General features: G+C 72.1%; 51 protein-coding genes (1 of these 51 only partly in view). 27 read left to right on the top strand and 24 right to left on the bottom strand.

Going from position 1 to position 56,836, the window contains the following annotated elements; genetic code table 11:
* From ACIBAF_RS10960 to ACIBAF_RS10940, 5 genes are all read left to right on the top strand, one after another.
* A protein-coding gene (locus tag ACIBAF_RS10960) for an MFS transporter (protein WP_399462858.1) crosses the window boundary here: on the top strand, positions 1-809 show its 3' portion. 526 nt of this gene lie to the left of the window's left edge; only the last 809 of its 1,335 coding nucleotides appear in the window; the start codon falls outside the window, past its left edge; the stop codon is at positions 807-809.
* 394 nt (positions 810-1,203) lie between these two features.
* Positions 1,204-3,273: a flavin monoamine oxidase family protein gene (locus ACIBAF_RS10955; protein ID WP_399462857.1), complete on the top strand. Its 2,070-nt coding sequence runs from the start codon at positions 1,204-1,206 to the stop codon at positions 3,271-3,273.
* On the top strand, positions 3,270-5,126 hold the full coding sequence (locus ACIBAF_RS10950; protein ID WP_399462856.1) for a thiamine pyrophosphate-binding protein: 1,857 nt from the start codon (positions 3,270-3,272) through the stop codon (positions 5,124-5,126). Before ACIBAF_RS10955 ends, ACIBAF_RS10950 begins: the two co-directional genes overlap by 4 nt.
* The gene (locus ACIBAF_RS10945) at positions 5,119-5,628 is read left to right on the top strand and encodes an inclusion body family protein (protein WP_399462855.1); all 510 of its coding nucleotides are present in this window, start codon (positions 5,119-5,121) and stop codon (positions 5,626-5,628) included. The genes ACIBAF_RS10950 and ACIBAF_RS10945 overlap by 8 nt, the downstream gene beginning before the upstream one ends.
* A 173-nt stretch (positions 5,629-5,801) precedes the next feature.
* The gene (locus ACIBAF_RS10940) at positions 5,802-6,239 is read left to right on the top strand and encodes an SRPBCC domain-containing protein (RefSeq protein WP_399462854.1); all 438 of its coding nucleotides are present in this window, start codon (positions 5,802-5,804) and stop codon (positions 6,237-6,239) included.
* A 115-nt stretch (positions 6,240-6,354) separates the two neighbouring features.
* Here the strand turns inward: ACIBAF_RS10940 and ACIBAF_RS10935 are convergent, their stop codons facing one another.
* Together ACIBAF_RS10935 and ACIBAF_RS10930 are read right to left on the bottom strand one after the other, a co-directional pair.
* On the bottom strand, positions 6,355-6,534 hold the full coding sequence (locus tag ACIBAF_RS10935; protein WP_399462853.1) for a hypothetical protein: 180 nt from the start codon (positions 6,532-6,534) through the stop codon (positions 6,355-6,357).
* Between the two features lie 156 nt (positions 6,535-6,690).
* Complete coding sequence (locus ACIBAF_RS10930) at positions 6,691-7,566, bottom strand: undecaprenyl-diphosphate phosphatase (RefSeq protein WP_399462852.1); 876 nt, start codon at positions 7,564-7,566, stop codon at positions 6,691-6,693.
* A gap of 1,198 nt (positions 7,567-8,764) precedes the next feature.
* Here ACIBAF_RS10930 and ACIBAF_RS10925 point away from each other — a divergent pair.
* Genes ACIBAF_RS10925 through ACIBAF_RS10910 form a run of 4 tightly spaced genes read left to right on the top strand, consistent with a single transcriptional unit; the run spans position 8,765 to position 12,302 of the window.
* Complete coding sequence (locus ACIBAF_RS10925; protein ID WP_399462851.1) at positions 8,765-9,946, top strand: Gfo/Idh/MocA family protein; 1,182 nt, start codon at positions 8,765-8,767, stop codon at positions 9,944-9,946.
* Complete coding sequence (locus tag ACIBAF_RS10920; protein ID WP_399462850.1) at positions 9,943-10,872, top strand: PmoA family protein; 930 nt, start codon at positions 9,943-9,945, stop codon at positions 10,870-10,872. The genes ACIBAF_RS10925 and ACIBAF_RS10920 overlap by 4 nt, the downstream gene beginning before the upstream one ends.
* Positions 10,866-11,576: a cupin domain-containing protein gene (locus tag ACIBAF_RS10915; protein ID WP_399462849.1), complete on the top strand. Its 711-nt coding sequence runs from the start codon at positions 10,866-10,868 to the stop codon at positions 11,574-11,576. The genes ACIBAF_RS10920 and ACIBAF_RS10915 overlap by 7 nt, the downstream gene beginning before the upstream one ends.
* A 30-nt stretch (positions 11,577-11,606) precedes the next feature.
* Positions 11,607-12,302 (top strand): hypothetical protein, encoded by a 696-nt coding sequence (locus tag ACIBAF_RS10910; protein ID WP_399462848.1) that lies wholly within the window; start codon positions 11,607-11,609, stop codon positions 12,300-12,302.
* A gap of 42 nt (positions 12,303-12,344) precedes the next feature.
* Here ACIBAF_RS10910 and ACIBAF_RS10905 read toward each other — a convergent pair whose 3' ends face one another.
* Complete coding sequence (locus ACIBAF_RS10905) at positions 12,345-12,860, bottom strand: winged helix-turn-helix transcriptional regulator (RefSeq protein ID WP_399462847.1); 516 nt, start codon at positions 12,858-12,860, stop codon at positions 12,345-12,347.
* 143 nt (positions 12,861-13,003) lie between these two features.
* Between ACIBAF_RS10905 and ACIBAF_RS10900 the strand changes: the two genes are divergently transcribed.
* Entirely contained in the window at positions 13,004-14,173 is a 1,170-nt protein-coding gene (locus ACIBAF_RS10900; RefSeq protein ID WP_399462846.1) for a thiolase family protein, read from the top strand.
* 4 nt (positions 14,174-14,177) lie between these two features.
* On the opposite strand, the gene ACIBAF_RS10895 is transcribed toward ACIBAF_RS10900, so the two are convergent.
* Entirely contained in the window at positions 14,178-14,987 is an 810-nt protein-coding gene (locus ACIBAF_RS10895) for a TVP38/TMEM64 family protein (RefSeq protein ID WP_399462845.1), read from the bottom strand.
* Positions 14,988-15,043: 56 nt separating this feature from the next.
* A complete protein-coding gene (locus tag ACIBAF_RS10890) occupies positions 15,044-15,496 on the bottom strand; it encodes a hypothetical protein (RefSeq protein WP_399462843.1) in 453 nt (150 codons plus the stop codon).
* Between the two features lie 363 nt (positions 15,497-15,859).
* Here ACIBAF_RS10890 and tuf point away from each other — a divergent pair, with 363 nt between their 5' ends.
* Both tuf and ACIBAF_RS10880 read left to right on the top strand, forming a co-directional pair.
* Positions 15,860-17,029 (top strand): elongation factor Tu, encoded by a 1,170-nt coding sequence (gene tuf, locus ACIBAF_RS10885; RefSeq protein WP_399462842.1) that lies wholly within the window; start codon positions 15,860-15,862, stop codon positions 17,027-17,029.
* Positions 17,030-17,101: 72 nt separating this feature from the next.
* Positions 17,102-17,893: a spermidine synthase gene (locus tag ACIBAF_RS10880; protein ID WP_399462926.1), complete on the top strand. Its 792-nt coding sequence runs from the start codon at positions 17,102-17,104 to the stop codon at positions 17,891-17,893.
* A 3-nt stretch (positions 17,894-17,896) separates the two neighbouring features.
* Here ACIBAF_RS10880 and ACIBAF_RS10875 read toward each other — a convergent pair whose 3' ends face one another.
* Together ACIBAF_RS10875 and ACIBAF_RS10870 are read right to left on the bottom strand one after the other, a co-directional pair.
* Positions 17,897-20,275 (bottom strand): tetratricopeptide repeat protein, encoded by a 2,379-nt coding sequence (locus ACIBAF_RS10875; RefSeq protein ID WP_399462841.1) that lies wholly within the window; start codon positions 20,273-20,275, stop codon positions 17,897-17,899.
* Between the two features lie 567 nt (positions 20,276-20,842).
* On the bottom strand, positions 20,843-21,901 hold the full coding sequence (locus ACIBAF_RS10870; RefSeq protein WP_399462840.1) for a hypothetical protein: 1,059 nt from the start codon (positions 21,899-21,901) through the stop codon (positions 20,843-20,845).
* Positions 21,902-22,035: 134 nt separating this feature from the next.
* On the opposite strand from ACIBAF_RS10870, the gene ACIBAF_RS10865 reads away from it, so the two are divergent.
* Positions 22,036-22,473, top strand: a complete 438-nt coding sequence (locus ACIBAF_RS10865) for a DUF4442 domain-containing protein (RefSeq protein WP_399462925.1) — start codon at positions 22,036-22,038, stop codon at positions 22,471-22,473.
* 131 nt (positions 22,474-22,604) lie between these two features.
* On the opposite strand, the gene galU is transcribed toward ACIBAF_RS10865, so the two are convergent.
* Positions 22,605-23,543, bottom strand: a complete 939-nt coding sequence (galU, locus tag ACIBAF_RS10860) for a UTP--glucose-1-phosphate uridylyltransferase GalU (protein WP_399462839.1) — start codon at positions 23,541-23,543, stop codon at positions 22,605-22,607.
* 397 nt (positions 23,544-23,940) lie between these two features.
* On the opposite strand from galU, the gene ACIBAF_RS10855 reads away from it, so the two are divergent.
* Positions 23,941-25,884: an RICIN domain-containing protein gene (locus tag ACIBAF_RS10855; protein WP_399462838.1), complete on the top strand. Its 1,944-nt coding sequence runs from the start codon at positions 23,941-23,943 to the stop codon at positions 25,882-25,884.
* A 305-nt stretch (positions 25,885-26,189) separates the two neighbouring features.
* Positions 26,190-26,843, top strand: a complete 654-nt coding sequence (locus ACIBAF_RS10850; protein WP_399462837.1) for a DedA family protein — start codon at positions 26,190-26,192, stop codon at positions 26,841-26,843.
* Between the two features lie 5 nt (positions 26,844-26,848).
* Here ACIBAF_RS10850 and ACIBAF_RS10845 read toward each other — a convergent pair whose 3' ends face one another.
* A complete protein-coding gene (locus ACIBAF_RS10845) occupies positions 26,849-27,376 on the bottom strand; it encodes a gamma carbonic anhydrase family protein (protein WP_399462836.1) in 528 nt (175 codons plus the stop codon).
* A 76-nt stretch (positions 27,377-27,452) separates the two neighbouring features.
* On the opposite strand from ACIBAF_RS10845, the gene ACIBAF_RS10840 reads away from it, so the two are divergent.
* Entirely contained in the window at positions 27,453-28,250 is a 798-nt protein-coding gene (locus ACIBAF_RS10840; protein ID WP_399462835.1) for an acyltransferase, read from the top strand.
* A gap of 1 nt (position 28,251) precedes the next feature.
* On the opposite strand, the gene ACIBAF_RS10835 is transcribed toward ACIBAF_RS10840, so the two are convergent.
* Positions 28,252-29,109, bottom strand: coding sequence for an EamA family transporter (locus tag ACIBAF_RS10835; protein WP_399462834.1), 858 nt, complete (start codon positions 29,107-29,109; stop codon positions 28,252-28,254).
* 105 nt (positions 29,110-29,214) lie between these two features.
* On the opposite strand from ACIBAF_RS10835, the gene ACIBAF_RS10830 reads away from it, so the two are divergent.
* Both ACIBAF_RS10830 and ACIBAF_RS10825 read left to right on the top strand, forming a co-directional pair.
* Positions 29,215-29,793 (top strand): helix-turn-helix domain-containing protein, encoded by a 579-nt coding sequence (locus ACIBAF_RS10830; protein ID WP_399462833.1) that lies wholly within the window; start codon positions 29,215-29,217, stop codon positions 29,791-29,793.
* Positions 29,794-29,836: 43 nt separating this feature from the next.
* Positions 29,837-30,394 (top strand): YbaK/EbsC family protein, encoded by a 558-nt coding sequence (locus ACIBAF_RS10825; protein ID WP_399462832.1) that lies wholly within the window; start codon positions 29,837-29,839, stop codon positions 30,392-30,394.
* A 2-nt stretch (positions 30,395-30,396) separates the two neighbouring features.
* Here the strand turns inward: ACIBAF_RS10825 and ACIBAF_RS10820 are convergent, their stop codons facing one another.
* Positions 30,397-31,482 carry a cation diffusion facilitator family transporter gene (locus ACIBAF_RS10820; RefSeq protein WP_399462831.1) on the bottom strand — a complete coding sequence of 362 codons (1,086 nt, stop codon included), beginning with the start codon at positions 31,480-31,482 and terminating at the stop codon, positions 30,397-30,399.
* 62 nt (positions 31,483-31,544) lie between these two features.
* Between ACIBAF_RS10820 and ACIBAF_RS10815 the strand changes: the two genes are divergently transcribed.
* Entirely contained in the window at positions 31,545-31,904 is a 360-nt protein-coding gene (locus ACIBAF_RS10815) for a metalloregulator ArsR/SmtB family transcription factor (RefSeq protein WP_334583077.1), read from the top strand.
* A 1-nt stretch (position 31,905) separates the two neighbouring features.
* Here ACIBAF_RS10815 and ACIBAF_RS10810 read toward each other — a convergent pair whose 3' ends face one another.
* The 3 genes from ACIBAF_RS10810 to ACIBAF_RS10800 form a co-directional block, all read right to left on the bottom strand.
* A complete protein-coding gene (locus tag ACIBAF_RS10810) occupies positions 31,906-33,114 on the bottom strand; it encodes a 4-hydroxybenzoate 3-monooxygenase (protein ID WP_399462830.1) in 1,209 nt (402 codons plus the stop codon).
* Between the two features lie 7 nt (positions 33,115-33,121).
* Complete coding sequence (locus ACIBAF_RS10805; RefSeq protein ID WP_399462829.1) at positions 33,122-34,765, bottom strand: APC family permease; 1,644 nt, start codon at positions 34,763-34,765, stop codon at positions 33,122-33,124.
* Positions 34,766-34,908: 143 nt separating this feature from the next.
* The gene (locus ACIBAF_RS10800; protein ID WP_399462828.1) at positions 34,909-35,325 is read right to left on the bottom strand and encodes a CoA-binding protein; all 417 of its coding nucleotides are present in this window, start codon (positions 35,323-35,325) and stop codon (positions 34,909-34,911) included.
* Between the two features lie 115 nt (positions 35,326-35,440).
* Here ACIBAF_RS10800 and ACIBAF_RS10795 point away from each other — a divergent pair, with 115 nt between their 5' ends.
* Both ACIBAF_RS10795 and ACIBAF_RS10790 read left to right on the top strand, forming a co-directional pair.
* Positions 35,441-36,199 carry a hypothetical protein gene (locus ACIBAF_RS10795; protein WP_399462827.1) on the top strand — a complete coding sequence of 253 codons (759 nt, stop codon included), beginning with the start codon at positions 35,441-35,443 and terminating at the stop codon, positions 36,197-36,199.
* On the top strand, positions 36,196-36,765 hold the full coding sequence (locus tag ACIBAF_RS10790; RefSeq protein WP_399462826.1) for a SixA phosphatase family protein: 570 nt from the start codon (positions 36,196-36,198) through the stop codon (positions 36,763-36,765). Before ACIBAF_RS10795 ends, ACIBAF_RS10790 begins: the two co-directional genes overlap by 4 nt.
* Here ACIBAF_RS10790 and ACIBAF_RS10785 read toward each other — a convergent pair.
* Complete coding sequence (locus ACIBAF_RS10785) at positions 36,762-38,729, bottom strand: amino acid transporter (RefSeq protein WP_399462825.1); 1,968 nt, start codon at positions 38,727-38,729, stop codon at positions 36,762-36,764. The genes ACIBAF_RS10790 and ACIBAF_RS10785 overlap by 4 nt on opposite strands.
* Positions 38,730-38,865: 136 nt before the next feature.
* Between ACIBAF_RS10785 and ACIBAF_RS10780 the strand changes: the two genes are divergently transcribed.
* The 3 genes from ACIBAF_RS10780 (at position 38,866) to ACIBAF_RS10770 (ending at position 43,790) form a co-directional block, all read left to right on the top strand.
* Complete coding sequence (locus tag ACIBAF_RS10780) at positions 38,866-39,492, top strand: YigZ family protein (RefSeq protein ID WP_399462824.1); 627 nt, start codon at positions 38,866-38,868, stop codon at positions 39,490-39,492.
* A gap of 147 nt (positions 39,493-39,639) precedes the next feature.
* Positions 39,640-40,803, top strand: coding sequence for an exonuclease SbcCD subunit D (locus tag ACIBAF_RS10775; RefSeq protein ID WP_399462823.1), 1,164 nt, complete (start codon positions 39,640-39,642; stop codon positions 40,801-40,803).
* Positions 40,800-43,790, top strand: a complete 2,991-nt coding sequence (locus tag ACIBAF_RS10770; protein WP_399462822.1) for an AAA family ATPase — start codon at positions 40,800-40,802, stop codon at positions 43,788-43,790. Before ACIBAF_RS10775 ends, ACIBAF_RS10770 begins: the two co-directional genes overlap by 4 nt.
* On the opposite strand, the gene ACIBAF_RS10765 is transcribed toward ACIBAF_RS10770, so the two are convergent.
* Positions 43,784-44,230, bottom strand: a complete 447-nt coding sequence (locus ACIBAF_RS10765) for an Lrp/AsnC family transcriptional regulator (protein ID WP_399462821.1) — start codon at positions 44,228-44,230, stop codon at positions 43,784-43,786. The two genes, ACIBAF_RS10770 and ACIBAF_RS10765, sit on opposite strands and share 7 nt — an antisense overlap.
* Positions 44,231-44,378: 148 nt before the next feature.
* Between ACIBAF_RS10765 and ACIBAF_RS10760 the strand changes: the two genes are divergently transcribed.
* A complete protein-coding gene (locus tag ACIBAF_RS10760) occupies positions 44,379-44,858 on the top strand; it encodes a rhodanese-like domain-containing protein (RefSeq protein ID WP_399462820.1) in 480 nt (159 codons plus the stop codon).
* Between the two features lie 16 nt (positions 44,859-44,874).
* Here the strand turns inward: ACIBAF_RS10760 and ACIBAF_RS10755 are convergent, their stop codons facing one another.
* The 3 genes from ACIBAF_RS10755 to ACIBAF_RS10745 form a co-directional block, all read right to left on the bottom strand.
* Positions 44,875-45,669: an ATP-grasp domain-containing protein gene (locus ACIBAF_RS10755; RefSeq protein ID WP_399462819.1), complete on the bottom strand. Its 795-nt coding sequence runs from the start codon at positions 45,667-45,669 to the stop codon at positions 44,875-44,877.
* Positions 45,670-45,746: 77 nt separating this feature from the next.
* On the bottom strand, positions 45,747-47,462 hold the full coding sequence (locus ACIBAF_RS10750; RefSeq protein ID WP_399462818.1) for a DUF885 domain-containing protein: 1,716 nt from the start codon (positions 47,460-47,462) through the stop codon (positions 45,747-45,749).
* 33 nt (positions 47,463-47,495) lie between these two features.
* Entirely contained in the window at positions 47,496-47,987 is a 492-nt protein-coding gene (locus ACIBAF_RS10745) for an Lrp/AsnC family transcriptional regulator (RefSeq protein WP_399462817.1), read from the bottom strand.
* A 60-nt stretch (positions 47,988-48,047) separates the two neighbouring features.
* Between ACIBAF_RS10745 and ACIBAF_RS10740 the strand changes: the two genes are divergently transcribed.
* A complete protein-coding gene (locus tag ACIBAF_RS10740) occupies positions 48,048-49,259 on the top strand; it encodes a trans-sulfuration enzyme family protein (RefSeq protein WP_399462815.1) in 1,212 nt (403 codons plus the stop codon).
* 51 nt (positions 49,260-49,310) lie between these two features.
* Here ACIBAF_RS10740 and ACIBAF_RS10735 read toward each other — a convergent pair whose 3' ends face one another.
* The 4 genes from ACIBAF_RS10735 to ACIBAF_RS10720 form a co-directional block, all read right to left on the bottom strand.
* Positions 49,311-50,717: a GNAT family N-acetyltransferase gene (locus tag ACIBAF_RS10735; protein WP_399462814.1), complete on the bottom strand. Its 1,407-nt coding sequence runs from the start codon at positions 50,715-50,717 to the stop codon at positions 49,311-49,313.
* Positions 50,718-50,933: 216 nt separating this feature from the next.
* Positions 50,934-52,520: an alkaline phosphatase D family protein gene (locus tag ACIBAF_RS10730; RefSeq protein ID WP_399462813.1), complete on the bottom strand. Its 1,587-nt coding sequence runs from the start codon at positions 52,518-52,520 to the stop codon at positions 50,934-50,936.
* Positions 52,521-52,772: 252 nt separating this feature from the next.
* A complete protein-coding gene (locus ACIBAF_RS10725; protein ID WP_399462812.1) occupies positions 52,773-53,603 on the bottom strand; it encodes an alpha/beta fold hydrolase in 831 nt (276 codons plus the stop codon).
* A 195-nt stretch (positions 53,604-53,798) separates the two neighbouring features.
* The gene (locus ACIBAF_RS10720; RefSeq protein WP_399462811.1) at positions 53,799-54,452 is read right to left on the bottom strand and encodes an NADPH-dependent F420 reductase; all 654 of its coding nucleotides are present in this window, start codon (positions 54,450-54,452) and stop codon (positions 53,799-53,801) included.
* 283 nt (positions 54,453-54,735) lie between these two features.
* Between ACIBAF_RS10720 and ACIBAF_RS10715 the strand changes: the two genes are divergently transcribed.
* Entirely contained in the window at positions 54,736-55,497 is a 762-nt protein-coding gene (locus ACIBAF_RS10715; protein WP_399462810.1) for a GntR family transcriptional regulator, read from the top strand.
* A 129-nt stretch (positions 55,498-55,626) separates the two neighbouring features.
* Here the strand turns inward: ACIBAF_RS10715 and ACIBAF_RS10710 are convergent, their stop codons facing one another.
* The gene (locus ACIBAF_RS10710) at positions 55,627-56,784 is read right to left on the bottom strand and encodes an ROK family transcriptional regulator (protein WP_399462809.1); all 1,158 of its coding nucleotides are present in this window, start codon (positions 56,782-56,784) and stop codon (positions 55,627-55,629) included.
* Between the last annotated feature and the right edge of the window lie 52 nt (positions 56,785-56,836).

Genomic DNA, 56,836 nt, shown 5'->3' with positions numbered 1-56,836 from the left:
CCGCCCTCGGCGGTGCGTTGGTGTCGTTTCTGTCCGCGCCGATCGCTGCCGCCGCCAGCGCGTTCTTCTTCGCCCTGTCCTTCCTGTCGATCCGACGGATCCGCCGCCGCGAGTCGATCCCGGAGCATCCGGAAGGTCCCCCTCGCATAGGGCGGCGGATTCACGAGGGCCTCCGTTTCGTCGTCGGCGATGCCTCGCTGCGAACCGTGTGCCTCGCCTCGGCCGCCTTCCAGTTCTCCTTCGCCGCCCTGATGACCGTCTATCTGCTCTTCCTGCCGCGGGAACTGCATCTGTCGGGCGCCGTCGTCGGGCTGTCGCTTGCGGCGACCGGGCCGGGCGCGCTCCTGGGCTCGCTGCTGGCCGCCCGCCTGCCGGGCCGGTTCGGTCATGGCGCGGTGCTCGTGTCCGCGGCGGTGCTCGGCGACAGCGCGTTCCTGTGTGTGCCCGCGCTGCACGGCTCCTCTGCGGTGACGGTTGCCGTGCTCCTGGCGGTCGGCTTCACGTTCGGGGCGGGTGGCCAGTTGGTGAATGTCACGATCATGGCTGTCCGACAGGCGGTCACGCCGGACGGGATGCAAGCCCGTGCGGCAGCGACGATCACCTTTGTCGGCATGGGGCTGACCCCGCTCGGCTCCCTGCTCGGCGGATTCCTCGCGGAGGAGTGGGGGTTGCGCGCCAGCCTCCTGGCGACGGCCGCAGGCATGATGCTGTCCCCGGTGCTGATGGCCGTATCCCCGCTCGCCCGCCTGGGACGGGAGCTTCCGGAGCCTGCAGGAAGCGTCGCGGAATGCTTGCCCCCAGCACAGTGACTCGCCAGGGTTTTCGAATTGCTTGCAAGGTCCCGCGTGAATGTTCGGAACTCGTCGCCGGGCGGTCCGGGCGCCCGGCGAGCGCGGCGACAACTACTGGCCGGAGTGTGCCGTCCTCCCCGTCCTCCCTGTTCCCTCTGGTCCCGGTCGGTCGGTTGGGCCGTCGTCGTCGAGGGTCCTGGATTCCCATGTTCCGTGCCGGATTTCGTTGTTCCGCGGGCGAATCGTCCGTCTGAATAACTCCCCTTTCCCTTCCGTCCCTGGCGAATCTCCGGTTCTTTTGAGGGAAAGTCGGGCAAGTCAAAATTCCGCCAGGAAGTGCGATCGGTGGTTTTAGGACTTTATCTGCCGGAGGAATCAGGAAATCGTTTCTCCATATCTAGGATCGCAAGCTATGACCGACCTTCCACGGGACAACTCCGCGACCCGTGCGCGCTGGCAGACGTGCCTCAAGCTCGCCCGTGAACTCCTCCTCGTCGGGCCGGACGACAAGGACCTCAAGCTCGGCTATCTCCACACCCTCATCGACACGGGCCACCTCGGCTCCACCCACCACCCGCGCAAGAAGATCCTCGTCATCGGCGCCGGCATCACCGGCCTCGTCGCCGGCCGCCTGCTCAAGGACGCCGGTCACGACGTCACCATCGTCGAGGCCAACGCCGGCCGCGTCGGCGGACGCATCAAGACCTTCCGCGCCACCAAGCACCACCAGCCCTTCGACGACCACTCCCAGTACGCCGAGGCCGGCGCCATGCGGCTGCCCGACTTCCACCCGCTCGTCCTCGCCCTCGTCGACAAACTCGGGCTCGGCCGCCGCCAGTTCTACAACGTGGACGTGGACCCCACCACCGGCAGTCACCCCGACGTGCCCGTCCCTCCGGTGACGTACACCTCCTTCACGGGCCGGACCTGGACGTACGGCGACGACAGCCCCGACTTCCGTGAACCCGACAAGCGCGGCAACTCCTGGATCCGCGCCAACCGCGTCCAGGTGCGGCGCACCGACTACGCCACCACTCCCGAACGGATCAACGAGGGCTTCCACCTCACCGACGACGAGGTGCGCGCCCCCGTCGTGAAGATGGTCGACGACGCGCTGGAGAGCGTGCGCGACTACTACTCCGACGTCGTCGACGGCAAACGCGTCAACAAGCCGTTCGACGAGTGGGTCGAGGGCTGGGCCAGGGTGATCCGTGACTTCGACGGCTACTCGATGGGCGGCTTCCTCCGCGACCACGCCGGGCTCAGCGACGAGGCGATCGAGGCCGTCGGAACCCTGGAGAACATGTCCTCACGGCTGCACCTCTCCTTCTTCCACAGCTTCCTGAGCCGCAGCGACATCAACCCCGGCGTCCGCTACTGGGAGATACCCGGCGGCAGTTGGCGCCTGCCGCACGCCCTCCACCAGGGCCTGCGCGACGAGGTGCAGCTCGGCCACCGCATGATCCGCCTCGAGTACCACGACCCCAGCCGTGACGCCGACCCCGACGGCACCGGCGCGGTCGGACCCGACGGGTGGGGCGTGGCCGTGCAGACCGTCGCCGAGAACGACCCCCAGTCCCCGCCGCGCCTGTGGACCGCGGACCTGGCCATCGTCACCGTCCCCTTCTCCGCCCTGCGCTTCGTGGAGATCGTCCCCTCGATGTCGTACAAGAAGCGCCGCGCCGTCATCGAGACCCACTACGACCAGGCCACCAAGGTGCTGCTGGAGTTCAGCCGGCGGTGGTGGGAGTTCACCGAGGACGACTGGCGGGACGAACTCGAGAGCATCGCACCGGGCCTTCACGAGTTCTACCGGCTGAGCGCCGGGGCGGACCCCGATCCCGCGCTCACGCTCGCCGCATCGGACACCGGTCCCACCCTCGTGCTCTCCGGCCAGGACGCCGGCCTGCTCGGCGCCGCGGTCAAGGACGGCAGCGTCACCGAGGAGATGCGGCAGCTCGACAGCGCCCTGCCGCTGCGCGGACCCGCGGTGCGCCCCGCAACCCACTGTTTCGGAGGCGGCTCCGCCACCGACAACCCCAACCGGTTCATGTACTACCCGTCGCACCGGGTCGAGGGCAGCACCGGCGGCGTGGTGCTCGCCTCGTACTGCTGGTCCGACGACGCCGCCCGCTGGGACTCCATGCCCAGCGCGGAGCGCTACGTCTATGCCCTGCGCAACCTCCAGGCCCTGCACGGCCGCCGCATCGAGGTGTTCTTCACCGGACGGGGCGCCACCCAGAGCTGGGCCCGCGACCCGTACGCCTTCGGTGAGGCCGCCATCTACACCGCCCACCAGATGACCAGCTTCCACCTGGACGTCTCCCGGCCCGAAGGCCCCGTGCACTTCGCGGGAGAGCACACCTCCCTCAAGCACGCCTGGATCGAGGGCGCCCTGGAGAGCGCCGTCCGCGTCGCCGTCGCCGTACACCAGGCTCCGCCGGTCACCACCCCGGGCCCGAACGCGGAGGACTGTTCATGACCGCGATCACCCCCGAGTGCACGGTCGCCCGCTACCTCGCCCTGCGGCTGGCCGAGTTGGGCATCACCCACCTGTTCGGCGTCCCCGGCAACCACCTCGGCCCGTTTCTGACCGCCCTGCGGGCCGAAGGCGACATCGAGTGGGTCGGCACCCCCACCGAGGGCGGCGCCGGCCAGGCCGCCGACGCCTACGCCCGCATCCACGGCGTCGGCGCGGCGGCGGTCACCTACAGCGTCGGCGCGTTCAACCTGCTCAACGCCTGCGGTGGCGCCTACGTCGAGCAGGTCCCGCTCATCGCCGTCAACGCCTCCCCGCCGTACGAGCAGTGGCAGAACTACCGCGCCCTGGGCATGCTCACCTCGCACATGAGCCCCCGCCCGGAGAGCAACCTGGACGTCTACCGGCAGGTCACCGTGGACGCGCAGGTCATCTCCAACCCGGGCCTCGCCGCCGGCCAGATCGACGCCGCGCTCACCGCGTGCCTCGCCGAGCGCAGGCCGGTCTACCTGGAGGTCATGGAGGACCTGTGGGACGAGCCCTGCCCCGAGCCCGAGGAGCCGATCCTCCGCCACGAGCGGCCGTTCAGCGCGCGCAACCAGACCATGCTGGACCACGCCGTGAACGCGATCCTCACCCTGGTCGAGGACCATCCAGGACCGGACGGCAGGCCCCGCCCGATCGTGTGGGCCGGCGAGGAGATCGACCGGTTCCGCCTCGGCGGGCAGCTCACCGACCTCGTCGAGGCCACCGGAGTGCCGTTCTGCACCACGGTCGGCGCGAAGGCCGTCGTCGACGAGGACCTGCCGCAGTTCCACGGCGTCTACAACGGCCACGCCAGTCACCCGGACGTGTACCGGATGTTCAAGGACTGGGCCACTTGCCGGATCGGCCTCGGCGCCTGGTCCACGTCGAAGAACCTCGGCGGCGAGCAGTGCGTCGGCGGCGACTGGGTGATGGCCGGGCACGGCGGCGTCAGCGTCGGCACCTCCTACTTCCCCGACGTCCAGCTCGCACACCTGCTGCCCGCCCTCCAGGACGCGCTGGTGAAGGCCTACGGCTCCGGAGGCCCGGCCGCCGACTACTACGCCGAGGCCCATGCCCACCACGGTTCGCTCGGCGGCCGCCCCGCCGGCCTGGAACACCACCGTTCCTCCCTGCGCATCAGCGGCTCGCGGTCCCGGCACGCCGACCGGCAACAGCTCACCTATGACGGCGCGTTCGACCGGATCAACCACTTCCTCGGCCAGGAGACGGAGGAGGACTGGACGGTCGTCTCCGATGCCGCGTTCTCCCTCATCGGCTCGATGAACCTGTCCCTGCCCGCGGGCGGGTTCCTGTCACAGGTCAGCTGGCTGTCCATCGGCTGGTCGGTCGGCGCGGCCACCGGTGCCGCGCTCGCCCCCGAACGCCGGCCCGCCCGCCCGATGGTGTTCGTCGGCGACGGCGCCTTCCAGGAAACCTGTCAGGAGATCTCCACGCACACCAGGCTCGGGCTCCGCTCGGTGGTGTTCGTCATGGACAACGGGCACTTCTACGGCATCGAGCAGATGCTGGTGCACCCGTCGTACTACGCCGAGCCGGACTCCGCGGACCCGGAGAACGCGGACTTCTACAACGTCCTCCACCCATGGCACTACGACCGCCTCGCGGACGTCTTCGCCGGCAAGAACACCCCGGCGAACGGGATCAGCATCGCGCACGCCTTCGAGCTGGACGACCTGCTGGCCCGCCTCACCGACCCGAACGACCCGGTCAACGCCGGACCGCTGCTGGTCCGCGTCCGCCTGCGCCGACACGACTACCCGCGAGCGATGTCCTACAAGGTGAATTCGAAAGGGGCAGAAAATGGCTGATCTCAACGTACTGATCGCGTTCGACGCGGCCACGATCGTCGAGCAGAACCCCAACGCGTCGAGGAACCCCGACGCACCGACCTACGTCGACGAAAGCCTGATCTACATGACGACGCGACACGATCACATCGTCGGTACGTCGGGGGCCGAGCTGAACCTGCGGGCCGAACCCGGGGACAGCATCAGGTGGCGCGAGACGACCCTGTCGCTCAGCAGTGACTACAAGGCGCTGCTGTACAGGTACGTGAGCAGCGACACGGACCACCAGCTCATCAGGACGCCGGAGATCGAGGTGATCGACGGCATCTTTCCCATTCCGAAGGAGGGGACCGAAGGCAGGCCGGAATTCGTGACGCAGAACTACCAGGACCATTACTGGCGGGCGACCGTCAAAAAGCCCGGCAAGGTCGTGTACCACTTCTCCTTCCAGATCCTGGACCGCCATCGGCAGTTGAAGGGGTACTTCCAGTGGGACCCCTTCATCACCATCGAGAACCCCTGACGGTCCCCGGTCGAGGGCGGCGGCCGACAGCCGCCGTCCTCGGCGCGCTGGGCCGGCCCACCTTTGGGGGCGGGCCGCAGCGATGAGTTTCCGCGTCCGCGGGTGTCTACCAGGCGACCTTCCCGACCAGGGATCACCAGGCATCACCAGACATCCGCACAAGGAGACGAACCATGAGCACCGAGCAGTCCACCCCGGCCGACGGCTTCTCCTACCACCTCACCCGAACCCTGTCCGCTCCCGTGGCGAAGGTGTGGCAGGCGTGGACCACCCCGGAGCAGTACGCCCGGTGGGCCTACGCCGTCGCCGGATCCGTCGAGATGGACGTACGGCCGGGCGGAGCGTGGAAGGCCACGATGGCCACGCCGGACGGCGAGCAGGTCCCGCTGACCGGCTCCTATCTCGAGGTCGTCGAGCACCGTCTCCTGGTGGTCGGCATGGACGTACCCGGCAAGTCCGCGCCCGCGGCCATGACCATGGAACTCGACGAACAGGACGATCGCCACACGCGGATCGGGCTCCACCAGACCTGCGACACCGCCGAGGAATGCGCCATGGCCGAGCAGGGCAGCACGATGCTCCTCGACAGCCTGACCGCTTTCCTGGCCTGAGAGAGCGACTATCCGACAGGACGAGTAGCCGACAGGGCGAGTAGCCGACAGGGCGAGTGACCGAACCCTGCCCAGACCCGTCCGCCGCTCACGGACCGTGGGAGGCGGGCGGGTCTCAGGCCGCCGTGACCACCTCGCCGCGGATCGCCGCGGCCCACTCCACCACCAGCAGCTCGTACTCCGCCCGCTCCAGGGCCGACAACGAGCCGCCCGCGCGCAGCCAGAGGGCCCGGATCCGCTCGTTTAACTCCGCCGCAGACCGCACGGAACCAGAGGTCACAGAATTGGGGGACATGCGCCAAGCCTAGGCGGAAGCACTGACACTGCGCTACCGGACGGCTACGCGCGCCGATATGGGGTTGGTCACGGCTGATCGATCAACCGGGGCGGCTCGTCGGCGAGTTCGGCGAGGAGGGGTGGGGAGCGGCGAGCAGCGGTGGTGATGAAGGGGTCAGCCCGCAGACTCCGCCGCGTGCGGGCTGAGCGCGCCCGTCGCGACCAGACCGATGATGACGATGCCGAGGACGACGCGGTAGTACACGAACGGCATGAACGACTTGGTGCTGATGAACTTCATGAACCAGGCGATGACCGCGTATCCCGACGCGAAGGCGATCACCGTCGCGAACATCGTCGGCCCCCAAGCCACGTGACCGCCCTCGAGCGCGTCCTTCGTCTCGAAGACTCCGGAGGCGAGGACGGCCGGAATGGCCAGCAGGAAGGAGTAACGGGCCGCGGCCTCGCGCTTGTAGCCCATGAACAGGCCGCCGCTGATGGTGGCGCCGGAGCGCGAGACGCCCGGGATGAGGGCGCAGGCCTGGCAGAGGCCGAAGATCAGGCCGTCCTTGACGCCCAGGTTCTCCAGCGTCTTGCGCTGCTTGGGCGCGCGGTGCTTGCCGCCGGTCTCGTCGCGGGCCGCGAGCCGGTCGGCGATGCCGATCACGACGCCGATGACGACGAGCATGGTCGCCGTGATCCGCAGGTCGCGGAAGGGTCCCTCGATCTGGTCCTTCAACGTCACGCCCAGCACGCCGATCGGGATCGAGCCGACGATCACCAGCCAGCCCATCTGGGCGTCGTGGTCCTTGCGCATCGCCTTGTTGAACAGCGACCGGCTCCATGCCGAGATGATCCGGCCGATGTCCTTGCGGAAGTAGATCAGCACCGCTGCCTCCGTGCCGATCTGCGTGATCGCCGTGAAGGCGGCGCCGGGGTCCTTCCACCCGGAGAACGCCGCGGTCAGCCGCAGATGAGCGCTGGAGGAGACGGGGAGGAACTCGGTCAGCCCCTGGACGAGTCCGAGGATGAGGGATTCAAACCAAGACATGAGGTTACGGAGTCCAAGTGCCGATCGGAGAGGGCGACGGCGACGGCAGGCCCGCCGCGCGAAGTGATCAGGTGATCAAGTGTGTGCCGAGGGAAGCGTAGCGGTCCGGGACGACAGTCCCGGCACAGGGGTTTGGCAGGCACCCCACCTGTCCCTACACCGACGCCCCCCACTCTCTCCCCCCGAACGACCCTCCCATCACCCGCCCTCCCACTGGTTTCCCTGCCGGCCGCCACGTCCCCGCCCGCCCCACCGGATGCCCAGCCCACCGACCAAGCACCCCACTCCCGCAGAGCCGCGCCCGCCTGCACGCCACCCTCCACCCAGGACGCCCCCGCGCGCCCCGGCAGAGCCTTGCCCGCCGGTCGGCCGCCCCGCCCGTGGAAGGGCGCCCCTGTGTGCCACCGGTCGTCCAGGGTGCCCCCGCGCGGCCCGGCAGTGCCCTGCCCGCCGGACAAGCCGCCCCGCTCCCGCGGAGGCGCGCCCGCTTGTGCCCCACCCGCCCGCCGGCGCGCCCCGCCCCGTCCGGCGGAGGCCCTGCCCGCCGGGCAAGCGCCCCGGCCTCCCGCGGCGCGCCCGCCTGCGTGCCACCCGTCGTCCAGGGTGCCGGCAGTGCCCTTGCCCGCAAGGCGAGCCGCCCCGCTCCCGCGGAGGCGCGCCCGCCTGCGCGCCACCCGCCCGCCAGGGTGCCCCGCCCCGTCCGGCGGAGGCCCTGCCCGCCGGGCAAGCGCCCAGGCCTCCCGCGGCGCGCCCGCCTGCGTGCCACCCGTCGTCCAGGGTGCCGGCAGTGCCCTTGCCCGCAAGGCGAAGCCGCCCCGCTCCCGCGGAGCCGCGCCCGCTTGTGCCCCACCCGCCCGCCGGCGCGCCCCGCCCCGTCCGGCGGAGGCCCTGCCCGCCGGGCAAGCGCCCAGGCCTCCCGCGGCGCGCCCGTCTGTGCGGCACCCGCCCCGCACCTGCCCCCGCGCCCCGCGCCCGCCCCGCCCCGCCTACAGGTCAGCCCCCGCCAATTACCTCCCCGCACGTCCCACAGCCCCACATGGTTGACCGGTCGCCCGGCCGCCGCATACGTTGCTGCTCAGGGAAAGCGCTTGCTGCGTGTGCGTGCTGCAGGCCTTCCGCTTGGTTGCTGGCCCGTCCGGTCATACGGCCGTTCGTCCCGGTCATACGGCCGTTCGTCGGAGGAGTGCTGATCACGCCCATGTCCCCATCCAGTCGGCCGTCCGCTGCGCTGCCCGCGCCGCTTGCCGGGCGCCGTATCCGGGCTGCTGTCATCGGTACCGGCGCCATCGGTCGAGGCTCCCATCTGCCCGCCCTCCAGCAACTCGCCGCCGAGGGCGAGATCGAGGTCGTGGCGGCCGTTGACATCGATGCCGACGCCGTCGAGACGTTCTGTGCGGAAGGCGGCGTTCCGCACGGCTACACCGATCTGGAGCGGATGCTGGCGGAGCAGCGCCCCGACCTGGTGACCATCTGCACCCCGCCGACCCTGCACCGCGAGCAGAGCGTGGCCGCGCTGCGGGCCGGCGCCTGGGTGTGGTGCGAGAAGCCGCCGGTGCCGACCCTCGCCGACTACGACGCCGTAGAAGCGGAGGAGGGGGCGCAGAGCGGCGGTCCGTACGCCTCGATCGTCTTCCAGCACCGTTTCGGATCAGGGTCGCGGCACGTGCGGCGGCTGCTCGCCGAGCAGGCCCTCGGGCGGCCGCTCGTCGCGCACTGCCAGACCACCTGGTACCGCGACACCGCCTACTACGCCGTGCCCTGGCGCGGTCGCTGGCAGACCGAGGGCGGCGGCCCCGCCATGGGCCACGGCATCCATCAGATGGACCTGCTGCTGGACCTCCTCGGTCCATGGAGCGAGGTGCGGGCCATGGCCGGCCGGCTCGTGCACGACGTGGAGACGGAGGACGTCTCCACCGCCCTGGTCCGCTTCGAGAGCGGGGCCATGGCCACGGTCGTCAACAGCGTCCTGAGCCCCGACGAGGTCAGCCGCATCCGCATCGACTGCGAGCGCGCCACCGTCGAACTCACCCACCTCTACGGCCACTCCAACGCCAACTGGCGCATCACCCCTGCCCCGGACGTACCGGACGAGCAGGTTGCGGCCTGGCAGGACTTCGGCGCCGACGTCCCCAGCTCGCACCTGGCGCAGTTGCGCGAGCTGGTCGCGAGCATGCGGGCCGGCCTGCGGCCGCGCAGCAGCGGCGCGGACGGGCGCACCAGCCTGGAACTGATCACCGCGCTGTACAAGTCGGCGTTCACGGACACGACGGTGAAGCGGGGCGAGGTCGGACCCGGCGACCCGTACTACACGGCTCTGCACGGGGGCGCCCCCGGCTGGGCTCCGCACCCGGTCACGGTCGACGTGGAGGTGTCCGCGTGACCGGCGACCTGCGTCTCGTCCACGCCCACGGCGACCGCATCACGGTGACCGACCCGGCCACCGGCGTCGAACTGCTCGCCTACGTCTACCGGCCCGAGGCGGCCTGGGAGGCGCCGAAGCCGTACCTCCACCCGCTGCGGACGCTTCGGGGCGACCTCGTCACCGACTACCGGCCCAACGACCACCGCTGGCACAAGGGGCTGTCGCTGACCGCCTCCCACCTCTCGGGCGCCAATCTGTGGGGCGGCAATTCGTACGTCCACGGCGAGGGGTATCTCGCCCTCCCCGAGCGGGTCGGGTCGATGGCGCACGTCGGCTTCGACGAGGTCCGCGCCGTCGGCGGCCGGGTCGTCATCGCCGAGCGGCTGACCTGGCACCCGCACAGCGGCGAGCTGTGGGCCGAGGAGACGCGCCGGATCGAGGTGCACGACGTCGACCCGGAGGCCGGTTCCTGGGCGCTGACGTGGACCAGCGCCGTCACCAACCGCCGCGACGAGCCGCTCCGCTTCGGCAGCCCGACCACCGCGGGGCGGGAGCTGGCCGGCTACACGGGCCTGTTCTGGCGCGGCCCGCGCGCCTTCCGGGACGGCCGGATCATCGGCCCCGAGGGCGAGGGGCCCGGGCTGATGGCCTCGCAGAGCTCCTGGCTCGCACTGTCCGGCGAGCACGACGGCGCCGACGGCCATGCCACCGTCGTCTTCGAGCACGCCCCCGAGAACGACCACTCCGGCGCCCATGGCGCCCACCCCGCCCACTGGTTCGTCCGCAACGAGCCCTTCGCGGGGATCGCGCCCTCCTGGGCCTTCTTCGACGAGCTCGAACTCGCTCCCGGCGACACGCTCACCCGCCGGTACCGGGTCGTCGTGGCCGACGGCGCCTGGGAGCGGGAGGAGATCGCCAAGTACCTGAAGGCGCACCCATGGTGAACCCGTACCAGGGGCTGCCCGGCGGGGTCGCCGTCTCGCACCTGTGCGTGTACGACTGGCCCGCCGCCGACGGCCTGCACGGCGGAACCCCCCATATGCACCTGACCTGTTCGGAGGGGTACGTCGTCACGGGCGGCCGGGGTGCGGTCCAGACGCTGACCACGTCCGGGTACGAGGTCACGCCTCTCGCGCCCGGCACGGTCGCCTGGTTCACGCCGGGCACCGTCCACCGGCTGGTCAACGAGGACGACCTGCGCATCACGGTGCTGATGCAGAACAGCGGGCTGCCGGAAGCGGGGGACGCGGTGCTCACTCTCCCCCCGGAGTACCTCACCGACCCCGCGACGTACGCCGCGGCGACCGCGATCCCGGCCGACGCCCCGGAGGAGGAGCAGGCCCGGATCGCCCGCGCCCGGCGCGACCTCGCGCTGGCGGGCTATCGGGCCCTGCGCGAGGCCCCCGAGGAGCTGGCCGCCTTCCACCGGGCCGCCGCCGCGCTCGTACGGCCCCGGCTGTCCGAGTGGCGCGAGCGCTGGCTCCGCGGTGCGCGGGCGGCGGCGAAGGCCACGGGGGACCAGCTCGACCGGCTCGCGGACGGGGACGTCTCGCACCTCGCCGACGCCGTCGTACGCGCCGAACAGCCGTCGGTGTACGGGAAGTTCGGGATGTGCGGGCGGCTGGACGCGTACCCGCCCGCGGAGTGATGTCACACCGGCGGAGCAGAATGCCGGTCCATGACGCACCTCCCGACCGACTGGTCGCAGCTCACGCACGCCTACGGGCCCGCCGACGACATACCCGCCCTCTTCGCCCGGCTGGAGGGAGGGCCGGGCGACCGGGAGATCTGGCACGGTCTCTGGTCGTCGCTGTGCCACCAGGGGGACGTGTACGGGGCGAGCTTCGCCGCGCTGCCGGTGCTCACGGACATCGCCGCCGGGCGGGCGGCCGGCGACCGGGACGAGGCGGTCGGGCTGGCCGGCTGCATCGTCGCCGAGGCCGATGAGGGACTGAGGATCCGGTACGCGGGAGAGATCGCCGAGTTGCTCGCGGTGGGCCGGGAGTGCGTGACGCGGGTCCCCGCCCGCGATCCGCGGGACTTCGCGTACCGCCTTCAGTTCCTGCTCGCTTTCGAGGGTGTGCCGTTCTGGTCCCGGGAGCTGGAGCACCTGCTGGAGGAGTTCGAGGCCCAGTGCCCCGAGTGCGAGGCCTTCACGGTCGTCCTGATGGGCGAGTACCTCGTCGAGTGCGAGGCCGAACTCCATCCGGCCGACCCCGCCGAACTCACCGGGATCGGGGCCCGTCTGCACGCCCTGGCCCTGGGGGCGGGACAGGACGTCGTGGCCGGCTGGCTGGTCCATCTGTTCGGCCGGGTGACGTGCTCCGAGTGCGAGACGGTGTTCGGTCTCGCGGAGAGCGCCGCCGCGTCCTGAGGCGCCCTCGGGCGGGCCCTGTGGTTCCGGTCGGCCGATGTTCTACGCCGCCGACGGGCCCGTCACCGTCCAGCCCGGTGTTTGTGGGTGGGCGGTCAGGTCCTCGTGACGGACGTTCTCGCCGCAGGCCGAGCAGGTGACCAGGGGGATCAGTTCGTTGCCGCAGGCGTGCTCGATCACCATGGGGCGGTCGTCGTCCGCACGGAGGTGGCGGTCGCCCCAGGCCATGAGCGTCATCAGGACCGGCTCCAGTTCGAGCCCCGCCGGTGTGGGCCGGTACTCGAAGCGCTGCGGGCGCTCGCTGTAGGCGCGCCTGGTCAGGATCCCGGCCTCGACGAGGCGGCGCAGCCGGGTGGCCAGGATGTCGCGCGGGGCGCCGATGTTGCGCACCAGTTGGTCGAAGCGGCCGTTGCCCAGGCACACCTCCCGCAGGACGAGCAGGGAGTACTTCTCACCGACGAGGGCGAGGGCGTCGGCGATCGAGCAGGGGCGCGGGGCTTTCGAGCCCTTGGAGCCCTGGGAGCTCTTGGGGTCCTCGGAGTCTTTGGTGGCGGCCATGCGGTCAGTCTAGAGGGCGTTGGAAAAACAAACCCTTGTCAGTTGGATTTTCCAACCCGCAGGGCTATGGTGAGTTTGAATTTCCTACTCGCCAGTAGGCGCCCCAGGCATCCCTGCTCGTGCTCGTCATGGAGGGCCCGCACATGCGTGACGCAGTCATCGTCGAAGCCGTACGCACCCCGATCGGCAAGGGCAAGCCGAACGGCTCCCTCGCCCATGTCCACCCCGTCGAACTCCTCGCCCACACCCTGCGCACCCTTGTCGAGCGCTCGGGCGTCGACCCCGCGCTGATCGACGACGTCATCGGCGGCGCCGTCGACCAGGTCGGCGAGCAGGCCATGAACACCACCCGCTACGCGCTGCTGTCGGCGGGCTTCCCGGAGACGGTCCCCGCGACCACCGTCGACCGGCAGTGCGGCTCCTCCCAGCAGGCCGTGCACTTCGCGGCCCAGGGAGTCATGTCCGGCGCCTACGACCTGGTCGTCGCCTGCGGGGTCGAGTCGATGAGCCGGGTGCCGATGTGGTCCAACGTGCCGCCCGGCAAGGACCCCTTCGGGCCCGGCGTGGCCGAGCGCTACCCCGAGGGCCTCGTCCCCCAGGGCGTCAGCGCCGAACTCATCGCCGCCAAATGGTCGATCACGCGGGAGCAGATGGACGCCTTCGCGGTGGCCTCGCACCGCAAGGCCGACGCAGCCTGGTCGGCGGGTCTCTTCGACGCGGAGGTCGCGCCCCTGGAGGGGCTCTCGCGCGACGAGTGCGTACGCCCCGGGAGCACGCCCGAGATCCTCGCCGGCCTCAAGTCCGCCTACTACGACCCGGCCTTCGCCGAGCGCTTCCCGCAGATCGAGTGGAACGTCACCGCGGGCAACGCGAGCCCCGTCAACGACGGTGCGTCGGCCGTGCTCATCACCTCCGGCGAGACCGCCGCCCGCCTCGGTCTGCGCCCGCTCGCCCGGCTGCACAGCTTCGCCGTCACCGGCTCGGATCCGCTGCTGATGCTGACCGGCGTGATCCCGGCGACCGAGCAGGTGCTGCGCCGGGCTGGACTACGGCTCGACGACATCGACCTCTTCGAGGTCAACGAGGCCTTCTCCAGCGTCGTCCTGGCCTGGCGGCAGGAGACCGGAGCCGACCTCGCCAAGGTCAACGTGCACGGCGGGGCGATCGCGCTCGGGCACCCGCTGGGCGCGAGCGGCACCCGTCTGACCACGACGCTCGTCCACGCGATGCGTGAACGCGGCGCCCGCTACGCCCTGCAGACGATGTGCGAGGCGGGCGGACTCGCCAACGCGATGATTCTGGAAGGCGTCTGAGACGTCAGGGCCTGCGCAGGTGGTGGCGTTTGCGCCAGGCCACCGCCGCGCCGCCGACCGCCGGCAGGGCGATGCAGGCCATGGCGATCAGGAAGGCGGGCGAGGTCGGCGAGGAGGCGCGCGCCCCGGCGACGACATACGCGGCGGTGTTCGGTATCGAACCCAGACCGGTCGCGACCAGGAACGGCAGCCAGCCCATGCGGGAGACCGCGGCGCAGTAGTTCGCGGCCCAGAACGGCACCCCAGGGAACAGCCGGGCGGCCAGCATCGAGCGCATGCCGTGCCGGCTCAACTGGCCGTCCGCCGCCTTGAGCAGCCGGCCGCGCAGCAGCGGACGGAGCGCGTCCTGCCCGAGGACGCGGCCGAGCCCGAACGCGATACCGGCCCCCAGCACCGTGCCCGCCAACGACGCGGCGATGCCCCACTGCGATCCGAACAACGCGCCCGCGGCCAGGTTCAGCAGCGGTCTCGGCACGAACGCCACGGTGCACAGGCCGTACGCCACCGCGAAGACGGCGGCCGCCGACACGCCGCCCAACTGCGGTGGCCAGCCGTCCGCGAGGAGCTTTTGCGGTTCGAAGAGCAGCACGCTCGACGCGGCCGCCGCGAGCAGCGCGACCAGCAGCGCGAACCGGGCCCAGGGCGACAGAAGCACTCTGGTGCAGCGCGCGGCGAGACCGCCGGATGCGGCGACGGGAGCCGCGACGGACGTGGCGAAGGGCACGGGAGCCGGTACGGGGACGACGAGCTCCGTGGCGGTGGCCCGGGGAGAGGCCGTGGCGGTGCCCCCAGAGCGGGTGGTGGCATCGAGCATCCCGCGACAGTAACTGACGGGCATGTGTGATCGCCGTATGGTCCGTCTCACGACCGTCACAGGTGCGGGCGTCGGCTTGGCGGGTCGTCGTCCGGGGCGTGCGGGCTCTCGAAGTGGAACGGCACCGAGAGTCGGTCGGCCAGCGTCCTGCCCACCTCGTCGGCCACGGCCGCGCAGGGGTGGAGCGGGCCGGGGTCCGCGTCGGCGAGGCGCCGTACGGCTGCGCGCCAGTACACGGTGGCCAGCGGATGTTCGCCCTCGGGGTCGGCGGTGACGGCGCGCAGGATCACGAACCAGTCGTGGACCGTGTCCCCGTCCCAGACGGCCTCGATCGCCGTGACGCGCCCCGGCGCACCGGCCGCACGTGCCTTCAGCGAGTCCAGGTCCAGTGGATCGTCCGGGGTCCGGGCGATCCGGTCACTGTGGCGGATGTAACGCTCGTGGACGACCAGTTGTGCTTCGTGGAGGCCCAGGCCTTGGGCTCGTCCGGCCTCCCAGACGGCGCGCACCGCCGGGAAAACGGGCGTCCTGGCTGCTCTCGGATGCCCTCCGGCAGCAGTTCCCGCCACTCGGTCGCGCTGATGCCGGTCATCAGGACAGCACCCCTTCCTCTCATCCCGTTTCAAACCGCCGAAAACCATTCGACGCCGAACGAACCCTCGGCGATGATCGACACCATGTTCCGGTACGCCTTCGTCCTCGCAGCATCCGCAGTCGCGGATGCACCGAAGGCTGCCGTCCCGCTCCTCGTGGCCGCTGTCGACGGCGCCCGAAGCTGACCCTCTCCGGATCGTCCGGCGGACCCCGCAGGGGGAGGGTCGGCCAGCTCCTCGGGGTCCCCACTTCCTACGGACACGCTTCGAGGTACAGCCATGCCCAAGACCGCTTACGCACGGACCAAGCCGCACCTGAACATCGGCACCATGGGTCACGTAGACCATGGCAAGACCACCCTGACCGCCGCCATCACCAAGGTCCTCGCCGACCGCGGCGCCGGCACGTTCGTGCCGTTCGACCGTATCGACCGCGCCCCGGAGGAGGCCGCGCGCGGCATCACCATCAACATCGCGCACGTCGAGTACGAGACCGACACCCGGCACTACGCGCACGTCGACATGCCGGGCCACGCCGACTACGTCAAGAACATGGTCACCGGCGCCGCGCAGCTCGACGGGGCGATCCTCGTCGTCTCCGCGCTCGACGGGATCATGCCGCAGACCGCCGAGCACGTGCTGCTCGCCCGACAGGTGGGCGTCGACCACGTGATCGTGGCCCTGAACAAGGCGGACTCCGCCGACGAGGAGCTCGCCGACCTCGTCGAACTGGAGGTACGGGAACTCCTCACCTCGCACGGCTACGGCGGCGACGCCGCGCCCGTCGTACGGGTCTCGGGGCTCAAGGCCCTGGAGGGCGACCCACGGTGGACGGCCTCCATCGACGCACTGCTCGACGCGGTCGACACGTATGTGCCGATGCCCGAGCGGTATCTCGACGCGCCGTTCCTGCTGTCCGTGGAGAACGTGCTCACCATCACGGGCCGGGGGACCGTCGTCACCGGCGCGGTCGAGCGGGGCACGGTCCGGGTGGGCGACCGGGTCGAAGTGCTCGGCGCCGGGCTGGAGAGCGTCGTCACCGGCCTGGAGACCTTCGGCAAGCCGATGGAGGACGCGCAGGCGGGGGACAACGTGGCGCTGCTGCTGCGGGGGGTGCCGCGGGACGCCGTCCGGCGGGGGCATGTGGTCACGGCGCCGGGGAGTGTGAGTCCGAGTCGTCGGTTCACGGCCCAGGTGTACGTGCTCTCGGCGCGCGAAGGAGGGCGTACGACGCCTGTCTCCACCGGATACCGGCCGCAGTTCTACATCCGCACGGCCGACGTCGTGGGGGATGTGGATCTGGGGGAGGCGGCCGTGGCGCGACCGGGGGAGCGGGTCGTCATGACCGTCGAACTCGGGCGGGAGGTTCCGTTGGAGCCGGGTCTCGGGTTCGCCATCCGTGAGGGCGGACGGACCGTGGGAGCGGGGACCGTGACCGCCGTTCTGTGAGGGTGCGGGCACAATGAACAGGTGGAAGCCATACCCGTCACCCGCGACGTCGATCACGGCATCGCCAAGCTGATGCCCGACGTCGACCGGGAGCGGGCCTGGCTGCTGACCGTCGACGGGGCGCCGCAGTCGTACGTCGACCTGGACGATCCGACGTATCTGGAGTTCGAGTACGCGCGGCGCCTCGGGCACGTCCTGGACACCGTCGCCGAGACGGGACGGCCGCTGGCCGTGCTGCATCTCGGCGGCGGCGCCCTCACCCTGCCCCGGTACCTGGCCGCGACCCGCCCCGGCTCCCGGCAGGACGTCGTCGAGTTCGACCGCGGTCTGCTGGACCTGGTCGCCGAGCACCTGCCGGTGCCGGCCGGGGCGGGCATCGCGCTGCACGCCGCCGACGCGCGGGCCTGGCTGGAGGCGGCCCCGGACAGCTCCGCAGACGCGCTCGTCGCCGACGTCTTCGGCGGCTCCCGGGTCCCCGCCCATCTGACGTCCCTGTCCTACGCCCAGGAGGCCGGACGGGTGCTGCGCGGCGACGGCGTCTATCTGGCGAACCTCGCCGACGCCGCGCCCTTCGGCTTCCTGCGGTCCCAACTCGCCAACCTCGCCGTGGTGTTCGAGGAACTGGCGCTCATCGCCGAGCCGGCCGTGCTGCGCGGCCGCCGGTTCGGCAACGCGGTCCTCGTCGCCGCGCACCACCCGCTCGACGTGACCGCCCTGGCCCGACGCACCGCCTCCGACGCGTTCCCCGCCCGGGTGGAGCACGGCCCCGCGCTGCGCCGCTTCATCGGCGACGCGCGCCCGGTACGGGACGAGGACGCCGTACCGTCGCCCGTGCCGCCCGAGGGCGCGTTCGGCATCGGCTGAGCGTCAGATCGGCAGCTTCCTGTTGTCCGTCTTCGGAACAGGCCGTCGAGCGAGTTGCGGCACGCTGCCGACCGCCTGCCTGAACGACTTCTGGGTGCCCCTCAACTCCAGCCAGTCGCCGAGCCGTTGCCAGGTCGCGGCGTAGCGCACGGACAGTTTCCGGACCGTCTTCGCACTCAGCCAGGTCAAGCCGTCGGCGACGGCATCCCGGAGGACTCTCTGGCCTTCCTCGCTGTTCGAATAAGGGGTGTCGTTGCAGAAAGGCGTGTCGCGAACGAGGTTCTCGCGGGTGATGGCGGGTTCCATGGAACGCCTCAGGTCGTTGAGCCGCTCCTCGATGCGTTGGCAGCTCAGATCGTGGCCGTCCGCCGCCGCCGGGTCGTCGTCCAGACCCATCTCGGGCGGGAATCCCGGAGTGCAGGTCGACGCCGTATGGCAGTTGGTCCGGATGCGATGGATCAGGTTCACGCGATCCTGCCATCTGTACTTGCGCTCGGTGTCGGCGATCTCGTGCACGGATTCCCAGATCTGGCTCTCCGCCCGCAGCCACGAAGCCGCGGTATGGATATCGACGCCGGCGTTTTCGCCGCGCGTCTGCCACACCTGTTCCATGACTCTGGCGACTGCTTCGAGAAGTCGGTAGTCGTACTCTCTGAGCTGTCCGTCCGCATAGTTGTCGGCAGGGGGCAGCAGGGAGGGCTCCGGGCTGGGATAGGCGGTGCGAATGAAGTCGCCGAAGAGTTCCTCTTGGTCCCAGAGTACTTTCAGGTCGGGATCTTCCTTCGTCATCCAGGTGCGCTCCACTGTCGCGAACGCTCGCCGGGGGACGAGTACCGCTTTCTCCAGGTGATCGATGGCGCGTTGGGCGAACTCTTTCCGCTGCCCTGCGCTTTGTGCAGGGGACGGGGCACGCATGGCGATGGCGTACACGCACGCGGCGTTGTAGTGGGCGAGCCAGTCCCGGTGGAACGTCGGCCATCGTCGGGTCCAGGCGAGCCTGAGGCGCAGGGACCAGACATGCAGACGAGGCCAGGCGATCAGGCTTCGCCAACGCCATGTGTAGCGGCTCCGCCACTTGAACGGCGACGCGTCCGCGTCGTAGTCCCAACTCGCCCATGCCAGGCGCAGCGGCGCCCATACCCCTCGGTTCGTCAGGAACGCACGACGGGTCACGGGCTGCACCGCGCCGCGGAAAGTCTGGACATAGGCGGACGGCCAGAAGAAGCGGGTCCAACTCCACAAGGCCGAGGGCCAGTAGAGCAGCAGGCGAGCCCACATGTCGTCCGCGGCGAGGCGGTTCGTCTCCTGGACAGCGGCCCTCTGGAATATCAACCGGACTGTTCTTTCCTCCTTCTTCGCCCAATGGAAGTCGTAAGCTGCGCTCCTCTGTTTCCGGAGAATGCGCCCCAGCGCGTCCTTGGCCCGTTCCCTCGTGTTCCTGCCGTTGCCCGTGACGTCCAACCCGACGGCCGTCGGCCAATACCGCTCCACGAGGATCGGGATGAGCTGCTCATGTGTCATCCTGCTGTGCGCGCCCTCTCGTGCGTACCACTGTTTCGCCGTCACCTCGGCCGCGCCGAGAATGATCGAGTTCCGGTAGCGAAGACCGAGAACCTCGCGGTACCGGCGTGGATGCCAGAGGTACCGGAGTCGGCGCCCGTGCGGGTTCAGGCGGTGCTGCCACAGGCGTTTGCGGTAGGCGCACGCGGTCTGTCCGTCGAGCGTGAGAGCTCGTTGGGTGGTGTTGAGCGCGTCGACGTGGAACCCCATCTTCTCCTGCATCTCGGCCAGTTCGGCTCGCAGATAGGGATTCGTCGGGTCCAGCTGTACGGCCTTGAAATACTGTTCCAAAGCCTCGTGATGGCGTCCCGCGCGACCCAGCTCGGTCGCCCGCTGGTAGGCCTGGTACAGCTCGGGCTTGAGTTCTCTGCCCCACCAGTGGCGCCAGGGGGGAAGTCTCCCCGCGCGGGTGACCGGCAGCAGCGTGCTCACGATCCAGATGCCGGCCTTGCCGATCACCTCGTCCCAGTCCCGCCCCCATACGGTCATCGCGCGCGAACCGCCGAACAGGAACGCGGTGACGGTGATCGTCATGCCGTACGGGTCGGGTACGGCGTCCCGGGACTGGAGGATCCCGCTCACCCGGTAGGCCAGTTTCGGACGCAGCCGGCTCAGCACCTTCGGCAGGGTGCTGCCCAGCTTCTTGGGGTCGAGCTCGACGTCGCCGAGCAGTTCCAGGAAGCCCTCGACAGGCGCCTGCGCGGGCAGGGTCGTCGGCGGGTACATGCTGCTCTCGGACAAGCGGCGGCGCAGTTTCGCCGTCAGGTCGGTGTCGGACGGCTTCACGGTTCCCGGCCGGGTGGCGTCCTCGAGCTGCTGCACGTCGACCGGGCCCGGTTTGAAGGCCAGCCAGGCCCGGGTCGCCCGCCACCACACATAGAGCAGCACCAGCAGGGCGAGGAGGAAGGCCGCTCGTGCGCCGATCGAGGCGCCCTTGTCACCCACCTGGAAGATCGTTCCGAGGCCCCCGAAGACCCTCCCCACAAAGCCCACGAGCCCCAGGTAGCCCTGGTCGCGCCAGGCGGGCCGGCTGCCTCCCGCCCACCACAGCGCCGCGATCAACGCGCCGAGACTGAGCGCGGTCCACACCCACCAGGCGATGAAACGGGGGCCGGGAAGCGGCGCCGTCAGGCTGCGTTCGGCTGCTCCTCGATGGTTGAACATGGCCGTCTCCGGCGGGGGAGGGGCGCCCAGCGAGGTGTGGTTCGCACCGGCGCGCGCCCTGTCGGTCGTCTCAGCACCACGGTACGCCGCAAGGTTGTTGTAGACAGGACAACCATCTGCGGTGGTCCCGCCCCGTCCCGCCCCGCACCGGACCGAGGGCATCGGCATGCCCTCGGTCCACAGGAGAAGAGCACCCGGCCGGCCCCGCCGAGCGCTCCGTCGTCCCTAGTTCTGCGTCGGGGTCCCGTGCAGCCGTACGGTGCTGAGGATCTGCATGATCGTGGCCTTCGGGAGCTCGTCCTTCACGCCCTTGGCCCCGTACAGGTTCCACGACACGTAGTCGCCGTTGGAGTTCTTGAAACCGAACGTGATCGCCTTGCCGTCGCTGTCGCACTTGCCCTTCTGGGGCGTGTTCGTCGACTGCGCCCAGGCGTAGCTGCCCTTGACGCCGGAGGCGGTCGTGAAGGGGGTGGCCTTCTTGTCGAAGGTGAGGCTCTTCTTGTCCGGCTCGGTGTAGCCGCCGAAGACCCACCAGGCGGGCGTGTTGATCGCGATCTCGTCGGTGGACTTGGCGCCTTCGGCGCCCTTGCTGCCGACCGTGGCGAGCGCGGTGTCGTCCGTCTTGCCGTCCTTGTCGGAGTCCGTGGAGCACCACTTCGACTTCAACTCGGCCGTGCCCGACTGCAGGATCTGGTCGTAGCCGTCGGACTGCTTCTTGTCCTCCCACTCGAAGCCCTGGCCGAGCCCCGGCGACTGGACCTCCCAGTCGGCCGGCACGTCGAAGGCGATGCCCCACTTGGGGTTCACGACGACCTTCCAGCCGGCGACGGTCGGCTTCTCGGTCTCGTTGCTGCGCGGGTTGTCGTCCGTGCCGGACGAGGACGACGCGGAAGCGGAGGCCGACGTCGAGGTCGTGGGGCTCGCGCTGCCCTTGCCCGCGGCGGCCGGTTTGTCGTCGTCACCGCCCAGCACCAGGAACCCGGTGACACCGGCGGCCACGACGACGGCCGAGGCCGCGACGATCGCGACGATCTTCGTCCGGTTGCCGCCTCCGCCTGAGCCGCTGCCTCCGCCGGGCGGCGGGGTGGGCGAGCCCGCGGGCGACGGGGCGCCCCACTGCGGCTGCGTGGGCGGCTGCGCGGGTTGCTGCGCATAGGGGTTGGGCTGCTGCTGGTAACCGGGCTGCTGATACGGATTCGGCTGCTGGTATCCCGGCTGCTGGTACGGATTGTTCTGCGCCTGCGGGTTCTGCTCTCCCCCGGGCGGCTGCTGTCCTGGCCACATGGCCAGAAACCCTAGTGCCGTCGGGGCACGGTGCGGTCACCGCCCCTTGTCAGGGATGTCACCGTCGGCGCGGCGCCCCGCCTGACCAGCCGAAGCTACTCATAGGTAACATCGTGGTCATGAGCGCAGACCAGATGTCCATCGGCGAGATGCTCGCCGCCACGGTGCCCATGGCCCGGACCCTGAACCTCGAGTTCATCGAGGCCGGTCCCCAGAAGGCCGTGGTCGCCCTGCCGGACCAGGGCGAGTTCCACAACCACGTGGGCGGGCCGCACGCCGGGGCGATGTTCACGCTCGGCGAGTCCGCCAGCGGCGCGATCGTCCTGGCCGCGTTCGGCGACCAGCTCTCCCGTGCCGTGCCGCTCGCCGTCGGCGCCGAGATCGCCTACCGGAAGCTGGCCATGGGCGCGGTCACCGCCACCGCCACCCTGGGCCGCCCGGCCGCCGAGGTCGTCGCGCAGCTCGACGCGGGGGAGCGCCCCGAGTTCCCGGTCGCGATCGAGATCCGCCGCGCGGACGGGGCCGTCACCGGCGAGATGACCGTGACCTGGACCCTGCGCCCCAACGGCTGAGGCTTCCGACGGCTGAGGGATCCGACGGCTGAGCACCGTTCGTACGAGAGCGACGGCCTCGGGCGCGGTGCACACCGCCGCCTGGCCGTCGCGCCGTCCCGGGCCTGAATCGCTGTCAGGCCCTCAGGCCGTCAGGCCGCCAGCCGCTCCCGCTGGGTGCCGTCGTCCTCCAGACCCGCCACGAACTCCTTGAGCCAGGCCGTGAACTCCGGTCCCAGGTCGGGCCGGTCGCAGGCCAGGCGGACGACCGTGCGCAGGTAGTCGGCCTTGTCGCCGGTGTCGTAGCGGCGGCCGGAGAAGATCACGCCGTGTACCGTGCCGCCCGCCGCGAGCTCCTGCAGGGCGTCGGTGAGCTGGATCTCGCCGCCGCGGCCCGGCTCGGTGCGCTCCAGGACGTCGAAGACGGCCGGGTCGAGGACGTAGCGCCCGATGACCGCGTACCGGCTGGGCGCGTCCTGGCGCGCGGGTTTCTCCACCAGGCCGGTGACGCGCACGACTCCGTCCTCGCCGGACGGCTCCACGGCCGCGCAGCCGTAGAGGTGGACCTGCTCGGGCGGGACCTCCATCAGGGCGACCACGCTGCCGGCGTACCGCTCGCGGACCTCCAGCATGCTGCTGAGCAGGGTCTCCCGCGGGTCGATGAGGTCGTCGCCGAGGAGGACGGCGAACGGCTGGTCGCCGACGTGGTTGCGGGCGCACAGCACCGCGTGGCCGAGGCCCAGCGGGTCGCCCTGCCGGATGTGGTGGATGTCGGCGAGCCCGGCCGGGTCGCGCACCGCGTCCAGCCGCACGGTGTCGCCCTTGGCGGCGAGCGCCTGCTCCAGTTCGAAGGCATGGTCGAAGTGGTCCTCGATGGCCCGCTTGTGCCGGCCGGTGACCATCAGGACGTCGTCCAGACCGGCGGCGGCAGCCTCCTCGACGACGTACTGGATGGCCGGCTTGTCGACGACCGGCAGCATCTCCTTCGGGGTCGCCTTGGTGGCCGGCAGGAAACGGGTGCCGAGACCGGCGGCCGGGACGACTGCTTTGCGGACACGGGGTGCGGAGTGGGGGGCGCTCATGCGGATCATGCTGGCCCACCGGGATGGGAGTACACCGAGAGTCCCATCTGAGATTCCTGTGTGCCGCTCCTGTGCCGGGGCGGCCGGCCTCGCGGGGGCCGGAAGTTGGAGATTCCGTGCCTCATCCGGCTTTCCATGCACACAAGTTGAGTCCCGCAGTCCGGGTCATTTTCGAATGCGGGTGCGGATACCGCCGGTAACTTATCTGAAATTCCCGCACTTTGAACTTGGGTCACTCGAACTCCTTGTTTCCTGTGAGGCGCGTGTGCGAAGGTGAGCCTCCCCTTACGGATGGGTCGGATCCGGCCAACGCGCCTGATCAGGCCAAAGGTACGCACCAATCAGGCACCTGCTTTCCGACGACGTGTTTTCCGTGCCGTCCGTCGGCTTGGAAGGAAATGGTTCCGTGCAATCCCCGAACCCCCCACGACCGCCCTACCCGCCCCGCCCTGGCCGGCCCCCCGGCGATTCCGACCCCCAACTCGCCGCCCGGCTGGCCGACGCCGACGGACGCGCCCGCGCGGTCGCCCTGCTGATCGCCCGCCACTGGCGGGCGGCCCACGACTACGCGACCGTCTGCCTGGCCGGCACCGAGGACACGGCGCGGCTCGTGGCCGCCGCCGCGTTCCACGAGGTGCTCGGCCGGCTGACGGACGGGCGCACCGGGGGCGCTCTGCGTCCCCAACTCCTCGTCGCCGTACGGGAGACGGTCCGGGAATGGGCCGGCGCCGACGGGGTTTCCGCCGTGCTGCCGGAACTGCGGAAAACCGTCGGCGGCCGGGGGCTGCGCGCGGCACGGCCCGTGACGTCCGAAAGGCGGCAACTCGCCGAGCGCGCTTTCCGGTCGCTCCCGGCCGCCTCCCAATGCCTCTTGTGGCACACGGAGGTGGAGGCGGAACCCATATCCGTACCGGCCGGTCTGTCGGGCGTGGACGACATCATCGCGGCGGGCGTCCTGGAACAGGCGCGGGAACAATTCCGGGCGGGCTGTGTGCGTGCCCACCGTGAACTCGCGCCGACAAGCGAATGCCGTTTCTACAACCGTCTCCTGGACGTTCCCCTGCGCCGCGGCGGAACCCTGCTGCCCGATGTCCGCTCGCATCTCGCGCACTGCCGCTTCTGCCGGCACGCCGCCGAACAGCTCAGCCATTTCGACGGCGGACTGCACGTGCTGCTCGCCGAGACCGTGCTCGGCTGGGGCGCCCGCCGCTACCTCGACTCCCGCCCCGGACGCGCCACGTCCGCCGACGCGCCGGTCCGGCCCGCCGGGCTGCGTCCGCTCGCCGGCGCAGGCCGGCACCGCACCACCTCGGCGGGCCTGCTCGCCCTGCCGGGCAGACGGCCCAAGGCCGTGCTCGTGGGCGTGGGGCTGACCTCCCTCGCGCTGGTCGCGACCGTCTTCGTCGCCAAGGGCTGGACCGATGACAACGGTGTTCCCGCGACGCGCGCCACCTGGGGCGCGCCGGTCGGCGGGACCAACACCCCGGCCGCCGACGGGCAGGGCGTCCCGGGCCGCTCCGACGCCCGCCCGCCCTCCGGATCCCCCTCGGCCGCCTCCGCCTCCGACCCCCGGACCGCCGAGGCCGGTCACGGCAGACTGCGCAGCCCGGACAGCGGGCTCTGCCTCGACGCCGACGGCGGCCGGACCGAGCCCGCAACGCCGATCGTCCTGGCCGCGTGCTCGTCCGCCCCGTCCCAGCAGTGGTCGTACCAGAACGACGGACTGCTGCGCAGCGCCGCCGTCCCGACGCTCTGCCTGACCGCCGACCCCGGCCACCGCACGACCGCCCTGGCCGCGTGTCTGGTGCACTCCGGGGAGACGTTCTTCGACCTGACCGTACGCGGCGAAATCCTGCTGCGCCGGGACGGCGGCCTGGTCGTCGCCCGCGGCGCCGGCGGGTCGAGGAAGGCCGTCGTCGCCGAGCGGGACGGGTCGGCCGGACAGCGCTGGGTGTTCGACACCGCCGACGCGGCGGCCGGGGCCTCCGGCCCGCAGGCCCGCGGGACGGCGCGGCAGGCCGGTCCTGGTACAGCGCACACTCCGGGCGCCCCGGGCCTCCCGGCGCCCCCGGCCCCGCCCGGCGCCGCGCCCTTCGCCCCCGACACGGCCCCGGCTCCGGCCGAACCCGCCCCGCTCGCACCGGAGTTCGGGACGAGGGTCGCCCAGGTGGACTGCTGTGCACCGCAGGCCGACCCGGCCGGACCGGCATCGGGAACGGCCCTGGCCACCCTCCTCGACGCCGTCCCGGCCCCCGCCGAGGCGCCCCGCATAATCGGCGAGGCCGTCATGAAGGTGACCAAGCCCCTTTCCCCCCGGCCACTGAGACCGGCCGCTGAGACCGGCCGCTGAGACCGGCCGCTGAGACCGGCCGCTGAGCCCGGCCGCTGAGCCCGGCCGCTGAGCCCGGCCACTGAGACCGGCCGCTGAGGCGACGAACCGAGGACCGAAGGAGGGGCCGCCTGAGGGGAGCGGCCCCTCCTTCTCGCTTCCGACCGCCCGTGACACCGCCCGGTCACGAGGTGTGATGGTGCCGATGGCACCCCCGGATCCGTGGGGTAGTGCGCCACACCACGGGACGGACCGGGCCAGGCCGACCCGGTAGGCTTCCCGGGTACGCAAGGCTGCCGAGGGACGTCAAACGGGAGGAACGCGCGGTGCACGTGCAGGAATGGCTCGACACGGTGCCCGCGGCCGCCGTCTACGCAGTGGTCGCCCTGGTCATCGGCCTCGAAAGCCTCGGCATCCCGCTGCCGGGCGAGATCATCCTGGTCTCGGCCGCGCTGATGTCCTCCCAGCACGACGGTGTCAACCCGGTCGTCCTCGGCGCCTGCGCCACCGCCGGCGCGGTGATCGGCGACTCCATCGGCTACGCGATCGGCCGCAAGGGCGGACGCCCGCTGCTGGCCTGGCTCGGCGCGAAGTTCCCCAGGCACTTCGGCGAGGGGCACATCGCCACCGCCGAGCGGTCCTTCGAGAAGTGGGGCATGTGGGCGGTCTTCTTCGGCCGCTTCATCGCCCTGCTGCGCATCTTCGCCGGCCCGCTCGCGGGCGTCCTGCACATGCCGTACTGGAAGTTCCTGATCGCCAACGTCCTCGGCGGCATCGCCTGGGCCGGCGGCACGACGGCGGTCATCTACTACGTGGGCGTCGTCGCGGAGTCCTGGCTGAAGAAGTTCTCGTACCTGGGGCTCGTGGCAGCGGCGCTGATCGGCCTGACGTCGTTCCTCATCATCAAGCGCAAGGCGAAGCGCGCCGCCCGGGAGGCCGAGGCCGCTGCCGAGGTCGAGACGGTGGCCGCGGCCGAGTAGCGCACCTACTCGTGGATCTCGCCATGGGCTTTGGCCAGGTCCGCGTACAGCGTGCCGTTGAGGGTCACCCCCTGACGCTCCTCCTCGCTCAACTCCCGCTTCACCTTCGCCGGCACCCCCGCCACCAGTGAGCCCGGCGGCACCTCCATCCCCTGCGGCACGAGCGCCTGCGCGGCCACCAGCGAACCCGCCCCGATCACCGCCCCGTTGAGAACGGTCGCGCCCATCCCGATCAGGCAGTCGTCCCCGACCGTCGCCCCGTGCACGACCGCGTTGTGGCCGACGGACACCCGCTCGCCGATCGTCACCGGAAAGCCGGGGTCGGCGTGCAGCGTCACGTTGTCCTGGATGTTGGCGTCGCGGCGGACGGTGATCCGCTCGACGTCACCGCGCACGACCGCGCCGTACCAGACGCTCGCGCCCGCCTCCAGCGTCACGTCCCCGATCACCGAGGCCGTCGGCGCCACGAACGCCTCCGCGTCGACCTCGGGTTCCCTGCCGCCGATGCCCACGATCAGCGCCTTGTGCGTCATCACCGTCTCCTCGTGTCGGTCGTCCTCCCGCACGGTACGCCACCCGGTAGGGCGAAGATCACAGGCCTGCGCACCCATGGCCGCACCGCGCGCTGAGTACGGTGAGCGGGTGCCGAAGCGCAAGAACACGTTCTCATCATGGCGGCGTCGCCTGGGGCAGCGCGCAGTCCAGGCGGGCTGGGCCTGGGTGCAGCGCACCGGCTCCGTCACCGCCGAGCACCCCGGCCGCTTCCGCTTCGGCGCGATGGGCACGGGAACCCGGCTCGCCTTCCCGCTCGGCACGGTGTTCGGGGAGCCGTGGATCCATCTCGGCGCGCACTGCATCGTCGGCGAGCAGGTCACCCTGACCGCCGGTCTGATGCCCGACCTCGACCTCGGCCCCGACCCGATCCTGCGCCTCGGCGACGGCGTGGTCCTCGGCCGGGGCAGTCATGTCATCGCCGACACGACGGTCACCATCGGCAGCGACTGCTACTTCGGCCCGTATGTGTACGTGACGTCGACGAACCACTCCTACGACGATCCGCACGAGCCCATCGGCAAGCAGTGGCCCCGCATGGAGCCCGTGGAGATCGGCCCGGGGTGCTGGATCGGCACGGGGGCCGTGATCCTGCCGGGGGCGCGGATCGGCCGCAACGTCGTCGTCGCGGCCGGGGCGGTGGTACGCGGCACGGTACCCGACCACTCCGTCGTAGCGGGGGCGCCCGCCAAGGTCGTACGGCGCTGGACGCCCGCCGAGGGCTGGCAGCCGCCGCTGCGCACACCCGCGCCGGTGCCGATACCGGACGGGGTCACCTCGGACCAGCTGGTCGCGCTGTCGGGGCTGGACGAGGAGACCGTGGAGACACTGGCCCAGCTGGAGCCGGAGGGCTGAGTCAGCCCGCCGCCAGCAGCAGCGTGCCCACCAGGGCCAGCCCCGCGCCCGCCGCCTGGACCGCGCGCAGCCGCTCCCGCAGTAAACCGCGCGCGGCCAGCGCCGTCACCACCGGGTACAGCGAGGCGAGGACGGCGGCCACCATGACCGGACCGTGCTGGGCGGCGACGGCATAGGCGCCGTTGGCGGCGACGTCGGCCAGCCCGACGAACCCGAACGACGGCAGCGAGGTCCACGCGAGTCCGCCCGCGGGCAGCGCGGGCGCCCCGCGCCGGACGGCGACGTACAGCGCCGCACCGCCTGCGGCCACATTGGTCACGCGCTGCACGAACAGGGCGAGGAACAGGCCGGTGACGGTCGTGGACGCCTCGGTGATCAGCACGAACACCGTGCCGAAGCCGAGCGCCGCGACCAGCGTGAGCAGTACGGCCTGCCGCTGCACCGCCGCGCCGCGCAGCTGTGGACCGCCCGCGAGGACGACCCCGACGACCGCGACCGCGATGCCCGCGAGCTGGACGAGCCCCGGGCGCTCACCGAGGACCAGCCCGACGGAGACCGGCACGGCCACGCTCAGCGTGGCCAGCGGGGAGACGACCCCCATGGGGCCGAGCGCCAGCGCCTTGTAGAACGAGAGCAGGGCGACGGGGCCCACCAGGCCGGCCGCGACCGCGAACCACAGACGGGGACCGGCCTCGCTCCAGCCGCCCGTGGCGACGACGATCAACCCGAGGACGGCCGCCGCGATCGACTGCGAGACCACGACCACCGTGAGCGCCGGCGTCCTCCGGGTCAGCAGCCCGCCGCCGAAGTCGGCCAGGCCCCACAGGAGGCTGGTGGCCAGGGCGAAGAGTGCTGTCACGGGGGCCTCGCAGTACAGTTCGGTGCACGGTCGGGTGCACTACACCGTAGTACAGGGCAGTGAACTCTGTCATTTAGAATATTGGACTCCCGAAGTGGACGGAACGTGTCGGACCTCGAACTCCTGACTCAGTCCCTGGCGCGCAACGTGAAGCACTGGCGCGCGGTGCGCGGCTTCACCCTCGACACGCTCGCGGCCCGCGCCGGGGTCAGTCGCGGCATGCTGATCCAGATCGAGCAGGCCCGCACGAACCCCAGCCTCGGCACGGTCGTCAAGATCGGCGACGCGCTCGGGGTGAGCATCACCACCCTCCTCGACTACGAACAGGGCCCGAAGGTCCGCGTCGTCCCCGCCGAACAGGCGGTACGGCTGTGGCACACCGACGAGGGCAGCTTCAGCCGGCTCCTCGCGGGCACGGAGGCGCCGGGCCCGCTGGAGATGTGGGACTGGCGGCTCATGCCCGGCGAGGGCAGCGCCTCGGAGCCGCACCCGCCGGGCACCGTTGAGATCGCCCATGTCACCGCTGGGGAACTCACCCTCACCGTCGACGGCGTGGAGTACCGCGTCCCGGCCGGCGCGAGCGTCACGTTCGAGGCCAACGCCCCGCACCGGTACGGCAACCAGGGCGACATCCCGACGGAGATGGTGCTGACCGTGTCGGTGCCGCCGCCGCCCGTGAGCTGAGACCCCCCTCCGGCGGGCGCGAACGGGCTGTTAGCGTGCGATCATGCGCGCACCCATCGGACACTTCGACACCGCCGTCCCCGCCCCCGACTGCCTCGACGAGCTGACCGGCCCGGTCGCCGACGCCGTACGCCACTGGAGCGGCAGCGTGCCCGCCGACCGGATCGTCTACGTCGACACCGACCCGCAGTGGGCCGACACGGCCGTGTTCGTGGAGCACTACGGGCCCGAACTGCTGGAGCAGTCCGCGAACTGCGTGGTGGTGGCCGGCAAGCGCGGCGGCGAGACGACCCTCGCCGCGTGCCTCGTGCTGTCCGCCACCCGGGTCGACGTCAACGGCGTCGTCCGCCGCCAACTGGGCGCCCGCAAGGCCTCGTTCGCCGCGATGGACACGGCAGTCGGGGAGACCGGCATGGAGTACGGCGGGATCACCCCGATCGGACTCCCCGCCGCCTGGCCGGTGTTGGTGGACTCCGCCGTGGTCGACCTGCCGTACGTCCTGGTGGGCAGCGGGCGCCGTCGCGGCAAGCTGCTGGTGCCGGGCAAGGCGCTCGCCGAACTGCCGGGCGCGGTGGTGCTGGAGGGGCTCGGGGTGGCCTGAGCTCAGGCCACGCCGTGATGGGCGAGGGCCAGATGCGGGTCGTCCTCGCCGGGGGCCGGCGTCGGGTCCGCGTGGACCAGCGCGGCCGTCAGGCGGGGGACGGCATGCAGCAAAGCGTGTTCCGCGGCCACGGCGATGCCGTGCGCCTGACGTACCGTCACCTCTCCGTCCACGACGACCGCCACCTCGGCGCGCAGCCGGTGCCCGATCCAGCGCAGCCGCAACTCGCCCACTCCGCGCACGCCCTCGACCTCCCGCAGCGCCCGATCCGCCCGGTCTACCAGGGCGGGGTCCACGGCGTCCATGACGCGCCGGAACACCTCCCGCGCCGCGTCCCGCAGCACCAGCGCGATCGCCGCCGTGATCGCCAACCCCACGACCGGGTCCGCGAGTTGCCACCCCAGGGCCGAGCCGCCCGCGCCCAGCAGCACCGCCAGTGAGGTGAAACCGTCCGTGCGCGCGTGCAGTCCGTCCGCCACCAGCGCGGCCGAGCCGATGGCGCGGCCGACCCGGATGCGGTACCGCGCCACCCACTCGTTGCCCGCGAAGCCGACCAGCGCGGCCACGGCGACCGCGCCGACGTGATCGACCGGGCGCGGGTTGAGCAGCCGCTCGACGGCCGTCCAGCCGGCGAAGGCCGCCGACGCGGCGATCGTCAGCACGATCGCGATGCCGGCCAGGTCCTCCGCCCGCCCGTAGCCGTAGGTGAAGCGGCGCGTGGCCGCCCGCCGGCCCAGCACGAAGGCGATTCCCAGGGGCACGGCCGTCAGCGCGTCCGCCGCGTTGTGCACCGTGTCGCCGAGCAGCGCCACCGACCCGGACAGCACCACCACGACCGCCTGCGCGACGGCCGTCACGCCCAGCACCGTCAGCGAGAGCCAGAGCGCGCGCATGCCCCGGGCCGAGGACTCCAGGGCCGGGTCCAGCTTGTCGGCGGTCTCGTGCGAGTGCGGGGTGAGGAGGTGGGTCACGCGGTGGCGGAGACCTGGGGAGGGGGCGTGGTGCGGATGCTCATGGGCGTGCTCATGGTGGCGCCCGTCCCCGTGCCCGTGCTGGTGCCCGTGTTCGTGGTCGTGCCGCTCGCTCACGTCGATCCCCTTCCGGTGCGCCGAGGTGGACGCGCATGCGTCCGTACCGCCATTATGTGCGTATGAGCGCACGCATGCACCTGTCACCTGCGCACCATGCGCATCCGCGCACCCCCGGCGAGGAGCAGTTCGCCCTCGCCGCCGAGCTTCTCGCCCTGCTCGGCGACCGCACCCGGCTCGCGCTGCTGCACGCGCTCGGCTCGGGCGAGGCCGATGTGACGACCCTGACCGAACGCTGCGGAGCGGCCCGGCCGGCGGTCAGCCAGCACCTGGCGAGGCTGCGGCTGGCCGGGCTCGTGCACACGCGGAAGGAGGGCCGCCGGGTGATCTACTCGCTCTCCGACGGCCATCTGCGCCGCCTGGTGGACGAGGCGCTGAACGTGGCGGACCACCGGCTCGGGGACGAACCGCCGCACGACTGACTCAGTAGTGTTCCGCGGTCCCGAGGTACTGCTCCGCGAAGGCCGCGGCGGCGGTGGGAGACGTGAACAGCCGGCGCAGCCGGGCGAACGTCGTGCCCGCGCGGAACGGGTCGCCGGCCGCGGTCCCGTGGTAGACCTCCGACAGCCACTGCGAGAACTCCTGGTAGTCCCACACCCGGCGCAGACACGCCTCCGAGTAGCCGTCCAGGCCGTCCCCGTCGCCGCCGTCCAGGTAGGCGACCAGCGACTCGCCCAGCAGGAACGCGTCGTGCAGGGCGAGGTTCAGGCCCTTCGCGGCGATGGGCGCCACGAGGTGGGCCGAGTCCCCGGCCAGGAAGAGCCGCCCGTACGTCATCGGCTCGACCACGTAGTCGTGCATGTCCAGCACACGCTTCTCGATCAGCGGCCCCTCGGTGAGCGGCGGACCGCCGGACGCGCCGAGGCGCTGGTGCAGCTCGGACCAGATCCGGTCGTCGGACCAGTTCGCCGGGTCGTCGCCGGGCGGGCACTGCAGGTAGTAGCGGGTCATCTCGGGGCTGCGGGCCATGTGCCCGGCGAACCCGTTCGGATGGACGCCGAACAGCACGCAGTCGGAGGACGGCGGCGCCTCCGCGAGCAGCGCCAGCCAGCCGATGCCGTAGTCGTGCCGCGCGACCCGCGCCCGCTCCGGCGTCAGCGCGGCCCGGCCGACTCCGCGCGCCCCGTCCGCGCCGACCACGAAGTCGCAGGTCAGCACCTGCCGTTCACCCGTGTCCTGGCTGACGTACGACACCGACGGCCGGGCCGTGTCGAGGTCGTGCAGAGCGACGTCGCGCACCGAGAAGCGGGCATCGCCGCCGCGTACGTCGACGTACTCGTGGACGAGGTCCGTCACGAGCAACGGCTGCGGGTACACCCAGTGGTGATGGCCCGTCAGTTCGGTGTAGGAGAAGCGGTACCGCTCGCCCCCGAAGCGGAACTCGCACGCGGAGTGCCGCTGGGCCCGCTCCACCAGGCGGTCCGCCAAACCTCGTTGCTGAAGTCCGCGCACCGCCCACTCCTCGATGACGCCGGCACGCGGCCGCCGCTCGATGAACTCACGGCTCTCCGTCTCCAGGACGACACAGTCGACGGACGCGGCCCGCAGGATGTTGCCGACGGTGAGACCCGCGGGGCCCGCGCCCACGACGACGACCGGAGTGTGGTGCGGGGAAGGGGAGTCGGTGGTCACCCGCACATTATGGGTGGGCCGGGGCGCCCGCGACCGTGACCTCCTCGATGCTGCGCTCGATCTCCTCGGGGCGGGACGCGGACGCCTTCGCCCAGTAGTAGACCGCCAGCGAGAAAGCGGTCACCACCAGCATGTCCCACCACAGACCCAGGTGCCCCTGGCCGCCGAAACCGCCCTGCCAGGAGATCAGGCCGAGGCCCAGCAGATAGGCGGGAAGCCACTGCGCGGCCTTCCAGTCCAGTCGGGGCGCGTCGGGCAGCCCGGCGCGGACGGCGTACCAGGCGTAGCCGCCGAGCAGCACGTAGCCGATGACGATGGCCACGCCGAGCCGCCACAGAGTGTCCCAGCCGGCCCAGTAGATGATGAGGTTGGCCACCGCGAACGATCCCGGGGAGACCCACCTGCCGCCGGGCAGCCGGTACGGACGCTCGTGATGCGGCAGCCGGTCGGCGAACACCCCGTAGGCCAGCGGCGCGCCCGCGTACATCAGCACGCTCGCCGAGGTGATGAAGCCGACCAGCTCCTGCCAGCTGGGGAACGGCAGGAAACAGACGACCCCCGTCACGAACGACATGATCAGCCCGAACCAGGGCACGCCCCGCCTGTCGGTGTGCGCGAACACCTTCGGCGCGTAGCCGTTGCGGGCCAGGCCGAAGGAGATCCGGGAGGTCGCGGTGGTGTAGATGAGGCCGGTGCCGCCGGGGGAGATCACCGCGTCGAGGTACAGCACCGCGCTCAGCCAGCCCAGTCCCACCAGGGTCGCCAGGCCCGCCCAGGGGCCGCTGATGCCCGCGTAGTTCAGCTTGGCCCAGCCGTCGGCGAAGGCGCTGTGCGGGAGTGCGGCGATGAAGACGACCTGGAGCAGCACATAGACGACGGCGCCGATGGCGACCGAGCCGAGGGTCGCCCTGGGCAGGTCCCGCTTCGGGTCCCGGCTCTCCCCGGCGAGCTGGATCGCCTGCTCGAAGCCCAGCAGGGCGAAGATGATGCCGGACGAACTGATGGCGCTCAGCACGCCCTTGGCGCCGAACGGCGCGAAGCCCTCCGAAGTGAAGTTGCCCGGATGGAAATGGCCGGCCGCGATGACGAATATCGCGACCAACGGCACCGCGATCTTCCACCAGGTGGCGGCGCTGTTGGTGTGCGCGAGCGCCCGGACGCCGAAGAAGTTCACGGCGACGAACACGGCCATGAGGAATACGGCGACCAGGAACCCGTCGGTGGTGAGGGTGCCGTCGGAATGCTGGAAACCCCGCGCCCAGCTCCAGTGTCCGGCGTATCCGATCATCGCCTCGACCTCGATCGGCGCCACGGTCGCCGCCTGCAGCCAGGAGAACCAGCCGAAGGACATCCCGGCCAGGCCGCCGAAAGCGTAGTGCGGATAGCGCGCCGTGCCGCCCGCGACCGGGAACATCCCGCCGAGCTCGGCGTGGACCAGAGCGAGGAGCACGATCGCCACGGCCCCGATCACCCACGACACGACCGCTGCGGGGCCGGCCACCACGACCGCCTTCTGGGCGCCGTACAGCCAGCCGGAGCCGATGATGGATCCGACCGACGCCCACATCAGCCCGATCAGTCCGACGTCCCGGCGCAGTCCGCCCGCGCCTGGGTTCTCCTTGGCCTTGGGAATGGGATCGACGCTTACCATGTTTTTATCGGCCTCTCATAAATGACTTACCTGGAAGGTGAGTTCGCCATTTATCGGAGGCTCAGAATAGGAATCGACCACCACCGCACTGAAGACCGCGGGCGCATTTTTGACCTGTGTGCGGGTCTTTCCTGGGCAACCTTTCAGGAATTGCGGCCCAGTCGGGGAATCTCGATCGCCGGGCAACGGTCCATGACCATGTCCAGTCCGGCGGCGCGCGTACGGTCGTAGGCCTCTTCGTCGACCACGTCCAGCTGGAACCACACCGCCTTCGCGCCCTTGGCGACCGCCTCGTCGGCGACCGCGCCCGCGAGCTCGCTGTTGACGAAGACATCGACGACGTCCACCTCGAAGGGGATGTCCGCCAGGGAGGCGTACCCCTGCTCCCCGTGCACCGTCTCCGCCTTCGGGTGGACGGGGACGACCCGCTTGCCGAACCGCTGGAGCACCTCGGCGACCCCGTAGGCCGCGCGCCGGCGGTTCGACGACAGGCCCACCACGGCCCAGGTGTCGCCGAGTCCGGTGAGGATCTTGCGGACCGTTTCCTCGTCGCCGTACACCGGCGGCCTCCTTCGCGTCGGACAGAAGCTGTCCTCCACTGCAACAGACCACGAGGGACCCTGATTCCGGGCGGCCTGCCTGCGAACCGTCCGCCGCCCGCCTACGCTCGGCCTCGTGCTGCGCATCATCGACGCCCGAAACGGCGAGTCCGTCGTCGCCGCCCCCGTCCGGCGGGGCCTGACCCGTGTCGAGGCCCATGCCTCGGGGTACGGCTCCGGGGCGCTCCGCGTCCTGCTCGTCGCCGATCTGCTCGTCCGCGCGCTGGAACTCGGGGGCACACCCGTCTTCGCCCTGCTCACCGGAGAACGCGAACAGGCGGAACTCCGGGCGGGCGCCACCGCCCTCGGCATGCACCCCTTCGAGGACGGCCGTGACCTCGGCGCGGGAGTGGGCGAGGCCCAGATCCTGCACGTCGTGGGGGCCGACGGCCCGTCCCCCGACGGAGTACGGGTCGCCGTCGCGCCCGCCGAGTGGGCGGCCGGGCCCGAGGAGCCTGGGACGGACGGCGTGCCCGCCCCCGACCCTGCCCCCGACCCGGCCGTGCTGCGCCTCGCCCTCCTCTCCACGCCCCGCACCGAGCCCGTCCTGCTCGACGCGGCCGTGCTGGGCGAAGCCCACGACACCCTCGTACGCTGGAGAAGAGCCGTCGCCGACTGGGCGCGGCGGCCCTCGCGGCCGGTTCCCGAGGACGTGCGCGGGCGGCTGCGTACCGCCTGGGAGGACGATCTGGACATGCCGGAGGTGCTGCGGGTCCTGCGGTGGGTGGCCGACGCCGGCCCCGAGCTGCCGGACGGGGCCCGCTTCGAGACCTACGCCTACGCCGACCGTCTCCTCGGCCTCGAACTCACCCGCGACCTGGGAGCCCCGGCGTGACCGGGCCCGCCGGCGGGGGGCCGCGTCGGCTGGTGGTGCTGCGGCACGCCAAGTCCGCCTGGCCGGACGGCGTCCCCGACCACGAGCGGCCGCTGGCCCCGCGCGGCCGCCGGGACGCGCCGGCCGCGGGCCGCGCGCTCGCCGAGGCCGACTGCCTCCCCGACCTCGTCCTGTGCTCCACCGCCGTCCGCGCCCGCGGCACCTGGGAACTGGCCGCCGCCCAGTGGCCCGGCCCGACGCCCCCGGTGCGCTTCGACGCGCGGCTCTACGCGGCCGACGTACCCGAGCTGCTGGACGTCGTCCACGAGACGCCCGCCGAGGTGGGGACGCTTCTGCTGGTCGGGCACAACCCGGGTCTGGAGGAGTTGGTCCTCGACCTGGCCGGGGACGGCCTCGACGACGCCCTGGACGAGGTGCGGCTGAAGTTCCCGACGTCGGCCGTCGCCGTCCTCGCCTGGCACGGACCCGACTGGCGTGCCCTGACCTCCGGCACGGCCCTGCTGACCTCGATGACCGTCCCGAGGGGCGGAAAGCCGCACGGCGGTGAGAGCCGGGACAGCCCTTAGCCGACGTGCACGCGTGGGCGCCGGGCAGGATCGGGCTCCGCGCGGCGCAGTACCTCGCGGGTGACCGGGGCGACCTCGCCGTCGCCGAACACGAGGAAGCGGATCAGATGGCTCACCGGGTTGCCCTCGGTCCAGTTGAAGTAGGCGTGCGGGACCTGACCGGTGCGGTCGCGCAGCGCCAGCAGGACGGCGGCGATGCTGTTGGGGACGGTCGGACCCGAGACGCGCAGCCGGCGCACCCCGTGCTTCTCGTCGCCGTGCACGGTGACGTCCGCCGTGAAGTCGGAGGAGTCCCGCACGAACACCTCCAGGAACAGCACCGGGCCGCCGCCGGGGATCGGGGTGTGCTCGCGCTGCTCCCACTCCTTGGCGCGGTACGCGCGCGTGGTGTGCTCCCGCGGCTCGTTCGCGATGAGCTGCACGGGCCCGCGGCGCGCGGCCCCGTCGACGAACCGGGTCGCCGTCTCGTCGAACGTCACCTCCGCGGCGCGCAGCTCGAAGGCCCGGCGCACCCGTGAACCGAACGACGTGACCAGGATGGCGAAGATGAAGATCGCCGCGATCCTGATGCCGTCCGGCCGCTCGATGACGTTCGCGACGAGCGTGTAGGCGAAGACGGCCGTGATCGCCCCGAAGCCCAGCGTGGCAAGCCGATGCCCGTGCCGGTGCACGGCCACGGTGGACGCGAACGCCGCCGACAGCATCAGCACCAGCACGCCCGTCGCGTAGGCGCCGCTCTGGTCGTCGACGTTCGCGTTGAACCACAGGGTGATGAAGACGGCCGCCGCCATGAACACCAGCACCAGCGGCCGCACCGCGCGCGTCCACTCGGGCGCCATGCCGTAGCGGGGCAGATACCGCGGGACGAGGTTCAGCAGACCGGCGAGCGCGGAGGCGCCCGCGAACCACAGGATCGCGATCGTGGAGACGTCGTAGACCGTGCCGAAGGCCTCGCCCAGGTGCTCGTGCGCGAGATAGGCCAGCGCCCGCCCGTTCGCCGGGCCCCCGCTCTTGAAGTCCTCCTGCGGGATGAGGATCGTCGTCGCCAGGCTGGACAGCAGCAGAAAGCAGCTCATGATCAGCGCGGCCGTGGTGAGCAGCTTGCGGGTGTCCCGCACCCGACCCCGCGGATCCTCGAACGTGTCCGTCGGATCCCCCTTGACCTGCGGCATCACCGCCACGCCCGTCTCGAAGCCGGACATGCCGAGCGCCAGCTTCGGGAAGACCACCAGCGCCACCCCGACCATGATCCACGGCGAGGAGTGCTCGGCGGTCATCGCGTCCGTCCAGTCGCCGATCCGCACGGGATGGCTGAGGATCTCGTGGGCGGAGACGGCGAGCACGACGAGGTTGAGCGCGAGGTACGTCGCCACCAGCGCCACCGCGATGCCGATGGCCTCGCGGAAGCCCTTGAGGAACACCGCGCCTAGCGCGCCGACCAGCACCAGCGTGATCCACTCGTTGCCGTCGGCCATCCAGTGCGGGGCGAACGGGTTCTCCACGACGTGCGCGGCGGCGTCCGCGGCCGACAGGGTGATCGTGATCATGAAGTCGGTGGCCGCGAACCCCAGCAGCACCAGCACGAAGATCTTCCCCGACCACCACGGCAGCAGCCGCTCCAGCATCGCGATCGAGCCCTCGCCGTGCGGGCTCTCGTGCGCCACCCGGCGGTACACCGGCAGCGCGCCGAGCAGCGTCAGCGCGATCAGCACGAGCGTCGCGAGCGGGGACAGCAGACCGGCCGCGAGGGCGGCGATGCCCGGCTGGTAGCCGAGCGTGGAGAAGTAGTCGACGCCGGTCAGGCACATCACGCGCCACCACCGGTGGCCCTCCTGCTCCGCACGCGGGGTGGCGTGCGGGCCCGGATGGCGGGCGGTCTGCTCGCTCAGCCCTTCCAGGAGCCAGGCACGCCACCGGGAGTGCGGCGAGCCCGCGCCGGTCTCCTGCACCCCGGTGCCGGTCATGCTGGGCGCTCCCTGCCGTCGGTCGGGGCCGTGATGCGTCGTGCACGGTGCATGGTCACCACCGTTGGTTACCCCGCACATCGTCGCCCGCACCTGTGCCGACGGCGACTCGGCGATCAGCGCATAGGCTGGCCGGATGCAGGACGAGTACCGCACAGTGGCCCACGCGGGCGTGCACGAGACCGAGGTCAACCGCTCCCGCTTCCTGTGCGCCCTCGCCCCGGCGGCCACCGAGCAGGAGGCCCAGGACTTCATCGCCGCCGTCCGCAGGGAGCACGCCGACGCCACCCACAACTGCTGGGCGTACGTCATCGGCGCCGACGCCTCCGTCCAGAAGGCGAGCGACGACGGCGAACCCGGCGGCACCGCGGGCGTGCCGATGCTCCAGATGCTGCTGCGCCGCGACATGCGGTACATCGTCGCCGTCGTCACCCGCTACTACGGCGGCGTCAAGCTCGGCGCCGGCGGCCTCATCCGGGCCTACGGCGGCGCGGTCGGCGAGGCGCTCGACACCCTCGGCGCCCTCACCCGCCGCCGCTTCCGCCTGGCCACCCTGACCGTGGACCACCAGCGCGCGGGCAAGGTGCAGAACGACCTCCACTCGACCGGACGCGCGGTACGCGACGTCCGCTACGGCGAGGCGGTCACCATCGAGATCGGCCTCCCGGACGCCGACGTGGACGCGTTCCGCGCCTGGCTCGCGGACGCGACGGCGGGCACGGCGGGCTTCGAACTGGGCGGCGAGGCGTACGGGGACGCGTGACGCATGACGCATGACGCATGACGTGTGACGCGTTGAGTGAACGGTCGGGGGAAATGTCCGTAACGCTCCTTTGTGGCGGTTGTCATGACGGTGCGATACGGGAGTAACCGCCCGTGATGTCAGACCCGGCCGTTAGGGTCGGGGATCATGAGGCTCCTGCACACTTCCGACTGGCATCTGGGCCGGGCGTTCCACCGGGTGAACATGCTCGGCGCCCAGGCCGAGTTCATTGGTCATCTCGTCACGACCGTGCGTGAACGCCAGGTCGACGCGGTGCTCGTGTCGGGAGACGTGTACGACCGCGCGGTGCCCCCGCTCGCCGCGGTGGAGCTCTTCGACGACTGTCTGCACCGGCTGGCCGACGTCGGCGTGCCCACCGTGATGATCTCCGGCAACCACGACTCGGCCCGTCGCCTCGGCGTCGGCGCGGGCCTCATCGGCCGTGCGGGCATCCACCTGCGGACGGACCCCACGGCGGCCGGGACGCCGGTCGTCCTTCAGGACGCCTTCGGCGACGTCGCCTTCTACGGCCTGCCCTATCTCGAACCCGCCCTGGTGAAGGACGAGTTCGGCGTGGACAAGGCCGGCCACGAGACCGTGCTCGCCGCCGCCATGGACCGCGTCCGCGCCGACCTCGCCGCCCGCGCGCCGGGGACGCGTTCCGTCGTCCTCGCCCACGCCTTCGTCACCGGCGGCGAACCCAGCGACAGCGAGCGGGACATCACCGTCGGCGGGGTCGCCTCCGTGCCCGCCGGGGTCTTCGACGGCGTCGACTACACGGCACTCGGGCACCTGCACGGCTGCCAGACCATCACCGAGCGCGTCCGCTACTCCGGCTCCCCGCTGCCGTACTCCTTCTCGGAGAGCGCGCACCGCAAGACCATGTGGCTCGTCGACCTCGACGCCGGCGGGGAGGTCACCGCCGAGCGGATCGACTGCCCGGCACCGCGCGCGCTGGCTCGGGTCCGCGGCCCCCTGGAGGCGCTGCTCGCCGACCCCGCGCTCGCGCGCCACGAGGAGGCGTGGATCGAGGCGACGCTCACCGACGCCGTCCGCCCGGCCGACCCCATGGCCCGCCTCACCGAACGCTTCCCGCACACCCTCAGCCTCGTCTTCGCCCCCGAGCGCGCCGCCGACGACCCGGACGTCTCCTACGCCCGGCGCCTCGCCGACCGCAGCGACCAGGAGATCGCCGAGGACTTCGTGGCCCATGTGCGCGGGGCGGGGCCCGACGCCCGCGAGCAGGGCGTGCTGCGGGACGCCTTCGACGCGGTCCGCGCGGACGACGCCGTACGGGAGGTGGCGCGGTGAGGCTGCACCGGCTCGACCTGACCGCCTTCGGCCCCTTCGGCGACCCCCAGACCGTCGACTTCGACGAGCTGTCCGCCGCCGGGCTGTTCCTGCTGCACGGCCCGACGGGGGCCGGCAAGACCTCGGTCCTGGACGCCGTCTGCTACGCGCTGTACGGCTCCGTGCCGGGCGCCCGGCAGAGCGGCCAGGGCCTGACCCTGCGCAGCGACCACGCCGCGCCCGGCGCCCGCACCGAGGTCACCCTCGAACTCACCGTCGCGGGCCGCCGGTTGGAGGTCACCCGGCAGCCGCCCCACGAACGCGCCAAGAAGCGCGGCAGCGGCACCACGGTCGAGAAGGCCCAGAGCCGGCTGCGCGAGTACGACCCCGTGGCCGGGGCCTGGAAGGATCTCAGCCGCTCCCACCAGGAGATCGGCGAGGAGATCACCCAACTGCTCGGCATGAGCCGCGAGCAGTTCTGTCAGGTCGTGCTGTTGCCCCAGGGCGACTTCGCGCGCTTCCTGCGCGCCGACGCCGAGGCCCGCAGCAGGCTGCTCAGCCGCCTCTTCGACACCCAGCGGTTCGCCGAGGTCGAGAAGCGGCTCGCCGAGCGCCGCCGCACCACTGAGGCACGCGTGCGTGAGGGCGACTCCGCGCTGCTCGCCGACGCGCACCGGATGCAGCAGGTCGCCGGGGACGCCATGGAGCTGCCCGAGCTCGACCCGGGCGAGCCGGGACTGGCCGAGGCGGTGCTCGCCGCGGCCGCCGTCGCCCGCAGCACCTCCCGCGAGCTGCTGACGACCGCCCACTGCGGCCGCCTCGCCGCCGAGTCCGCGCAGGCCGCCGCCGAGCGCAGCCTGGAGGAGGCGCGGGAACAGGCCCGGTTGCAGCGGCGGTTCACCGAGGCGCGGGAGCGGGCCTCGCTGCTCCAGGAGCGGGCCGGCGCCCATCGGGAGGCGCAGGCGCGGATGGAGCGGGGACGGAAGGCGGAGACGGTGGCGCCGGCACTGGAGCTGCGCGAGGCCGCCGACGCCGAGCACACCAGGGCGTCCGCCCGGGCGGCACACGCACATGCCCTGCTCCCGGAGGGGTTCGCGGACGCCGGAGCCGCCGGCCTCGCCGCCGCCGCCCGCCGGGCCGCCGAGGAGCTGGGCGGGCTGGAGTCCGCCCGCAAGGGCGAGCGGCGGCTGGCCGACCTCGTCGCCGAGCGCGCCGACCTGGACCGGCGGGAGCGGGACGACGAGGACGTCCTGACGGAGACCGAGGCCTGGCTCGCGGGCTGGGACGCCGTCCGCGCGGGTCTCCAGGCCCGCATCGAGTCAGCCCAGGAGGCCGCCGCCCGCGCCGAACAGCTCGACGGCCGACGCGAGCCCGCGCAGCGGCGCCTGAAGGCGGCCCGACTGCGCGACGAACTGGCCCATGACCTGGAGGCGGCCGGCCGCACGGCCCTCACCTCCCAGGAGCAGGCACAGACGGCCCGCGCGCACTGGCTCGACCTCAAGGAACAGCGCCTCAACGGCATCGCCGCCGAGCTGGCCGCCACCCTCACCGTCGGCGAACCCTGCGCCGTCTGCGGCGCCACCGAGCACCCGGCGCCCGCCCGCAAGGTCGCCGGGCACGTCGACCGCGAGGCCGAGGAGCAGGCACTCACCGCATACCAGCGAGCCGAGGAGCGCCACACCGAGGACGAGCAGAGACTCGGCCTCGTCCGGGAGGCCCTCGCCGCCGCCACCGCCGAGGCGGGCGACACCGCCACGGACCGGCTCGCCGCTGCCGCCCAGGAGGTGGAGCAGGCCTACGCGGGGGCCCGGCGGGAGGCCTCCACGCTGCATCCCGCGCGCGAGGAGCTGCGCCAGGCCGAGCACGAGCACGGGCGCCGAACGGCGGCCCAGCGCGAGGCCGCGATGCGGGCGGCGTCCCGGGTGGGCCACCGCGACCGCCTGGAGCGTGAACGGGCGACACTGGAAGAGGAGTTGACGCAGGCGCGGGGAACGGCCGAGAGCGTCGCCGCGCGGGCCGCCGAACTGGAGCGGCAGACGGCCCGGCTCACCGACGCGGCCGACGCCGCCCGCGTCGCCGAGGAGAGCGCCGAGCGCCTCAAGGCCGCCGACGGGCGCCTCGACGAGGCCGCCTTCCGGGCCGGCTTCGACACCCCGCGGGCCGCCGCCGACGCCCTCCTCGACGACACCGCCCACCGCGAGCTGCAACGGCGGCTGGACGCCTGGCAGTCCGAGGAGGCCGCCGTACGGGCCGTCCTCGCCGAACCCGACACCGCGGCCGCCGCCCAGCAGCCGCCCGCGGACCTCGCCGCCGCGGAGCGGTCGGCGGCCGACGCGGCCGAACGCCTCCGCGCGGCGGCCTCCGCACAGGATGCCGCCGCCCGCCGCTGCACCGAGCTCGACGAGCTCTCCGCGCGCGCGGCCGCCGGTGTGCGGCGGCTCGCCCCGCTGCGCGAGGAGTACGACCGGGTGGCCCGCCTCGCCGGTCTCACGGCGGGCACCTCCGCCGACAACGAGCGCAGGATGCGCCTGGAGGCGTACGTCCTGGCGGCTCGCCTCGAACAGGTGGCCGCCGCCGCGACCGTACGGCTGCGACGCATGTCCTCCGGGCGCTACACCCTCGTCCACTCCGACGACCGGGCCGGACGCGGGCGCAGCGGGCTCGGCCTGCATGTCGTCGACGCCTGGACCGGGCGCGAGCGGGACACGGCCACGCTGTCGGGCGGCGAGACCTTCTTCGCCTCGCTCGCCCTCGCCCTCGGCCTCGCGGACGTCGTCACCGACGAGGCGGGCGGGGTCCGCCTCGACACCCTCTTCATCGACGAGGGGTTCGGCAGTCTCGACGACCAGACCCTCGACGAGGTCCTCGACGTCCTCGACTCCCTGCGCGAGCGCGACCGCAGCGTCGGCATCGTCAGCCATGTCGCCGACCTGCGCCGGCGGATCCACGCCCAACTGGAGGTGGTGAAGGGGAGATCGGGGTCGACGGTGCGGCAGCGGGGTCAGTGACCGACCGGGCGCCGGGGGAGCGGTGAGGAGTAGACGACGCTGGTCGTGACCGACCCCAGCGCGCCGATCTTCCCCGACACCTCCTCCAGGTGCCGCATCGAACGGGCGGCGACCTTGATCACGAAGCAGTCGTCGCCCGTCACGTGGTGCGCCTCCAGGATCTCGGGCGTGACGGCCACCAGGTCGTGGAACGGCTTGTAGTTGCCGTGGGGGTAGCGCAGCCGCACGAACGCCAGGATCGGCAGCCCCAGCCGCTCGGGGTCCACGACCGCCGCGTACCCCTGGATGACGCCCGCCTCCTCCAGCCGCCGCACCCGCTCGGTGACGGCGCTCGCCGACATCGCCACGGCCCGTGCCAGGTCGGCGAAGCTGGCCCGGCCCTCGCGCTGGAGGACCTCGAGGATGCGCCAGTCCGTGGCGTCCGGGGAATACGCGGTCATGAGCGCAAGATTGCAGGTGAATCCCCGGTGAGGCAAGGTCCACACCGGGGAATGCCCCTTCAAGGAGATGATCATCGGCCGTAGATTTCTGCCCACCGGATTTCTGGTCATCGGAAAACCGGTCGGAACCGCTACGGAGGGCCCCGCCATGACCGTCACGACCACCGTCAACCCCGTCCTGCGGGTCGCTCCCGCCGCCCCGGCCGAGGCCGCCGCCTACTTCCGGGCGAGCCTGGTCTTCCACGCAGACGTCTCCGACGTGGCCGCCGCCCTCGCCGCCGGCGGCGACCCCGGGTTCGTCGTGCTGGACTCCCGTTCCACCGAGTCCTGGGACCAGGGGCACATCCCGGGCGCCGTCCACCTGCCCACCGCGCTCATACCCGAGCAGGCCGAACAGCTCCTCGACAGGGGCGTGCCGGTCGTGACGTACTGCTGGGGCCCCGGCTGCAACGGCGCCACCCGCGCCGCCCTCGCGCTCGCCGAACTCGGCTACCAGGTCAAGGAGATGCTCGGCGGCTTCGAGTACTGGGCGCGTGAGGGCTTCGAGTTCGAGACCTGGGAGGGCCGCGAGCGGCGCGACGCCGACCGGCTCACGGCTCCCGTGGACGCGGAGAACTGCGGCTGCTGACAGCCGAGTCGCCCGGTCAGTCCCGTACGACCTCCGGCGCCGGACGCAGGAAACGACGGTCCGCCGCCCCGAACTCGCCCTCGGGGCGCGCCGCGTGCAGGACGACGTCCAGTGCGGCGTCCGCGTCGCACGCGTAATGCCCGCTGGCCCAGGCGGCGTTGGCCTCGACCACGGCCCACCCGGCGTCGTCGACCAGACCGACGTCCACCACGACGGCGCTCGGCAGCCCCGTCCCGGCCAGTCGCTCGGCGAACGCCAGCACCTCGGCGCGCCGCGGATCCCGCTCCAGCGGCGCGACGTCCAGGGCGCCCCGGGTCGCGTACCGGCTCGCGGTGCGCACCTCGCCGTTCAGCAGGAACAGCCGGAACTCCACGGCGAACGTCACGATGTCGCTGACGAGCACCGGTTCCGTGCCGTCGACGGCGTCCGGCCCCGGCAGGCCGCTGCCGTCCGGGTAGACGCGGGCCGGGAAGCTCTTGTCGTTCGGCGGCTTCACGAACGCGGGACGCCGCAGCCGCCATGCCTCGGCGATCGTCCCGAACTCGACGTCCCGCAGTGTGAGTTCACGCGGCAGCCGGGCCAGCCAGTCCTGCGGCGCCTCCAGCAGTCCGAGCCCCAGCTCCCGTGCCACGGCGTCCGCGAACAGCGGACCGGCGTACAGGGAGGACCCCTCGGCCCGCCGCTGCTGCTCGGGCACGCGCCACTCCCGCAGGGTCTCGACGCGTGCCCCGCGCCGCCGGGCCGCGTCCGCGAGGGCGTGCCCGGTCGCGGTGACGCGCGGGGAGAGGAAGAGGGTGCGGAGTGTGCTCATGGGAGAAGAGGGTGGCGCAAGGTCGGACCGGAGGACAGCGGATTTCCGCCGTCCTCCGGCTCTGCCCGCACCGGTTCTCAGAGCTGCGCCAGCTCGTCCACCAGGTCGTCGAGACCCAGCGAACCCTGCGAAAGGGCCGCCATGTGCCAGGACTTGAGGTCGAAGGCGTCGCCGTGGCGCTCCCGGGCCTTCTCCCGGCCCAGCAGCCAGGCCCGTTCGCCGAGCTTGTAGCCGATCGCCTGGCCGGGGATGGTCAGATAGCGGGTCAGCTCGCTTTCGACGAAGTCCGCCGGGCGGCTGCTGTGCGCGCCGAAGAACTCCTGCGCCAGCTCCGGGGTCCAGCGCTCACCCGGGTGGAACGGGGAGTCCGCCGGGATCTCCAGCTCCAGGTGCATGCCGATGTCGATGATGACCCGGGCCGCCCGCATCATCTGCGCGTCCAGGTAGCCGAGCCGCTGCTCCGCGTCCGTGAGGAAGCCGAGCTCGTCCATCAGCCGCTCCGCGTACAGCGCCCAGCCCTCGGCGTTGGCGCTGACCATGCCGACGGACGCCTGGTAGCGGGAGAGGTTCGCGGCGATGTGCGTCCACTGCGCGAGCTGGAGGTGATGGCCGGGGACGCCCTCGTGGTACCAGGTGGAGACGAGGTCGTACACGGGGAAGCGGGTCTGCCCCATCGTCGGCAGCCAGGTACGGCCCGGACGTGAGAAGTCCTCCGAGGGGGACGTGTAGTAGGGGGCGGCCGCGCTGCCGGGCGGGGCGATCCGCGACTCCACCCTCCGCACCCGCTCGGCGAGTTCGAAGTGGGTGCCGTCGAGCGCGTCGATCGCCTGGTCCATCAGGCCCTGCAGCCAGTCACGGACCTCGTCGACGCCCTCGATGTGCTTGCCGTGCTCGTCGAGGTGGGCCAGCGCCGCCCAGGGGGTGTCCGCGCCCGGCAGGATCTTCTCGGCCTCCTGCTTCATCTCGGCGAGCAGCCGGTGGTACTCCGCCCAGCCGTACGCGTACGCCTCGTCGAGGTCGAGGTCGGTGCCGTTGTAGTAGCGCGACCAGCGCGCGTACCGCTCCCGGCCGACGGTGTTCGGCGCGCCCTCGGCCGTGGGCGCGTACACGTCGCGCATCCAGTCCCGCAGCTGTACGAACGCCGCGGTCGCCGCTCGGGCCGCCTCGTCCAGCTCGGCGCGCAGCGCCTCGGGCAGCGCGTCGGAGAGCGCCTCGGCGCCGGTGGCCACGAAGTCCTCGAACCAGCCGCGGCCCGCGCCGTCCGTGTCCGACCACTGGCCGAGCTGTTCGACGAACGTGGCGGTCGGCCGCGGCGCCGCGTACAGCTTGCGTTCCAGGCCGAGCGTCAGGGACTCCCGGTAGCCCGCCAGTGCCGCCGGGACCGCGCGCAGCCGCTCGGCGATCGCCGTCCAGTCCTCCTCGGTCTGGGTCGGCGTCACGGTGAACACCTCACGCACATGGTGCGCGGGCGTGCCCATGTTGCCGACGGAGCGCAGGCCCTCGTCGGCTTCGTGGACGCCGAGTTCCGCGGTCAGACGCTCGCGCAGCAGGCGCGCGCACCGGCGCTCGATGTCACTGTCCGCGCCGGGCCTGCGCTCCGCCTCGTCGAGCCTCGCCAGGGTGTCGCGCGCGAGCCGTGCGATCGCCTCCTGGCCTGCGGGCGAGAGGTCGGGCAGCCGACTCGAACTCTCCTTCACGCCGAGATAGGTACCGGTCACCGGGTCGAGGGCGATGAGATCGTCGACGTAGGCGTCGGCGACCTCGCGGGGCAGCGGGCTGTTGGTCTGTGACATGCGCCCCATCCTCGTATGCGACGGCGTCGCACGTCACGGCGTTTGTCCCGAACCCGTCGGCGGCAGCAGCGGCCCGCACTCCCACTGCTGGAAGATCAGCCGCGTCTCGACCCGGGCCACCTCCCGCCGCGCCGTGAACTCGTCGAGCACCAGGCGTTGCAGATCCGCCATGTCCGCGACGGCGACATGGACGAGATAGTCGTCGGGGCCGGTGAGGTGGAAGACGGTCAGCGCCTCCGGCAACGCCCGGATCCGCTCCACGAACGGCCCCACCAGCTCCCGCCGATGCGGCCTGACCTGCACGGACAGCAGCGCCTGCAGGCCGCGCCCCAGCTTGGCCGGATCCAGCCGCAGCTGATGCCCGAGGATCACGCCGGAGCGGCGCAGCCGCGTCACCCGGTCCAGGCACGTCGACGGCGCGACGCCGACCTGCGCCGCGAGGTCGCGGTAGGTGGCCCGGGCGTCGTTCTGCAACAGCCGCAGCAGGTGCAGATCGACCGGGTCCAGTACGACGGATTCGGTCATCGGCCGAACGTAGCACGGTGTTCGACATATGAGACCCGTTCGATGTTCACCCTGCGGTCCATGGACTCAACCGCTGCGAGCACGCACGCGTACCACGGTGGACGTACGTCTGGAGCGACCCGCGCACTGGCCACCGAGGCCGTGCACGCCGGGCGGGACGACCTGGCCCGGCAGGGCCTGCACGCCCCGCCCATCGACCTGTCCACCACCTACCCCTCGTACGACAGCCGCGCCGAGGCCGCCCGTATCGACGCGTTCGCCGCGACCGGCGCGAAGCCGGAGGGCCCGCCCGTCTACGGCCGGCTGGGCAACCCGACGGTCGCACGCTTCGAGACGGCCCTCGCCCGGCTGGAGGGCGCCGAGAGCGCCGTCGCCTTCGCCAGCGGGATGGCGGCGCTGAGCGCGGTCCTGCTCGCGCGCGCCGCGACGGGACTGCGGCACGTCGTCGCCGTCCGCCCCCTGTACGGCTGCAGCGACCATCTGCTGACGGCGGGACTGCTCGGCTCCGAGGTCACCTGGACCGACCCGGCGGGCATCGCCGACGCGTTGCGCCCCGACACCGGCCTGGTCATGGTCGAGTCGCCGGCCAACCCGACCCTGGCCGAGGTCGACCTGCGGGCCGTCGCCCACGCCTGCGGCTCGGTCCCGCTGCTCGCCGACAACACCTTCGCCACGCCCGTGCTGCAACGCCCCGTCGAGCAGGGCGCGCGGCTCGTCCTGCACAGCGCCACCAAGTACCTGGGCGGGCACGGGGACGTCCTGGCGGGCGTGGTCGCCTGTGACGAGGAGTTCGCCGGACGACTGAGGCAGATACGTTTCGCCACCGGTGGTGTGCTGCATCCGCTGGCCGGCTATCTGCTGCTGCGCGGCCTGTCGACGCTCCCGGTGCGGGTGCGGGCCGCCTCGGCGACCGCCGCCGAACTGGCCCGGCGACTGGCCGCCGACCCGCGCGTCGCCCGCGTCCACTATCCGCGCATCGGCGGCGCGATGATCGCCTTCGAGGTGGACGGCGACCCGCACGAGGTGGTCGCGGGCGTCCGGCTGATCACCCCGGCCGTGAGCCTCGGCAGCGTCGACACGCTCATCCAGCACCCGGCGTCCATCAGCCACCGCATCGTGGACGCTGAGGAGCGCAGAGGCGCGGGCGTGAGCGACCGGCTGCTGCGGTTGTCGGTCGGGCTGGAGGACGTCGAGGATCTGTGGGGCGATCTGACGGGGGCGCTGGGGGCGCTGGGGACGGTGCGGGGGCCGGTGGCGTCCGTCACCGTGTGAAGAAGGGCCCGGCGGTGCACCGCCGGGCCCCTCAGGTGTGCTGCGTCCGGTTCAGTCGCGCGTGACGCGTTCCGCGTGCCGCCGGGACGTCTCGTGCGCCGCGCTCTTCTCCAGGCGCGCGGTGATCACGAGCGTCCCTTCCTCGATCTGGTAGTCGAGGGGCAGGCCGAGTCCGCGCATGGCGGCGACCATGCCCGTGTTGGAGGCCTGCGTCACGGCGTACACGCTCTCGCAGCCCGCCTCGACGGCCATCGCCACCAGCCGGCCGAGCAGTTCGGAGCCGATGCCGCGGCGCTGCCACTCGTCCTCGACCAGCAGCGCGACCTCCGTCTCGTCGCCGTCCCACAGCAGGTGGCCGAGGCCGACGACGCGGCCGGACGGCGTCTGCACGGCCAGGGTCTGGCCGAAGCGGGGACTGAGCAGGTGGTTGAGGTAACGGTCGGCGTCGCCGACGGGCCCGTGGTAGCGCGTCTTGAGCGTGCGGGCCGAGCACCGCTCGTGCATCGCCTTCGCTGCCTGCACGTCACCGGTGTCGGCCCGGCGCACGGTGATGTCGTTGCCCTCGGGCAGCGTCAGCACGTCCTGGCCGAGCGGGACCCGCGGCCCGAGCCGGGCGTCGAGCTCCACCAGGGCACGCGCGCGTGCGAACTCGGTCGGGGTGAACGGCAGATACGGCCGCTCCACGGTGATCACTCCGCCTTCCGGCGCCCGCAGACGCATCACGGTCTCCTCCAGCACGCCCTCCACGGGTACGCCCTCGGGCCCCCGGCCGCGGGTCCCGGCCGTGGCGGGCAGCGAGCGGATCGTGCACCGGCCGAGCAACTGCCGCAGAGCCAGCGGCAGTTCGGCAGCGTCCAGGGCGGTGCGGGTGGCCAGGCCCAGGATCCGGGTCGGCGCGTCCACCAGATCGTGGGCGTCGGCCCGTTCGATCCAGGTGCTCGAACCGCCGGCCCGCGCGACGGCGCGGGTGATCTCGGCCGCCGCGAGGCGGCCCGGAGCGCGCAGCAGGAACTCGTCCACCGTGTCCTCGCCCAACGGGTGGGTCTGCAGGCTGAGGATGTCCACGCGGTGGCCGGCGAGCGCCGCGCACAGCGCGGCCAGCGAGCCCGGGGCGTCCTTCACTGTCGTCCGCATCCGCCACAGGGCGCTCTCCTCGGTGACCGGGGAGAGGGGCTCGGACGGCCCGGCCTGCGGCTCCTCGGAGCGTGGCCGGGCATCGGTATCGCCCGTCGGCGGAGCGTGACCGTGGCGGCGTGCCCACCAGGTGTGGAAGCCGGCCGTGGCGACGAGCAGGGCGGCGGAGACGGCCAGCAGCGCCGGGCCGTCGGGGCCGTGGCCCACCAGGTTCGCCACACCGTCGGCCACCGCGACGGCCGTGAAGAGCGCGGCGAGTTCCACCACGTCCCGCCGCCAGTGGTGTACAGGGCGTCCGCGTTTCGCGCGCGTCACATCAGACATGTCTCGAGTCATGCAGCCACTGTGGAGGAACGGTGTTGCGTGATCACGAACGCATTGTGACCGACGGGTAAAGGTTCCCAATGCCCGTTTTGTTAATTCTTCTACGATCACAGCGTCACGTCGCATGCCGTGCATCGCGGTCCGTCACGACCGCACCGCGCACCGGGGGATGACGCCGATGCGCGGCACGTGGTGTCGAGACTACGGGACGTCGGACTACTGCCCGACCCGTCCCGGCTGCAGCACCTTCGTGAACAGCACCGTCCCGTCCTGCTCACGCAGCCGGACCGTCAACTCGCCGCTGTCGCCGTCGATGTCGACCTCGCCGAAGAACTGGTAGCCGGCCGCCGGCGACACGTTCGCGGCGGTCGGCGCCTTCACGAACACCCGCTCCGGACCGAAGGTGCCGTCGAGCGCGCTGGCCGGGAAGGCGCCCGCGTTCAGCGGTCCGGAGACGAACTCCCAGAACGGCTCGAAGTCGGTGAACGCGGCCCGCGACGGCTGGTAGTGCTGCGCCGAGGTGTGGTGCACGTCGGCCGTCAGCCACACCGTGCCGGTGATCCGCCGGTGCTTGACGTACCGCAGCAGCTCGGCGATCTGCAGCTCACGGCCGAGCGGCGCGCCCGGGTCGCCCTGCGCCACGGCCTCGATGTTCGCCCTGCCCTCGGTGGCGTCCGGCACGACCAGCCCCAGCGGCATGTCGGCGGCGATGACCTTCCACACCGCACGCGACCGCGACAGCTCCCGCTTGAGCCACTCCAGCTGCTCGGCGCCGAGGATGCCCTGCGGGTCCACGGTCTGGTCGTCGGGCGAGTTCGCGTTGCGGTACGTCCGCATGTCGAGGACGAACACGTCGAGCAGCGGTCCGTGCCGCACGACCCGGTGGACGCGGCCCTCCTTGGCGCCCGGACGCAGCGTCGAGATCGGGAAGTACTCGCTGAACGCCCGCCGCGCCCGCCCCGCGAGCACGTCGACGCTCTTCTCGGTGTAGCGGGCGTCGGTGGCGGCGATCACCTCGCCCGGGTACCAGTTGTTGCGGACCTCGTGGTCGTCCCACTGGATGATGGACGGCACCTGGGCGTTGAACCGGCGCAGGTTCTCGTCCAGCAGGTTGTACCGGAAGTTGCCGCGGAACTCGGCGAGGGTCTCGGCGACCTTCGACTTCTCCTCGGTGGTGATGTTCCGGTAGAGACTGCCGTCGGGCAGCGCCTGCGTCGCCGTGATCGGTCCGTCGGCGTAGATGTTGTCGCCGCTGCACAGGAAGAAGTCGGGGTCGAGCTTGGCCATCGCGTCGTAGATGCGGTAGCCGCCGATGTCGGGGTTGATGCCCCAGCCCTGGCCGGCGAGGTCTCCGGACCACAGGAAGCGCACCCCGTGACGACGTCCGAGCGGCGCGGTGCGGAAGGCGCCGGTCACCGGCTCGCCGGTGCGACGCGGGTCGTCCGGGTCGGCGAGCAGCACGCGGTAGTGGATCTGCTCGCCGGCGGGCAGCCCGTGCAGCCGGGTCGTGCCGGTGAAGTCCGTACCGGCGCCGAGCAGCGGGCCGTGCCAGCGGCGGGCGCCCCGGAACGACTCGGTCGCCGCCGTCTCGACGACCATCCGCGCCGGACGGTCGGAGCGCACCCACACCAGCCCGGAGCCGGACGTCACGTCCCCGGTCTGCACACCCCAACCCGCCTTGGGCCGCCCGGACAGCGCGAAAGCGGGGGCCGCGCCGAGCGCGGCGGGCAGGGTCAGGGCCGCGGACGCGGCGAGCGAGCCGCGCAGGACGCTGCGGCGCCCGGGAAACGGACTGGGTGACATGGAGGGGCCTCCAGGGACGGGAACCGGCCGGTGTGCACAGCCACAACTACTGGTGCGCCGCAGCGCACACGGAAACCAGAAGTGAACAACTGACCGCACACACGCGGGAGGCGACCCGCGTCACCGTCCGGCGGCCTCCCGGATCAGCCGCACCCCGTCCCGGACGCGAGCGGGCGACAGTGGCGCGTTGCCGGGAGCGAGCCGCCGCACCGTCGCCCTGGGTGGGGGGCGTAGAGCCGTGCCCCTCGGGTCTCAGCGGCTGCCGTCGAGGATCACGCGGGCGACGAGCGCCGGGTCGTCGTTCATCGGACAGTGGCCGCAGCCGGGCAGTCGGACCAGGCGGGCGGCCGGGATGATCTGCTTGGCGCGCAGGCCCTGACGGCGCACGAGCAGCCAGTCGCGGGTGCCCCAGCCGACCGTGACCGGCATGCCGGGAAGATCGTCGGTGAACCGGATGGTGACGCCCGCCCGCAGGGTCTGGTCGAACCCGGTGGCCCGGGCCAGGGCCAGCGTCTCGGCGACCACGGCCTCGGGCGATCGGCGGCTCGGGCGGGCGTAGATGGTGCTGGTGAGGGCCGTACGGCCGGCCGCCGTGCTCGCCAACCGCTCGACGAGGGGCAGCGGCAGCCGGCGGGAGATCTGCCGCATCGTCATCAGGACGCCGAAGGCGTAACGCCGTTCGGCCTCCGACCAGAACCCGGCCGGGGACAGGGCCGTGACCGTCCGTACGAGCTTCTCCCGCCCGAGTTCCAGGGCGAGCAGGCCGCCGAGGGAGTTGCCGGCCACATGGGGGCGGTCCAGCTCCAGCTCCTCGCAGAAGGCGCCGAACACGGCGGCCGTCGTGGGCAGGTCGTAGGCGAGCCCGTCCGGCAGGGCCGGGGAGACGCCGAAGCCGGGCAGGTCCACGGCGATCACGTCGCGTTCGGCGGCCAGGATGTCCACCACCGGGTCCCAGGCCTGCCGGTGGTGACCGATGCCGTGCAGCAGGAGCAGCGGTTCGCCTTCGCCCACGCGCGCGTAGGAGACGGTCACGGGCAGCGGGCCACTGGGGGAGGGGACCGTGAAGGAGACGGTGGCGGGCATCGGAAGCTCCTCGTCTGGACTGGCCTGCGGACGCCTGGACGCGACGCCCTGGACGCCGTCTGAAACGACGCCTTAGACAGCTTGTCAGCAATTACTACCGGCGGGTAGCCCCCGTGTGGGTGAACCCGGTCCCGGTGGACTCGGCCCCGGTGGACCCGGTGGACCCGGTGGACCCGTGACGCCCTCCCCTCCTGCTCAACGCGCCCTGCGCAGCTCCAGGTTGAAGTCCGCGTGACCGAAGCGGCGCATGAGGTCCAGCCACAGCGGCAGCCACATCTCCACGCTGCGCGCCGCCCGGATGCCGCCCAGGTCGAGCACCCGCTCCGCCGGCCAGCCGAACTCCCCGAGCAGCGCCGTGACCTGTTCCTTGGCGTCCGCGTCGTCCCCGCACACGAAGATCTGGTGCCCGCCCGGCACGCGCGCGGGATCCACCATCACCTCGCAGTTGACGGTGTTGAGGGACTTCACCACGCGCGCGTGCGGAAACGCCCGCTGGATCTGCTCGCCCACGCTGTCCGACTCCACGGGCGACAGCCGCGCCTCCCCGTCGTCGAACGCCAGCGGGTTGGAGACGTCCACCACGACCTTCCCGTCGAGGTGGGACGCCCCCGCCGCCTCCAGCGCGGCCAGCGAGACCCGCCCGCCCACCGCGTTCACGACCACCTCGGCAGCCGCGGCCGCCTCGGCGAACGTACCGGCGCTCGCTCTTCCCCCCGCTTCCCGAGCCCACTTCATGGCGGTCGGATTGTCCTTCGTGCGCGAACCCAGGACCACCGTGTGCCCCAGCTCCACCAGTTTTGAGCCCAGCGTGCGACCGACCTGTCCCGTACCCAGTACCGCGTACCGCACAGCGACCTCCCGTTTGTCGGATCAGACCTCCGTCACGGTAATTGCCGACCGCCCCGGGGTCCCGTGTTTGACGACGAGGACCTTGCCGGAGTGTCACGAGAACGCGCCTGTACGAACGCCCGGTAAACGCTTTCCCACCGGACGCCCGACGGCGCCCCGAGGGTTCGAGTATTGGTCTTGACCAAGGGTGGGGGCCGCCCTATGGTCGCAGAGAAGTACAACAACCTTTAATAAACAAGGGCGCGAAAAACGCCGCCGGACCACGGCGATTGCGGAGGACAGGGTGGGGACCACGCAACTGGAATCGGTACCGGAACCGAAGTACTGGCATCTCAAGACCGTGCTCAGCGAGGCACTCGACTCCGAATTCACGGTGGGGGAGATCCTGCCCAACGAGCGTGAGCTGGCCGCCCGTTTCGGCGTGGCCCGCGCGACGCTCCGTCAGGCGCTGGAGCAGCTCGAACTGGAGGGCCGACTGCAGCGCCGTCGCGGCGTCGGCACCACCGTCGCGCCGCCGCGCATGGGCGTCGCCGTCGGCACCGGCCGGCAGGTCTGGCCGGGCACGGGCGACGACGCCTGGCAGGCCGTGGACTGCACGCTCGCGGCACCGCCCGCGGCCGTCGCCACCGCGCTGGAGACCGCCCGCGACCAGGCCGTGCACATCGTGCGCCGCTCGCGGGTCTCGCACGGTCAGCCCGTCGCCGCGGAACTGCTCTACATCCCCCGGACGTCGGTGCCCGACCTCGCCGCGATCGACTCCCCGCCGGAAGCGGCAGGCGCGCGTGCGGTGCTGCGCGAGCTGCAGCGCCTGGAACTGCAGGGCCAGGACCGCGCGGTGGAGCTGGGCTCGGCCCGCGCGGACGACGCCAAGGAGCTCGACCGGCTCCCCGGCGCGCCCGTCCTCGTCGTCACCACCCGCTTCTTCGCGGAGGGCCGCACCGCGGCGCTCTCCGTGGCCACGTATCGCGCTGACACGTGCCGCCTGACGTTCGGCGCGTCCGGCGGCGTGGAGATCCACCACGGCCCGGAGCAGCAGGCGTCCTGAGCGCCGCGTCCGCCTCGGGTCGGATGCTGCAGGCTCCCTGAACGGCCTGCACCCCCGCCCGGGCGAGGACCCGTCCCCCGCGCCCCGGAACTGCTCCGGGGCGCGGCGCGTTTCACCGGTGACGGCCGGTCAGCGCCGCGCCGTCACCGTCCCCTCCACCGCGAACAACTGCTCCTCCACATGGTCGAGGGCGAGCCGCAGCGCCCCCGTCGCCACCGCCGCCTCGCCGAGCAGCGACAGGGTCACCTTCGGCGGCCGCAGACAGTAGCGCGCCAACTCCTGGCGCAGCGGCTCCAGTACGCCGTCCAGACCGGCCGCCCAGCCGCCGACCACGACGAGTTCCGGGTCGAGCGCCAGGACCAGCGCGGCCACGTCGTGCACCAGCCGCTGGATGAAGCGGTCCACCGCCGCCCGTGCCTGCCGGTCGCCGTTGCGTGCCTGCGCGAACACCTTCGCCACCGCCTGCTCGTCCAGCGGATGCAGCGGCTCGTCCGTCGTCGACAACAGCGTCTCCGGAGTCGCCTCCCGCCCGAGCAGGTGCAGCGCGCCGATCTCCCCCGCCGCCCCGCCGTACCCCCGGTGCAGCCGCCCCCCGATCAGCGCGCCGGCGCCCGGGCTCAGCCCGGCCAGCACGAAGACGACGTCGTCGGACTCGGTGGCCGACCCCTTCCAGTGCTCCGCCACGGCCGCCGCGTTGGCGTCGTTCTCCACCAGCACCGGACACTTGAAGGAACGACTCAGTCGCTCGCCCAGCCGCAGTCCGGTCCACTCCGGCAGCGCCGTGCCCAGCCGCACGGTCCCGTCCGCCTCGACGATCCCGGGCGTGCCGACCCCCACCGCCCGCAGGGAGCTGCGCGGCACGCCGGCCCGGCGCAACAGTTCGGCGACCGCCGTCCGCAGCCGCTCCAGCCGCTCGTCCGCGGGGGCGCTCTCGTCGACGTCCTTGGTCTGTGCGCCCAGCAGCCGGCCGTCCAGGTCGGACAGCAGCGCGGCCACCCGGTGCGACCCGATCTCCAGACCCAGCAGATGCCCGGCCTCCGCCCGGAACCGGAACCGCCGCGCGGGCCGCCCCTGCCGCCGCGCGGCGCCCTCCTCCGCCGCCTGCTCGACGACGAGCCCCGCCTGGATGAGATCCTCGACGACCCCCTCGACGGTCGGCCGGGACAAGCCCGTCACCCGGGTGATCTCCGTGAGCGTCGCGCAGTCCGTGGCCCGCAGCGCATGCAGCACCACCGCGGAATTGATCCTTCGCAACAGCGAGGGATCCCCGCCGGTCAGCTGCCCCAACGTCTGTCCTCCCAGCTCGTGCGCGTGTGGCCGGATCGTACTCGGCAGGAGG

The organism is Streptomyces sp. NPDC051677 (genome assembly GCF_044453465.1).
Classification (GTDB): Bacteria; Actinomycetota; Actinomycetes; order Streptomycetales; family Streptomycetaceae; genus Streptomyces.
This window is presented reverse-complemented; position numbering and strand designations above follow the sequence as displayed.

Coding starts and splice junctions, on each gene's coding strand:
- ACIBAF_RS10955 (WP_399462857.1), top strand. CDS start 1,204: ATGACCGACCTTCCACGGGACAACTCCGCGACCCGTGCGCGCTGGCAG.
- ACIBAF_RS10950 (WP_399462856.1), top strand. CDS start 3,270: ATGACCGCGATCACCCCCGAGTGCACGGTCGCCCGCTACCTCGCCCTG.
- ACIBAF_RS10945 (WP_399462855.1), top strand. CDS start 5,119: ATGGCTGATCTCAACGTACTGATCGCGTTCGACGCGGCCACGATCGTC.
- ACIBAF_RS10940 (WP_399462854.1), top strand. CDS start 5,802: ATGAGCACCGAGCAGTCCACCCCGGCCGACGGCTTCTCCTACCACCTC.
- ACIBAF_RS10935 (WP_399462853.1), bottom strand. CDS start 6,534: ATGTCCCCCAATTCTGTGACCTCTGGTTCCGTGCGGTCTGCGGCGGAG.
- ACIBAF_RS10930 (WP_399462852.1), bottom strand. CDS start 7,566: ATGTCTTGGTTTGAATCCCTCATCCTCGGACTCGTCCAGGGGCTGACC.
- ACIBAF_RS10925 (WP_399462851.1), top strand. CDS start 8,765: ATGTCCCCATCCAGTCGGCCGTCCGCTGCGCTGCCCGCGCCGCTTGCC.
- ACIBAF_RS10915 (WP_399462849.1), top strand. CDS start 10,866: ATGGTGAACCCGTACCAGGGGCTGCCCGGCGGGGTCGCCGTCTCGCAC.
- ACIBAF_RS10910 (WP_399462848.1), top strand. CDS start 11,607: ATGACGCACCTCCCGACCGACTGGTCGCAGCTCACGCACGCCTACGGG.
- ACIBAF_RS10905 (WP_399462847.1), bottom strand. CDS start 12,860: ATGGCCGCCACCAAAGACTCCGAGGACCCCAAGAGCTCCCAGGGCTCC.
- ACIBAF_RS10900 (WP_399462846.1), top strand. CDS start 13,004: ATGCGTGACGCAGTCATCGTCGAAGCCGTACGCACCCCGATCGGCAAG.
- ACIBAF_RS10895 (WP_399462845.1), bottom strand. CDS start 14,987: ATGCTCGATGCCACCACCCGCTCTGGGGGCACCGCCACGGCCTCTCCC.
- tuf (WP_399462842.1), top strand. CDS start 15,860: ATGCCCAAGACCGCTTACGCACGGACCAAGCCGCACCTGAACATCGGC.
- ACIBAF_RS10880 (WP_399462926.1), top strand. CDS start 17,102: ATGCCCGACGTCGACCGGGAGCGGGCCTGGCTGCTGACCGTCGACGGG.
- ACIBAF_RS10870 (WP_399462840.1), bottom strand. CDS start 21,901: ATGTGGCCAGGACAGCAGCCGCCCGGGGGAGAGCAGAACCCGCAGGCG.
- ACIBAF_RS10865 (WP_399462925.1), top strand. CDS start 22,036: ATGTCCATCGGCGAGATGCTCGCCGCCACGGTGCCCATGGCCCGGACC.
- galU (WP_399462839.1), bottom strand. CDS start 23,543: ATGATCCGCATGAGCGCCCCCCACTCCGCACCCCGTGTCCGCAAAGCA.
- ACIBAF_RS10845 (WP_399462836.1), bottom strand. CDS start 27,376: ATGACGCACAAGGCGCTGATCGTGGGCATCGGCGGCAGGGAACCCGAG.
- ACIBAF_RS10840 (WP_399462835.1), top strand. CDS start 27,453: ATGGCCGCACCGCGCGCTGAGTACGGTGAGCGGGTGCCGAAGCGCAAG.
- ACIBAF_RS10825 (WP_399462832.1), top strand. CDS start 29,837: ATGCGCGCACCCATCGGACACTTCGACACCGCCGTCCCCGCCCCCGAC.
- ACIBAF_RS10815 (WP_334583077.1), top strand. CDS start 31,545: ATGAGCGCACGCATGCACCTGTCACCTGCGCACCATGCGCATCCGCGC.
- ACIBAF_RS10805 (WP_399462829.1), bottom strand. CDS start 34,765: ATGGTAAGCGTCGATCCCATTCCCAAGGCCAAGGAGAACCCAGGCGCG.
- ACIBAF_RS10785 (WP_399462825.1), bottom strand. CDS start 38,729: ATGACCGGCACCGGGGTGCAGGAGACCGGCGCGGGCTCGCCGCACTCC.
- ACIBAF_RS10780 (WP_399462824.1), top strand. CDS start 38,866: ATGCAGGACGAGTACCGCACAGTGGCCCACGCGGGCGTGCACGAGACC.
- ACIBAF_RS10775 (WP_399462823.1), top strand. CDS start 39,640: ATGAGGCTCCTGCACACTTCCGACTGGCATCTGGGCCGGGCGTTCCAC.
- ACIBAF_RS10765 (WP_399462821.1), bottom strand. CDS start 44,230: ATGACCGCGTATTCCCCGGACGCCACGGACTGGCGCATCCTCGAGGTC.
- ACIBAF_RS10760 (WP_399462820.1), top strand. CDS start 44,379: ATGACCGTCACGACCACCGTCAACCCCGTCCTGCGGGTCGCTCCCGCC.
- ACIBAF_RS10755 (WP_399462819.1), bottom strand. CDS start 45,669: ATGAGCACACTCCGCACCCTCTTCCTCTCCCCGCGCGTCACCGCGACC.
- ACIBAF_RS10750 (WP_399462818.1), bottom strand. CDS start 47,462: ATGTCACAGACCAACAGCCCGCTGCCCCGCGAGGTCGCCGACGCCTAC.
- ACIBAF_RS10745 (WP_399462817.1), bottom strand. CDS start 47,987: ATGACCGAATCCGTCGTACTGGACCCGGTCGATCTGCACCTGCTGCGG.
- ACIBAF_RS10740 (WP_399462815.1), top strand. CDS start 48,048: ATGGACTCAACCGCTGCGAGCACGCACGCGTACCACGGTGGACGTACG.
- ACIBAF_RS10735 (WP_399462814.1), bottom strand. CDS start 50,717: ATGTCTGATGTGACGCGCGCGAAACGCGGACGCCCTGTACACCACTGG.
- ACIBAF_RS10730 (WP_399462813.1), bottom strand. CDS start 52,520: ATGTCACCCAGTCCGTTTCCCGGGCGCCGCAGCGTCCTGCGCGGCTCG.
- ACIBAF_RS10725 (WP_399462812.1), bottom strand. CDS start 53,603: ATGCCCGCCACCGTCTCCTTCACGGTCCCCTCCCCCAGTGGCCCGCTG.